The organism is Sphingobium jiangsuense (genome assembly GCF_014196495.1).
Taxonomy (GTDB): domain Bacteria; phylum Pseudomonadota; class Alphaproteobacteria; order Sphingomonadales; family Sphingomonadaceae; genus Sphingobium; species Sphingobium jiangsuense.
The window spans coordinates 1-56,958 of sequence record NZ_JACIDT010000015.1 but is presented as its reverse complement, the minus strand read 5'-3'; the positions used below and the strand labels follow the sequence as shown (position 1 = coordinate 56,958).

The 56,958-nt window shown below is 66.5% G+C and carries 50 protein-coding genes and 1 riboswitch (1 of these 51 only partly in view); of the genes, 18 read left to right on the top strand and 32 right to left on the bottom strand.

The window, feature by feature from the left end; genetic code table 11:
* Positions 1-32: the 3' end of a hypothetical protein gene (locus tag GGR43_RS17520; protein WP_188073263.1), read on the top strand. It extends 274 nt beyond the left edge of the window; 32 of the gene's 306 nt are visible here — the last part of the coding sequence; its start codon lies off the left edge, out of view; its stop codon occupies positions 30-32.
* A gap of 35 nt (positions 33-67) precedes the next feature.
* Here the strand turns inward: GGR43_RS17520 and GGR43_RS17515 are convergent, their stop codons facing one another.
* Complete coding sequence (locus tag GGR43_RS17515) at positions 68-691, bottom strand: TetR/AcrR family transcriptional regulator (RefSeq protein ID WP_188073262.1); 624 nt, start codon at positions 689-691, stop codon at positions 68-70.
* A gap of 32 nt (positions 692-723) precedes the next feature.
* Entirely contained in the window at positions 724-1,101 is a 378-nt protein-coding gene (locus GGR43_RS17510; RefSeq protein WP_188073261.1) for a c-type cytochrome, read from the bottom strand.
* An 89-nt stretch (positions 1,102-1,190) separates the two neighbouring features.
* On the opposite strand from GGR43_RS17510, the gene GGR43_RS17505 reads away from it, so the two are divergent.
* The 6 genes from GGR43_RS17505 (at position 1,191) to GGR43_RS17480 (ending at position 6,380) form a co-directional block, all read left to right on the top strand.
* Positions 1,191-1,775, top strand: a complete 585-nt coding sequence (locus GGR43_RS17505; RefSeq protein ID WP_188073260.1) for a hypothetical protein — start codon at positions 1,191-1,193, stop codon at positions 1,773-1,775.
* Between the two features lie 39 nt (positions 1,776-1,814).
* Positions 1,815-3,437: an FAD-binding oxidoreductase gene (locus GGR43_RS17500; RefSeq protein ID WP_188073259.1), complete on the top strand. Its 1,623-nt coding sequence runs from the start codon at positions 1,815-1,817 to the stop codon at positions 3,435-3,437.
* Complete coding sequence (locus tag GGR43_RS17495) at positions 3,434-3,817, top strand: c-type cytochrome (RefSeq protein ID WP_223177503.1); 384 nt, start codon at positions 3,434-3,436, stop codon at positions 3,815-3,817. Before GGR43_RS17500 ends, GGR43_RS17495 begins: the two co-directional genes overlap by 4 nt.
* A 222-nt stretch (positions 3,818-4,039) precedes the next feature.
* Positions 4,040-5,698 (top strand): cytochrome c oxidase subunit I, encoded by a 1,659-nt coding sequence (ctaD, locus tag GGR43_RS17490; RefSeq protein WP_188073318.1) that lies wholly within the window; start codon positions 4,040-4,042, stop codon positions 5,696-5,698.
* An 11-nt stretch (positions 5,699-5,709) separates the two neighbouring features.
* On the top strand, positions 5,710-6,021 hold the full coding sequence (locus GGR43_RS17485) for a hypothetical protein (RefSeq protein WP_188073258.1): 312 nt from the start codon (positions 5,710-5,712) through the stop codon (positions 6,019-6,021).
* On the top strand, positions 6,018-6,380 hold the full coding sequence (locus GGR43_RS17480) for a DUF488 domain-containing protein (protein ID WP_188073257.1): 363 nt from the start codon (positions 6,018-6,020) through the stop codon (positions 6,378-6,380). Before GGR43_RS17485 ends, GGR43_RS17480 begins: the two co-directional genes overlap by 4 nt.
* A gap of 281 nt (positions 6,381-6,661) precedes the next feature.
* Here the strand turns inward: GGR43_RS17480 and GGR43_RS17475 are convergent, their stop codons facing one another.
* From GGR43_RS17475 to GGR43_RS17465, 3 genes are read right to left on the bottom strand one after another with little or no spacing between them, the layout of a single operon-like run.
* Positions 6,662-7,843, bottom strand: a complete 1,182-nt coding sequence (locus GGR43_RS17475; protein ID WP_188073256.1) for a BaiN/RdsA family NAD(P)/FAD-dependent oxidoreductase — start codon at positions 7,841-7,843, stop codon at positions 6,662-6,664.
* A gap of 19 nt (positions 7,844-7,862) precedes the next feature.
* Entirely contained in the window at positions 7,863-8,333 is a 471-nt protein-coding gene (locus GGR43_RS17470) for a YaiI/YqxD family protein (protein ID WP_188073255.1), read from the bottom strand.
* Positions 8,330-10,105, bottom strand: a complete 1,776-nt coding sequence (locus tag GGR43_RS17465; RefSeq protein ID WP_188073254.1) for a DEAD/DEAH box helicase — start codon at positions 10,103-10,105, stop codon at positions 8,330-8,332. Before GGR43_RS17465 ends, GGR43_RS17470 begins: the two co-directional genes overlap by 4 nt.
* A gap of 418 nt (positions 10,106-10,523) precedes the next feature.
* Between GGR43_RS17465 and GGR43_RS17460 the strand changes: the two genes are divergently transcribed.
* Together GGR43_RS17460 and GGR43_RS17455 are read left to right on the top strand one after the other, a co-directional pair.
* A complete protein-coding gene (locus GGR43_RS17460; protein WP_188073317.1) occupies positions 10,524-12,635 on the top strand; it encodes a catalase in 2,112 nt (703 codons plus the stop codon).
* A 285-nt stretch (positions 12,636-12,920) separates the two neighbouring features.
* Positions 12,921-14,381 (top strand): phospholipase D-like domain-containing protein, encoded by a 1,461-nt coding sequence (locus tag GGR43_RS17455; RefSeq protein ID WP_246343878.1) that lies wholly within the window; start codon positions 12,921-12,923, stop codon positions 14,379-14,381.
* A gap of 11 nt (positions 14,382-14,392) precedes the next feature.
* Here GGR43_RS17455 and GGR43_RS17450 read toward each other — a convergent pair whose 3' ends face one another.
* On the bottom strand, positions 14,393-15,355 hold the full coding sequence (locus GGR43_RS17450) for a LysR family transcriptional regulator (RefSeq protein ID WP_188073253.1): 963 nt from the start codon (positions 15,353-15,355) through the stop codon (positions 14,393-14,395).
* Between the two features lie 104 nt (positions 15,356-15,459).
* Here GGR43_RS17450 and GGR43_RS17445 point away from each other — a divergent pair, with 104 nt between their 5' ends.
* Positions 15,460-16,710, top strand: a complete 1,251-nt coding sequence (locus GGR43_RS17445) for a cytochrome P450 (RefSeq protein WP_188073252.1) — start codon at positions 15,460-15,462, stop codon at positions 16,708-16,710.
* Between the two features lie 13 nt (positions 16,711-16,723).
* Here the strand turns inward: GGR43_RS17445 and GGR43_RS17440 are convergent, their stop codons facing one another.
* The 4 genes from GGR43_RS17440 to GGR43_RS17425 form a co-directional block, all read right to left on the bottom strand.
* Positions 16,724-17,296, bottom strand: coding sequence for an HdeD family acid-resistance protein (locus GGR43_RS17440; RefSeq protein WP_188073251.1), 573 nt, complete (start codon positions 17,294-17,296; stop codon positions 16,724-16,726).
* 38 nt (positions 17,297-17,334) lie between these two features.
* A complete protein-coding gene (locus GGR43_RS17435; RefSeq protein WP_188073250.1) occupies positions 17,335-17,868 on the bottom strand; it encodes a GNAT family N-acetyltransferase in 534 nt (177 codons plus the stop codon).
* A 102-nt stretch (positions 17,869-17,970) separates the two neighbouring features.
* On the bottom strand, positions 17,971-19,500 hold the full coding sequence (locus GGR43_RS17430) for a DHA2 family efflux MFS transporter permease subunit (RefSeq protein ID WP_188073249.1): 1,530 nt from the start codon (positions 19,498-19,500) through the stop codon (positions 17,971-17,973).
* Between the two features lie 12 nt (positions 19,501-19,512).
* Positions 19,513-20,685, bottom strand: coding sequence for an EmrA/EmrK family multidrug efflux transporter periplasmic adaptor subunit (locus tag GGR43_RS17425; RefSeq protein ID WP_188073248.1), 1,173 nt, complete (start codon positions 20,683-20,685; stop codon positions 19,513-19,515).
* A 224-nt stretch (positions 20,686-20,909) separates the two neighbouring features.
* On the opposite strand from GGR43_RS17425, the gene GGR43_RS17420 reads away from it, so the two are divergent.
* Positions 20,910-21,572: a TetR/AcrR family transcriptional regulator gene (locus tag GGR43_RS17420; RefSeq protein ID WP_188073247.1), complete on the top strand. Its 663-nt coding sequence runs from the start codon at positions 20,910-20,912 to the stop codon at positions 21,570-21,572.
* Between the two features lie 12 nt (positions 21,573-21,584).
* On the opposite strand, the gene GGR43_RS17415 is transcribed toward GGR43_RS17420, so the two are convergent.
* From GGR43_RS17415 to GGR43_RS17390, 6 genes are all read right to left on the bottom strand, one after another.
* Positions 21,585-23,612 (bottom strand): TonB-dependent receptor, encoded by a 2,028-nt coding sequence (locus tag GGR43_RS17415; protein ID WP_425502247.1) that lies wholly within the window; start codon positions 23,610-23,612, stop codon positions 21,585-21,587.
* Positions 23,613-23,702: 90 nt separating this feature from the next.
* The gene (locus GGR43_RS17410) at positions 23,703-26,411 is read right to left on the bottom strand and encodes a valine--tRNA ligase (protein WP_188073246.1); all 2,709 of its coding nucleotides are present in this window, start codon (positions 26,409-26,411) and stop codon (positions 23,703-23,705) included.
* A gap of 357 nt (positions 26,412-26,768) precedes the next feature.
* Positions 26,769-27,359, bottom strand: coding sequence for a DUF2497 domain-containing protein (locus GGR43_RS17405; protein WP_188073245.1), 591 nt, complete (start codon positions 27,357-27,359; stop codon positions 26,769-26,771).
* 135 nt (positions 27,360-27,494) lie between these two features.
* Complete coding sequence (locus GGR43_RS17400) at positions 27,495-28,130, bottom strand: protein-L-isoaspartate O-methyltransferase family protein (protein ID WP_188073244.1); 636 nt, start codon at positions 28,128-28,130, stop codon at positions 27,495-27,497.
* A 106-nt stretch (positions 28,131-28,236) separates the two neighbouring features.
* Positions 28,237-29,034 (bottom strand): 3-hydroxybutyrate dehydrogenase, encoded by a 798-nt coding sequence (locus tag GGR43_RS17395; protein ID WP_188073243.1) that lies wholly within the window; start codon positions 29,032-29,034, stop codon positions 28,237-28,239.
* Positions 29,031-30,224 carry a patatin-like phospholipase family protein gene (locus GGR43_RS17390; RefSeq protein WP_188073242.1) on the bottom strand — a complete coding sequence of 398 codons (1,194 nt, stop codon included), beginning with the start codon at positions 30,222-30,224 and terminating at the stop codon, positions 29,031-29,033. Before GGR43_RS17390 ends, GGR43_RS17395 begins: the two co-directional genes overlap by 4 nt.
* Positions 30,225-30,344: 120 nt before the next feature.
* On the opposite strand from GGR43_RS17390, the gene ypfJ reads away from it, so the two are divergent.
* Positions 30,345-31,247, top strand: coding sequence for a KPN_02809 family neutral zinc metallopeptidase (gene ypfJ / locus GGR43_RS17385; RefSeq protein WP_188073241.1), 903 nt, complete (start codon positions 30,345-30,347; stop codon positions 31,245-31,247).
* Positions 31,248-31,382: 135 nt separating this feature from the next.
* Here the strand turns inward: ypfJ and GGR43_RS17380 are convergent, their stop codons facing one another.
* From GGR43_RS17380 to rimP, 11 genes are all read right to left on the bottom strand, one after another.
* Entirely contained in the window at positions 31,383-31,835 is a 453-nt protein-coding gene (locus GGR43_RS17380) for a hypothetical protein (RefSeq protein WP_188073240.1), read from the bottom strand.
* Positions 31,836-32,099: 264 nt separating this feature from the next.
* Positions 32,100-34,400 (bottom strand): polyribonucleotide nucleotidyltransferase, encoded by a 2,301-nt coding sequence (gene pnp, locus GGR43_RS17375; protein WP_188073239.1) that lies wholly within the window; start codon positions 34,398-34,400, stop codon positions 32,100-32,102.
* A 314-nt stretch (positions 34,401-34,714) separates the two neighbouring features.
* Positions 34,715-34,984 (bottom strand): 30S ribosomal protein S15, encoded by a 270-nt coding sequence (gene rpsO / locus GGR43_RS17370; protein ID WP_188073238.1) that lies wholly within the window; start codon positions 34,982-34,984, stop codon positions 34,715-34,717.
* 18 nt (positions 34,985-35,002) lie between these two features.
* Positions 35,003-35,905, bottom strand: a complete 903-nt coding sequence (truB, locus tag GGR43_RS17365; protein ID WP_188073237.1) for a tRNA pseudouridine(55) synthase TruB — start codon at positions 35,903-35,905, stop codon at positions 35,003-35,005.
* Positions 35,902-36,456 (bottom strand): GNAT family N-acetyltransferase, encoded by a 555-nt coding sequence (locus GGR43_RS17360; RefSeq protein WP_188073236.1) that lies wholly within the window; start codon positions 36,454-36,456, stop codon positions 35,902-35,904. Before GGR43_RS17360 ends, truB begins: the two co-directional genes overlap by 4 nt.
* A gap of 5 nt (positions 36,457-36,461) precedes the next feature.
* Positions 36,462-36,848, bottom strand: coding sequence for a 30S ribosome-binding factor RbfA (rbfA, locus tag GGR43_RS17355; protein ID WP_188073235.1), 387 nt, complete (start codon positions 36,846-36,848; stop codon positions 36,462-36,464).
* A 109-nt stretch (positions 36,849-36,957) separates the two neighbouring features.
* A complete protein-coding gene (gene infB, locus GGR43_RS17350) occupies positions 36,958-39,579 on the bottom strand; it encodes a translation initiation factor IF-2 (protein WP_188073234.1) in 2,622 nt (873 codons plus the stop codon).
* 69 nt (positions 39,580-39,648) lie between these two features.
* Positions 39,649-40,314, bottom strand: coding sequence for a DUF448 domain-containing protein (locus tag GGR43_RS17345; RefSeq protein ID WP_188073233.1), 666 nt, complete (start codon positions 40,312-40,314; stop codon positions 39,649-39,651).
* A 45-nt stretch (positions 40,315-40,359) separates the two neighbouring features.
* Positions 40,360-40,596, bottom strand: coding sequence for a tautomerase family protein (locus GGR43_RS17340; protein ID WP_188073232.1), 237 nt, complete (start codon positions 40,594-40,596; stop codon positions 40,360-40,362).
* A gap of 7 nt (positions 40,597-40,603) precedes the next feature.
* Positions 40,604-42,178, bottom strand: a complete 1,575-nt coding sequence (gene nusA, locus GGR43_RS17335) for a transcription termination factor NusA (protein WP_188073231.1) — start codon at positions 42,176-42,178, stop codon at positions 40,604-40,606.
* A gap of 6 nt (positions 42,179-42,184) precedes the next feature.
* Positions 42,185-42,706, bottom strand: coding sequence for a ribosome maturation protein RimP (gene rimP, locus GGR43_RS17330; protein WP_188073230.1), 522 nt, complete (start codon positions 42,704-42,706; stop codon positions 42,185-42,187).
* A 198-nt stretch (positions 42,707-42,904) separates the two neighbouring features.
* Here rimP and GGR43_RS17325 point away from each other — a divergent pair, with 198 nt between their 5' ends.
* A complete protein-coding gene (locus GGR43_RS17325) occupies positions 42,905-44,107 on the top strand; it encodes a PQQ-dependent sugar dehydrogenase (protein ID WP_188073229.1) in 1,203 nt (400 codons plus the stop codon).
* Positions 44,108-44,131: 24 nt separating this feature from the next.
* Here the strand turns inward: GGR43_RS17325 and GGR43_RS17320 are convergent, their stop codons facing one another.
* On the bottom strand, positions 44,132-44,917 hold the full coding sequence (locus GGR43_RS17320; protein ID WP_188073228.1) for an NUDIX hydrolase: 786 nt from the start codon (positions 44,915-44,917) through the stop codon (positions 44,132-44,134).
* A 49-nt stretch (positions 44,918-44,966) separates the two neighbouring features.
* On the bottom strand, positions 44,967-45,131 hold the full coding sequence (locus tag GGR43_RS17315) for a hypothetical protein (RefSeq protein WP_188073227.1): 165 nt from the start codon (positions 45,129-45,131) through the stop codon (positions 44,967-44,969).
* A gap of 262 nt (positions 45,132-45,393) precedes the next feature.
* Positions 45,394-45,499, top strand: a riboswitch (SAM-I-IV-variant riboswitch).
* Positions 45,500-45,543: 44 nt separating this feature from the next.
* On the opposite strand from GGR43_RS17315, the gene GGR43_RS17310 reads away from it, so the two are divergent.
* The gene (locus tag GGR43_RS17310) at positions 45,544-46,461 is read left to right on the top strand and encodes a homoserine O-succinyltransferase (protein WP_188073226.1); all 918 of its coding nucleotides are present in this window, start codon (positions 45,544-45,546) and stop codon (positions 46,459-46,461) included.
* Positions 46,462-46,607: 146 nt separating this feature from the next.
* On the opposite strand, the gene ilvD is transcribed toward GGR43_RS17310, so the two are convergent.
* The gene (gene ilvD / locus GGR43_RS17305) at positions 46,608-48,458 is read right to left on the bottom strand and encodes a dihydroxy-acid dehydratase (RefSeq protein WP_188073225.1); all 1,851 of its coding nucleotides are present in this window, start codon (positions 48,456-48,458) and stop codon (positions 46,608-46,610) included.
* 115 nt (positions 48,459-48,573) lie between these two features.
* On the opposite strand from ilvD, the gene GGR43_RS17300 reads away from it, so the two are divergent.
* Complete coding sequence (locus GGR43_RS17300; protein ID WP_188073224.1) at positions 48,574-49,479, top strand: LysR family transcriptional regulator; 906 nt, start codon at positions 48,574-48,576, stop codon at positions 49,477-49,479.
* On the opposite strand, the gene GGR43_RS17295 is transcribed toward GGR43_RS17300, so the two are convergent.
* On the bottom strand, positions 49,469-50,065 hold the full coding sequence (locus GGR43_RS17295) for a TetR/AcrR family transcriptional regulator (protein ID WP_246343874.1): 597 nt from the start codon (positions 50,063-50,065) through the stop codon (positions 49,469-49,471). The two genes, GGR43_RS17300 and GGR43_RS17295, sit on opposite strands and share 11 nt — an antisense overlap.
* A gap of 116 nt (positions 50,066-50,181) precedes the next feature.
* On the opposite strand from GGR43_RS17295, the gene GGR43_RS17290 reads away from it, so the two are divergent.
* From GGR43_RS17290 to GGR43_RS17280, 3 genes are read left to right on the top strand one after another with little or no spacing between them, the layout of a single operon-like run.
* Positions 50,182-51,339 (top strand): efflux RND transporter periplasmic adaptor subunit, encoded by a 1,158-nt coding sequence (locus GGR43_RS17290; RefSeq protein WP_188073222.1) that lies wholly within the window; start codon positions 50,182-50,184, stop codon positions 51,337-51,339.
* Positions 51,340-51,343: 4 nt separating this feature from the next.
* Positions 51,344-54,505, top strand: a complete 3,162-nt coding sequence (locus GGR43_RS17285) for an efflux RND transporter permease subunit (protein WP_188073221.1) — start codon at positions 51,344-51,346, stop codon at positions 54,503-54,505.
* 4 nt (positions 54,506-54,509) lie between these two features.
* A complete protein-coding gene (locus GGR43_RS17280) occupies positions 54,510-55,937 on the top strand; it encodes an efflux transporter outer membrane subunit (protein WP_188073220.1) in 1,428 nt (475 codons plus the stop codon).
* A 521-nt stretch (positions 55,938-56,458) separates the two neighbouring features.
* On the opposite strand, the gene GGR43_RS17275 is transcribed toward GGR43_RS17280, so the two are convergent.
* Positions 56,459-56,958: electron transfer flavoprotein subunit alpha/FixB family protein (locus tag GGR43_RS17275; RefSeq protein ID WP_223177501.1), on the bottom strand; the 500-nt coding region annotated here is incomplete at its 5' end.

The window sequence follows — 56,958 nt, the reverse complement described above, 5'->3', positions numbered from 1 at the left end:
GCGAAGAGAAGATGGATGACGAGGATGAATAGACCCGCCCCGCCCGCCCGCTGACCCATCGGCCGCGTCAGTCCGCCGCGGCCCGGATGCCCGCCACCTGCATGGTCAGCATCAGCCGCAGCCTGTCCACGAAGCGGGCGGCGTCGATCACCTCGTTCGCCCAGTCGCGCAGGCAGAACCAATAGGCGGCGAAGGCGAGCATCGCGATGTCCCCGGACTCGAAATCGCCGCCAATCTCTCCCCGCGCGCGGGCGCGGTCGACGATCTTGCCAAGGCTCGGCATCATCGGGATCCTGCCGAAGCCATAATCCTGCTGCGGATCGCGGAAAAAGCCGACCTCGCGGAGAAACGCCTTCGCCAGCGCCGGATCCGACAGATGATAGGCCAGCAGCGCCTCGAAGAAGGAGAGCAGCTGGTCGATGAAGCTCGCGCCCGGATCGACGCCCTCGAACGCCGCCATCACCACCTCGGTCATCTCCTCGGCAAAGGTGAGGATCAGCAGATCCTCCTTGCGCGCGACATAGCGGAAGACCGTTCCCTCCGCGATTGCCGCGCGGCGCGCGATCTGCGCGGTGGTGGTGCCTTCGAACCCCTGCGCGTGGAACAGCTCGCGCGCCGCGCGCGTGATCCGCACCAGCTTGTCCCTCTTGTTGCGTTCCCGGCGGCCGGGGCCGGGCGCGGCTGTATCCATGATGAAGGCTCCGTCGATCGGGAAGCCCCTTCCTATTTCTGCCGCGCGAGAAAGTCGATGATCGCCTTGCGCTGGTCGGGCTGGGGCACGCTCGTCACCATGCGGGTGCCGGGCAGCACGCGGGTGGGCGCCTGCAGGAACCTGTCCAGCCCGTCCGGCGTCCAGACGACGCCCGCCTTCCGCAGCGCGGGCGAATAGGCATAAGCCATCGCCGCCGCCTTCCGTCCGACCACCCCGGTCAGGTCCGGCCCGACCTTGCCGCCCTTCCCGCCCACCGCATGGCAGAGCGCACATTTCTGGCGGAAAAGCGCGTCCCCGGCCGGGGGTGCGGCCTCCGCCCGAGATCCGACGGCAAGGGCAAGGAAAACAACGAGCGCAGCCGCCCAAGTGGCGGAAAACCGACATTTCATCAAATCGCTTCTCCCTGCGGATCAGATGGGCCTTGACCCGCGCTGATCTGGATATAAAAATGAGTGTACTCATAAATATGGAGAGGTCAATGATGAGTCGTCGCTCCTTCTGCCGGAACGCCGCAATGACGGCGGTGGCGGCGGACCTGATTTCCGGGGTGGCGCGCGCCTCCGCCCCGGCGGGCGATCCCGCCATCGCCGCCGTCCTGCATGACGAGCGCCTGATGCAGAGCCGGGCCTTTTCCGACCGGCTGGCGGCGCGCGGCATCCCTGCCTTCGGCTTCCGCGGCGATCCGTCGCGATTGTGGCTGGACGGGCTGGCCGCGCTGATGCGCAAGGGCGCCGTGCCCTTTGCGGGGCTGACCGGCCAGGGCGCGCTCTTCTGTCTGGAGCGGTGGAGCTGGGACATGGGCATGCGCGTGGTGGCGCGCATCGATCATGCGAAAGCCAGCGCGACCGGCTGGCGTCATTGCCCCGCGGCGCCGGAGCTGTGCGACGAGCTGGAGGCGCTCGCCACCGCAGGCCCCGCTTTCGGTGCGGCGGCGGCCGATATCCTGCTCTCGCAAGGCATAACCGCCGGGACCGACCTCAGCCATGCCGCGCCGCCGCGCGTGGCGGACCGCACCGGCGAACAGCTGGTCAGCTGGGTGATCGCGCCCGCGCGCCGCGCCTGACCCCATCTTCCCGACAGAACAGAAGAAAGAGGATATCCGATGCCCCTTCCCCCCAATGTTTCCGCCGCGCAATGGCAGGAAGCGCTCGCCGCCTTCCGCGCCGCGATCGGCGAGGCATGGGTCTACACCTCGGACGAGGATGCGGGCCTTTATCGCGACGCCTATTCGCCGGTCTGGGGCGAAGAGGAGGAAAGGCTGGTTTCCGCCGCCCTCGCACCCCGCACGGTCGAGGAGGTGCAGGCCATCGTCAGGACGGCCAGCCGCTTCGGCATTCCGCTCTTCCCGATCTCCACCGGCAAGAATCTGGGCTATGGCGGTTCCGCGCCCAATCTTTCGGGTAGCGTGATCGTCGATCTCAAGCGCATGAACCGGGTGCTGGAGGTCGACGACCGCCGCCATTTCGCGATATGCGAGCCGGGCGTTTCCTATTTCGACCTTTACCGGCACATCAGGGAACGTAACCTCAATGTGTGGATCGACGTGCCCGATCCCGGCTGGGGCAGCGTGATGGGCAATGCGCTGGACCATGGCGTCGGCCACACATGGTACAGCTATCGCGACCATTTCCTTTCCCATTGCGGGCTGGAAGTCGTGCTGCCCAATGGGGAGCTGCTGCGCACCGGCATGGGCGCGCTGCCCGGCGCGGGCACTTTCGGCGATTTCCGCTATGGCTTCGGCCCCTATGTCGACGGGCTGTTCGCGCAGGCCGGGTTCGGCATCGTCACCAAGATGGGCATCCACCTGATGCCGCGGCCCGAAGCGTTCCTGCACCGCCGCGTCCTCGTGCCCCGGCGGCAGGACATCATCCCGCTGGTCGACATCGCCAATGCACTGGAGGATGCCGGGCTGATCGGCATGCCGCTCTATGAATCGCCGATGTTCCACGCCCAGTTCGCGGACCCGGCGCTGCGCGCGATCGCGCACGCGCCCGATGTGTGGAACGGCAATGCGATCGATCGCTATGCGGCGGAAAAGGGCATGGCGCCATGGCAGCTCGGCCTCAGCTTCTACGGCCCGGAACCGGTCATCGAGGCAAGCTGGCAGCATGCGAGGGCGAAGTTCGAAAAAGCCATTCCCGGCGTCCGCTTCGATGATGTGGAGACGCTGCGCTTCCCCCTCGACGAGGCGGGCGAGGAAGCGGTGCAGCACAAGGTGCTGACCGGCATCCCCAACATGAACATCTTCGCGATCGGCGCGCGCAGCCAGACCAACCCGGAACCGGCGGACGGGCATCTGCTCTTTTCCCCGATGATCGCGCGCAGCGGGGAAGAGGTGCTGAAGGCCCAGCGCATCTTCACCGAAGGCATGCAGGACATGGGGGTGGACTATCCCGACGCCTACGGCCCGTTCACCGCGCCCTTCACCTGGATGCCGCGCATCTTCGCGCTGACCACCGGCATGCCGGTGTCGCGCACCGACCCGGCGGTCAACAAGGCGTCGCGCGAAACGATGCGCAAGCTGATCGAGCTGGGAGCGCGGCACGGCTATGGCGAATATCGCACGCCGCCGCTGTTTCAGGATCAGGTGATGGGCACCTACAGCTTCAACGGCAATGCGCTGCGCCGCTTCTGCGAAACGCTGAAGGACGCCGTGGACCCGAAGGGCATCATTGCCCCCGGTCGCGGCGGCTTCTGGCCCCGGTCGATGCGAAAGGAAGGATGATGAGACATGCGCTGTGCGCCGCCGCGCTGGCGGGGTTCATCGCCTGCGCCGCCACGGCGGCCGGGAAGCCGGCCGATCAGGCCGCGCCGCTGGGCAAGCGGTTGTTCGACTATCATTGCGCCTCCTGCCACGGGACCGGCATCGGCAATCCGGGCGCGGCAATGAAGCCGGGCACCGATGCGCTGCGGGTCAAATATGGCGGCGAGCTGCCTGCGCTGCTATCCGAGCGCACCGACCTGACGCCTGAAACGGTTGCCTATTTCGTGCGCAACGGCGTGTCCGTCATGGCCCCCTATCGCAAGACGGAGATAGACGACGCGCAGCTTGCCGCGCTGGGCACCTGGCTCAGCCGCAACAATCCCGATCTCAAGCGCCGCTAGGCAGTGCGGGAGGTTGAAACCATAATTATTGCCGCGATCCAGAGAAAAGATGATCTTTGTTGCTGGATAAGGGGGTGGTAGGTCTTTTCGGGAAGAGACGATCCGCCACCCTTGCGTGACGAAAGGCCGTGCACCCCCGATTGCGCCGCTGCGGATGATATGCGCCCGCGCGGCATGCGATGCAGACCGAATGCCATCGTCTCCACGGAAAGGGAGACGATGATGAGCGATGCCGCCGCCGTAATGGACGAGTTCCGCGCCCCGGCGGGCGAGGCCCATGGGGCCGACGCCCGGCCGGGCTTCTTCCGGCGCTGGTTCATGTCCACCAACCACAAGGATATCGGCACGCTCTATCTGGTCTTTTCGATCGTCGCCGGGATGATCGGCGCAGCGATATCGGGGATGATGCGGCTGGAGCTGGCGCAGCCGGGCATCCAGTATCTGCCGCTGTGGCTGGGCCATGGCGACTTCGCGGCCTCGCTTCACCTGTGGAACGTGCTGGTGACCGCCCATGGCCTCATCATGATCTTCTTCGCGATCATGCCGGCGATGGTCGGCGGGTTCGGCAACTGGCTGGTGCCGATCATGATCGGCGCGCCGGACATGGCGTTCCCGCGCATGAACAATATCAGCTTCTGGCTGCTGGCGGCGGCCTTTCCGCTGTTCATCGCGTCGGCCTTCGTGCCCGGCGGGTCGGGGAACGGGGCGGGCACGGGCTGGACGCTCTATGCGCCGCTTTCCACCAGCGGCTCCCCCGGCCCGGCGGTCGATCTGGTGATCCTGTCGATGCATCTGGCCGGGGCGTCGTCGATACTGGGCGCGATCAACTTCATCACCACCATCCTCAACATGCGCGCGCCGGGCATGACGCTGCACAAGATGCCGCTGTTCGTCTGGTCGATACTGGTGACGGCGTTCATGCTGCTCTTCGCCTTGCCGGTGCTGGCCGCGGCGATCACCATGCTGCTGACCGATCGCAATTTCGGCACCGTCTTCTACGACCCGGCGGGCGGGGGCGACCCGCTGCTCTACCAGCATCTGTTCTGGTTCTTCGGCCACCCGGAGGTCTATATCATGATCCTGCCCGGCTTCGGCATCATCAGCCAGGTGGCCTCCACCTTCAGCCGCAAGCCGATTTTCGGCTATCTCGGCATGGCCTATGCGATGGTCGCGATCGCGCTTATCGGCTTCGTGGTGTGGGCGCACCACATGTTCACGGTCGGGCTGTCGGTCAACCTGAAGATCTATTTCTCCGCCGCCTCGATGGTGATCGCGGTGCCGACCGGCATCAAGATCTTCTCCTGGCTCGCGACGATGTGGGGCGGCACGCTCAGCTTCAGGACGCCGCTGCTCTGGGCGCTGGGGTTCGTCTTCATGTTCACCGTGGGCGGGGTGACCGGCGTGGTGCTCGCCAATGGCGGCATCGACGATGTGTTGCAGGACACCTATTATGTGATCGCCCATTTCCATTATGTGCTGTCGCTGGGCGCGGTCTTTTCGCTGTTCGCGGGCTTTTATTACTGGTTCCCGAAGATCAGCGGCCGCATGTACAGCGAACTGCTGGGGCATATCCATTTCTGGGTGTTCTTCATCGGCGTGAACATCCTGTTCTTCCCGATGCATTTCCTCGGCCTGTCGGGCATGCCGCGCCGCTACCCCGATTATCCCGAAGCCTTCTTCTTCTGGAACCATATGGCGTCGATCGGCTATGCCGTGATGGCCGTGGGGATGCTGTTCTTCTTCGCGAATCTCGTCTGGGCGTTCCTCTGGGGCCGGAAGGCGGAAGGCAATCCCTGGGGCGAAGGGGCGACCACGCTGGAATGGACATTGACCAGCCCGCCGCCCTATCATCAGTTCGAAACGCTGCCCCGCATAAGCTGAGGAGAGGCAGGATGAGCCACGAATATGACGACCCCATTCCGCCGGACCAGATCGACGAGGCCGCGCGCTTCGTCGCCGAACGCCACCGCACGGAGGAACGCGGCCTCGACGGCATCGTACGCGAGGTGGTGCAGCAGCGCTTCTGCGCCTGTATCGCGGCAAGGGACCGCAACGGCAACGCCCCGGTGCTGGAGGGACTGGTCGCCGACATCGCTTCGCGCGCCCGCGCCCTCATCGAACGGGGCCAGCCTTTCGACAGGGTGGACGAGGCCTCGCTCGAATCCTTCCCGGCAAGCGACGCCCCGGCATGGATCGCGCGATGAAAGGCCGCCGCATCGCGATCAAGCGGATCTACGAGCCGCCCGCCCGCGACGACGGGCAGCGCGTGCTGGTCGACCGCCTGTGGCCACGCGGCATCCGCAAGGAGGATGCGGCGCTCGACGCCTGGCTGAAGGACATCGCGCCGACATCCGAACTGCGCAAATGGTTCGGCCACGACCCCACGCGATTCGACACCTTCAGCGAGCGCTACCGGCGGGAATTGGATGAGAACAGCGCGGCGGTCGAGGAATTGCGGGAATTGATCGGCAAGGGCGACGTAACGTTGCTCTATGCCGCCCATGACGAACGCTGCAACCAGGCCCGCGTGCTGGCGGACTATATGGAAAAGCACCGGAGCTGAGGTTGCGCGCGGGTGGCGCGCCTGCCTGCGCGAAAAAATCCGACGAACGGTGAGCGGCCGGAACGGGCCGAAATCCGGCATTGTTTCCCACGGATGCAATTTACGCACTCAAGCACCGATTTTTTGCATTTGCGAAATCATCGCTGCGAAGCGAAGAAGGACCTGCCTTTCAGGCATCCTCTCCTAAAAACTTTCAAGGCCGGTCTTTGGACCGGCCTTTTTTTTACCCCAGCGCAGGCTGGGGTCGCAGGCCGTGTCGCTCGCCGCTTCCGGCAATATCCTCACACCGCCTGCCCGGCGGCGCTGGCGCTCGCCCAGGCCCACTGGAAATTATAGCCGCCCAGCCAGCCGGTCACGTCCACCGCCTCGCCGATCGCGTAGAGGCCCGGCACCGCCTTCGCCTCCATCGTGCGGGAGGAGAGCCCGGCGGTGCTGATGCCGCCCGCCGTCACCTCGGCCTTGGCGAAGCCCTCGCTGCCGCTCGGCACCAGTTGCCAGTCGGCCAGCCGCGCCTGCGCCTGCGCCAGCACCCGGTCGGCGATGGTGCCGAGATCACCCGCAATGCCCAGCCGCTCGCCCAGAGCCACCGCCAGCCGGTGCGGCAGCGCCTCGTCCAGTATCGCGCGCAGGCCCGCCTTCGGCCGCTCCCGCTTGGCGGCGAGCAGCCAGTCGCCCTTGCGGTCCGGCAGGAAATCGATGCCGATCGCCTCGCCATGCCGCCAATAGGAGGAGATTTGCAGGACAGCGGGGCCGGACAGGCCGCGATGGGTGAACAGCGCCGCCTCGCGGAACGCCGCCTTGCCGCAGCGCGCAACGACCGGTGTGGAGACACCGGAAAGGTCGCGGAACAATGCCTCCTCCGCGCTCAGCGTCAGCGGCACCAGCGCCGGGCGCGGCTGCACCACCTTGAGGCCGAAGCGGCGCGCGACCTCATAGGCGAAGCCGGTCGCGCCCATTTTGGGAATGGAAGGGCCGCCGGTCGCGATGACCAGCGCAGGCGCGGCGGCCTCGCCCCGGCTCGTGGCGAGGCGGAACAGCCCGTCGGCATGATCGATCGCGCCGATGGTGACGCCGCAGGCGACCTCCGCCCCGCCGCGCGCGCATTCATCCAGCAGCATGGCGACGATCTGCCGCGCGGAGCCGTCGCAGAACAGCTGGCCCAGCGTCTTTTCATGCCAGGCGATGCCGTGGCGCTCGACCAGTTCGAGAAAATCCTGCGGCGTATAGCGGCTGAGCGCCGAGCGCGCGAAATGGGGGTTTTCCGAAAGATAGCGGTCGGGCGCGCTGTCGATATTGGTGAAGTTGCAGCGTCCGCCGCCGGAAATGAGGATCTTCTTCCCCGGTTCGGGTGCATGGTCGATCACCAGCACGCGCCGTCCGCGCTGCCCGGCGGCCGCCGCGCACATCAGCCCGGCCGCGCCCGCTCCCATGATGATGACGTCATAGCCCTTCCCGCCGCTCATGCCGCCTTCCCCTTCCCGTTCAGCGCGCGGCGCGGGCGAGCCGCACCAGTTGCTCGTCCAGCGCGGAGAGGAAGCGCGAGCGGTCCGTCTTCGAAAAGGGCGGCGGCCCGCCCGCCGTCTCACTGCCCGCCCCGGCGCGAAGATCGGCCATGATCGCGCGCATCGCCACCGCGCCGCCGATCGAATTTTCCGTGAACGGCCTGCCATTGGGCGCCAGCACCGCCGCGCCGCCCTTCAGGCACCGGTCGGCCAGCAAGATGTCGGCGGTGACGACGATGCCGGGAACCGGGCAATGGGCGACGATCCAGTCGTCCGCGGCATCGAAGGCGTCACCCACGACCACCCGCTCGATCAGCGGATGGTCGGGCACGCGCAACGGCCTGTTACTGACGATGACGACGGCGACCTGATGCCGGAACGCGACCTTGTAGATTTCCTCCTTCACCGGGCAGGCGTCCGCATCGACCAGGATACGGATGGGGGAAGTCATCGTCCGCGCGCGGCCTTGTCCTGCCGGGGACGGCCGGGCCGCGCCGTCTCGCGGAAGGGCGCCTTGCCGTTGCGGCGCGGCGGTCCGTCGAAGCCGCGCGGGCCTGCATTGGGGCCGCCCCGCTGCTTGCGCCCATTGGTCCGCGCCGCGTCGCGCGGCGTTTCGGGCGACGGCTCGATCAGGATGCCGCTTTCATCCTCGGCTCCGTCCCGCGCGGTGCGCTTCAATGCGGCGCGGAATTTCGCCTCCACGGCTCTGGGCACCTGGAAGAAGGTTTCGTTCGCCGCGATGCGAATCGCGCCGATCTCGTTGCGGGTGATATGGCCGCGACGGCAGAGCACCGGCAATATCCAGCGCGGGTCGGCATTCTGGCGGCGGCCGATATCCATGCGGTACCAGACGCTGTCCTCGAAACCGTCCCGGTGCGGCGGGCGGGCGCGATCGCCCTCCCCGCCCCGGCCGGAAAGGTCGATCAGTTCCTCCGGCTCCGGCATCGCCTTGCGATGGGCGCGCACCAGCGCCATCGCCACCTCCATCGGATCCTTGCCCGCAAGGATGCGCTCGGCCATCAGCCTTTCTTCCTCGCTGCCTTCGATCGGTTCGAGCAGCGTGGCGAGCAGGCGTTCGCGGTCCCGCTCGCGGATCAGTTCGGCACTCGGCACTTCGGTCCATTCGGCGGCGATGCGCGCGCCGCGCAGCATCGATTCGACCCGCCTGCGTCGCGGATAGGGCACGACCAGCACCGCCGTCCCCTTGCGCCCCGCACGGCCCGTACGGCCGGAGCGATGCTGCAACACCTCGGCATCGCGCGGCACCTCGACATGGATGACGAGGCTGAGCGTCGCCACGTCGATGCCGCGCGCGGCCACGTCGGTCGCGACGCAGACGCGCGCCCGGCCGTCGCGCAGCGCCTGCAATGCGTGGTTGCGCTCATTCTGGCTATGCTCACCCGACAGCGCGACGGCCGCGAAGCCGCGCTCCACCAGCGTTGCGTGCAGATGGCGCACATTGTCGCGCGTCGCGCAGAACAGCATCGCCGTCTCCGCCTCGTGGAAGCGCAGCAGGTTGATCACCGCATGCTCGATATCGGCGGGCGACACGGTGACGATCTGATAGCTGATGTCGCCATGGCCGCGCCGGTCGTCGATGGTCGAGATGCGCAGCGCGTCCCGCTGATAGCGGCGGGCGAGCGCGACGATGGGCTTGGGCATGGTGGCCGAGAACAGCAAGGTGCGCCGCGTGTCGGGCGTCGCGTCCAGAATTTCCTCCAGATCCTCGCGAAAGCCCATGTCCAGCATCTCGTCGGCCTCGTCCAGCACGACGAAGGCGATGGCGGAGAGGTCGAGCTTGCCGCGTTCCAGATGATCGCGCAGCCGTCCCGGCGTGCCGACGACGATATGGGCGCCCTGCTCGAGCGCGCGCCGTTCCTTCACCGGATCCATGCCGCCGACGCAGGTGACGATCCGCGCCCGCGCCTTGCCGTAGAGCCAGATCAGTTCCTGGCTGACCTGAAGCGCCAGTTCGCGCGTCGGCGCGATGATGAGCGCCAGCGGCGCGCCGGGCGGGGCGAAGACGCCCCCTTCGGGCAGCAGATGCCCGGCCATGGTCACGCCGAAAGCGACGGTCTTGCCCGAGCCGGTCTGCGCGGAAACGATGAGGTCGCGGTCACGGGCCTCCGGCTCCAGCACGGCGGCCTGCACGGCGGTCGGCTCGGCATAGCCGCGCTCGCTCAGCGCTTCGGAAATCAGGGAAGGAAGTTGGGAAAAGGGCATCGTGCTCGTTTTTCAGCTATGCTGGCGGACCAGAAGGGTTGTTGGGCGTCTGCCGGCTCGACGGAGAAATGCAGACCCGGCGCGCATGGCATATCGCTTGCGGATATGGCTGCGGATGATGACCGGTTGCGCCGCCCTTAGCGCTTTCCGCGGCTTTGCGCCATCCCAAATACGGGCCGGGCGCGCACTCCACCGAAATCCCCGCGTCTCACCGGCGAACGGAACCCCCTGGGCGCGGAACCTCCCGCCGGTTCGCGAGTAGTTCCCCGCATAAGCGACGGGCGCCATTCGTTACCGGATCGAGGCAGACACTGCACTGACCGATGCCCGGCGTCCCGCGCTTCACCACAGAAAAGAGAGGAGAAGCAGGGTGCCAAAACCGGATTCCAGCCATGATTCGCCGAGCCTCGACAATGCGCTGCGGAGCGTCACGCCCGGACAGGGGCAGCCTCCTTTCGAGGACAATATCGGCAATGCGGGCGAAACCCATCAGGATATCGCCAAGGGCGCCGACCATGGCGACGGCGCTGCCCATCTGACCGACAATTTCGGCCACCGCCTTGCCGACAACCAGAACAGCCTGCGCGCCGGAGAGCGCGGGCCGACGCTGCTGGAGGATTTTTTCCTGCGCGAGAAAATCTTCCACTTCGACCATGAACGCATTCCCGAGCGCATCGTCCATGCGCGCGGATCGGGCGCGCACGGCGTTTTCCAGTGCACCAAGGCGATACCGGAACTGACCAAGGCGTCGATCTTCCGGAAGGAAGGAAACAGCTGCCCCGTCTTCGTGCGCTTTTCCACCGTGGCGGGCGGCGCGGGATCGATCGACACGCCGCGCGACGTGCGCGGCTTCGCGGTGAAGCTCTACACCGACAGCGGCAACTGGGATCTGGTCGGCAACAACATCCCGGTCTTCTTCATTCAGGACGCGATCAAATTCCCCGATCTGGTCCATGCGGTGAAGATGGAGGCCGATCGCGGCTATCCGCAGGCGGCGACCGCCCATACCACCTTCTGGGACTTCATCGGCCTGATGCCCGAATCGATGCACATGATCATGTGGGCGATGTCGGATCGGACGATCCCCCGCTCCTTCCGGATGATGGAGGGGTTCGGCGTCCACAGCTTCCGCTTCGTCAACGCGAAGGGCGAAGGCCGGTTCGTCAAGTTCCACTGGAAACCCGTGCTCGGCCTCGAATCGACCAGTTGGGACGAGGCGGTGAAGATCGCCGGGGCCGACCCCGACTTCCTCCGCCGCGACCTGTTCGAGGCGATCGCGGCGGGCAATTACCCGCAATGGGATCTGGGCGTGCAGATATTCGACGAGCAATGGGCGGCGCAACAGCCCTATGACGTGCTCGACGCGACCAAGATAGTGCCGGAGGACGACATACCGGTGCAGATCATCGGCCGCATGACGCTCAACCGCAATGTCGACAATTTCTTCGCGGAAACGGAGCAGGTGGCCTTCCTGCCCAGCAACGTCATTCCCGGCATCGACTTCACCAACGATCCGCTGCTGCAGGGGCGGCTCTTCTCCTATCTCGACACGCAAAAATCGCGGCTGGGAACGACCAATTTCCACCAGATCCCGATCAACGCGCCCAAATGCCCGTTCCACAATTTCCAGCGCGACGGGATGATGCAGACGCTGGTGCCCACCGGCCGCGCCAATTACGAGCCGAACAGCCTTGCCGAGGCGGGCGAGGAGGCCGGGCCACGCGCCTGCCCGGAAACCGGCTTCACCTCGTTCACCGCCAATGACGAGCGCAACGACCCCTCGCAAAAGCTGCGCGTCCGGGCCGAGCTGTTCGCCGATCATTACAGCCAGGCCCGGCTCTTCTATCGATCCCAGACCGAAAGCGAGCAGGCGCATATCGCCTCCGCCCTCGTCTTCGAACTGTCCAAGGTCGAGCTGGAGCATGTCCGCGCGCGCGTCGTTTCCCGCCTGCGCAATATCGACGAGGATCTGGCGACGCGCGTGGCCGATGGCCTCGCCCTCGACCTGCCGGAAAAGGCCCCGGCGGCGAAGGAACCGATCGACATGAAGCCCTCCGACGCGCTGTCGATCCAGAAGAACGTCAAGCCGATCATGACCGGCCGCAAGGTCGGCATATTGTTCGCCGAAGGATCGGACAAGGCGGCGATCGACCGGCTGAAGGGCGAGATAGAGAAAGCGGGCGGCACCCCGTTCCTCGTCGCGCCCAAGGTCGGTGGCATCAAGGTGAAGGGCGGCACGCTGAAGGCCGACGGGCAGCTCGCCGGGTCGCCATCGGTGCTGTTCGATGCCGTCGCCTCCATATTGATGCCCGATCAGGCCGAAAAGCTGGCGAAGGACGGCGCGGCGGTGCAATGGTTCATGGACGCCTATGCCCATTGCAAGACCATCGCCCATTGCGAGGGGACGAAGATCCTGCTCGACAAGGCGCATGTCGAACCGGACGAAGGCGTGGTCCCGATAGAGGAATTCGCCAGCGTGGGAACGCGACGGCACTGGGCGCGCGAGCCTAAGGTGCGCGATCTCGCCTGAAGGGTGGGGGTGGAGGGGCAGACCTCCGCCCTTCGTCCCCTGCCCGTTTTCGATGGCCGGGGACGACTGCTTTCGGCCAATCCCTGCCCTTCCCGACGCGTCATGCCAGCGCAGGCTGGCATCTCCGGAGGTGGCGCGCGACGTGGCTTACGACCCCAGCCTGCGCTGGGGTGACGGTAAGGGCAGAGAGGCAGCTAACCACACCATCCCTCCATTTAGCCCATGGGCTTTCGCATCGTCCCGCATTAGGCTCTGCCCGTGGCAGGCTTCAGCAGCGGGGTTCTCATGCGCAAGACCGGGCAGGCGGACATGGTGAGGCCGGGCGACAATTGCTGGCGGATCGAGCAGGCGGACCGCTTCGCCTTCATCGTCGATGCGGCGGATTATTTCGTCGCCGCGCGCAAGGCGATGCTGGGCGCGCGCAAGAGCATCTTCCTCGTCGGCTGGGATTTCGACGCCGGCATCCGCCTCGGTGAGCCGGACGACGAGGGGCCGGAGAAGCTGGGCGATTTCATCCTCTGGCTGGCCCGCCGCTCGCCGGAGCTGGAGATCCGGCTGCTGCGCTGGGATACCGGCGCGCTCAAGGCGCTGTTCAGCGCGCGGACGCTGGCGACGATCATCCGCTGGAAGCTGCATCCGCGCATCACGCTGAAGCTCGACGGCGCCCATCCGCTTGCCGGGTCGCATCACCAGAAAATCGTCGTCATCGACGATTGCCTCGCCTTTTGCGGCGGCATCGACATGACGGCGAGCCGCTGGGACCGGCGGGCGCATGAGGATGGCGACCCGGATCGCGTCAACCCGGACGGCAAGAACTACGACCCATGGCATGACGCGACCAGCGCGCTGGACGGCCCGGCCGCCCATGCGCTCGGCGACCTGTGCCGCGACCGCTGGCTCGCCGCCACCGGGGAGAAGCTGGAGCCGGTGAAGGACGGGCGCGACTGCTGGCCCGCGGGGCTGGAGCCGGATTTCAAGGGCGCGACGCTGGCCATCGCCCGCACCCGGCCCGAAATCGGCGTCGCCCTGCCGGTCCACGAGATAGAGCAGATGTACCTCGACCTGATCGGCGGAGCGAAACGGCTGATCTATGCCGAGAGCCAATATTTCGCCTCCCGCAAGATCGCGCGGGCGATCGCACAGCGGCTGGATGAAGAGGACGGCCCGGAAATCGTCATCATCAACCCGCAGGGCGCCGAGGGCTGGCTGGAGCCGGTCGCGATGGATACGGCGCGGGCGCGGCTGGTCGAGGCGCTGCGGCGGATCGACCGGCACGGGCGGCTGCGCCTCTATCATCCCGTGACGGCGCAGGGCACGCCGATCTATGTGCACGCGAAGATCATGATCGTGGACGATGCATATCTGCGCGTCGGCTCCTCCAACTTCAACAACCGTTCGATGCGGCTCGACACCGAATGCGACATCCTCCTCGCCGCCGGAGACGACGCGACGGCGGCCGACCGCATCGCCGCGATCCGCGACGGCCTCGTCGCCGAGCATCTGGGGGTCGAGTCGGAGGAGGTCGCGCGCCGCCTCGCGCGCACCGGCTCCCTCATCCGCACGATAGAGGAACTGCGCGGCCGGAGGCGCACGCTCATCCCCTATGAACTGCCCGAACTGAACGCCGCCGAGGAATGGCTTGCCGACAATGAAATTCTCGATCCCGAGGGCCCGGACGTCATCTTCGAGCCGCTCGGCAGGCGCGGCCTGTTCAAGGGCTGGCGCACGCGCTGGCGCAAGGGCTGAACCCTTTCCCGCTATCGTTCCAGCCCCAGATGGTCGAACACCCCGGACGGCGTCACGAAGGTCGGGTCGCGGTTCAGGAACAGCCGCGCGGTCATCTGGCGCAGCCAGACCACGCCCGCATCGCCATGCACCCGGCGATGCCACAGCTGCTTGAGGCGGATCGACGGAATGACGATCGGCGGGGGCAGCAGGCGCAGCCGGGCCAATCCGGCATAGATGCGGCCGACCGCATAGGGCACGGTGGTCAATATGTCGCTGTTCGCCACCAGCAGCGGCACGCTCATGAAATGGGGCGAACGCAGCACGACATGGCGGCGCAGGCCCAGCTCCTCCATGCGGCGCTCGAATATCTCCTGGCTGCGTCCCTCCTGCTCCACCACCAGATGATCGGCGGCGAGGAACTGGTCGAGCGAGAGGGTGTCGCCGATCAGCGGATGATCGGCGCGCACCAGACAGGTGAACGGATGCTCGAACAGGCGTTGCTCGTAAAAGCCGCCGCCGGTCAGGTCGGGGAAATAGCCCAGCGCCAGATCGACCGTCCCCGTCGCCATCGCCGCCTGCAACTCCGCCGGGCGCATCGACAGGCACTGGAAGGTGACGCCGGGCGCCTCCGCCTTCACCGCCTCCAGCAGCGCGGGCAGGAAGACCAGCTCGCCGATGTCGGAGGTGCTGAAGGTGAAGCAGCGCTCCGACGTCGCCGGATCGAACGCGCCTTCGCGAAACAGCTCGGTCCGCACCGTGTCGACGATCCGCCGGATCGGCCCCTGCACGCTCTGCGCGAAGGCGGTCGGCTGCATCCCGCCCGGCCCGCGCACGAACAGCTCGTCGCGGAAGAAGTCCCGCAATTTGGCGAGGGAGACGCTGACCGTAGGCTGGCTGATGCGCAGCCGCCGCGCCACCGCCACCGTGCTGCGCTCCTCGATCATCGCGTCGAAGATCAGCAGCAGGTTGAGATCGAGCCGACGAAAATCCATTTTTCCAATAAACACTATCAAGACTATTATGTCGATGGATTGTGGGCCGCGCCCTAAAACCGCTCCGAAGGTTCCACCGAAGAACCGGCAGGAGAGGACGGCACATGGCGACAGCAGATTTATCGACGGCGCAGGCAAGCGGACCGGTCGACGGCGTTCCGACGCTCGACATCGATCCTTTCGACGAGGCGTTCCTGAGCGATCCCTATGGCTGGCACGACCAACTGCGCGACGCGGGGCCGGTGGTGTGGCTGAACCGCTACGGCATCTACGCCGCCGCCCGCTATGCCGAGGTTTCGGCCGCACTCAACGACTGGCAGAATTTCGTATCCGGGCGCGGCGTGGGGCTGAGCGACTTCGCCCGCGAAACGCCGTGGCGCCCGCCCTCGCTGCTGCTGGAGGCGGACCCGCCGCTGCACAGCCGCACGCGCAGGATCATGGCCGGCATCGTCTCGCTGCCCCGGCTGAAGGCGCTGGCGCCGCTGTGGCGGGAAAAGGCGGTGGAACTGGTCGAAGAACTGCTGCCCCGCGGCCGCTTCGATGCGATCACGGATCTGGCGGAAATCTTCCCGCTGCGCATCTTTCCCGACGCGGTGGGCCTCGGCCCCGATGCAGGCGAGCATCTGCTCGCCTATGCGGCGGCGACCTTCAATGCCTTCGGCCCGCGCAATGCGATATTCGAGGACAGCAACGCCCGCGCGCAGGAGGCGATCGCCTGGGTCAACGAAGCCTGCCGCCGCGAAAATCTGCGCGAGGAGGGCTGGGGCATGGATGTCTATCGCGCCGCCGACGCCGGGCAGTGCACGGCGGACGAGGCGCATCGGCTGGTCCGCTCGCTGCTGTCGGCGGGCGTGGACACGACCGTCAATGGCATCGGCAACATGATCCACGCCTTCGCCCTTCACCCCGATCAATGGACGCTGCTGCGCGAGGCGCCCGCTCTGCACCGCAAGGCGTTCGAGGAGGCGCTGCGCTGGGATTCGACGGTGCAGACCTTCTTCCGCACCACCGGCGCGCCGGTCGAGCTGGGCGGCACGGTCCTGCCGGAAGGGGTCAAGATCCTGCTGTTCCTCGCGGCCGCCAACCGCGATCCGCGCCGCTGGGAGGAGCCGGAGCGCTTCGACATCAATCGCCAGACCAGCGGCCATGTCGGCTTCGGCTTCGGCATCCATCAATGTCTGGGCCAGATGGTCGCCCGGCTGGAGGCGGAGGTGATGCTGGAGGCGCTGATGCCCCGTATCGCCCGCTTCCGCCTTGCGGGCGCGCCGGTGCGCAGGCTCAACAACACGCTGCATGCGCTCGGCTCGCTGCCGGTGGAAATAGAAGCGGTGGAGATAGAAACGGCGGAGGGCTGAATCGCCCTCCCCGTCAATCGGCGGCGGAAGGAGCCGAAAGCCGCTTGAGGCCGAGCGCCAGCATCAGCAGGAACAGCCCCTTGAACAGGAAGCTGATGCCGACGATCAGCGCCAGAAAAGCAAGGCTGGGCACCGGCCCGGCGAACAGCAGCACGCCGCCCAGCACCACGTCCACAATGCCGAGGAACAGCCGCCACCAGCGATCGAATGCGACGCGGATCGCGCCGACGATCTGGAAGATGCCCGACAGCAGCAGCCAGAAGCCCATCGCCCACACCAGCGACAGCGCGCCGGTCAGCGGCGAGAAGAACAATAATATGCCGACGAGCAGCGCCAGCCCGCCCAGCGCGATCTCCACCCAGCGCCCGCGCGAGGAAAAGGCGGACAGGCCGGAAAGGATCGCCAGCACCCCGTAGAAGAGCAGCACGAAGGACAACAGCAGCCCGGTGGCGATGCCGGTGGCGAGCGGATTGACGAGCGCGACGAAGCCGACGATCATCACGAGGACGCCATAAGCGAAAATCCAGCCCCACCCCGTCCTTTCCGGGGCCTGCGGCGTCTGGGGAAACGGTTCTGCCGATGCCATTGTGCTACTCCTTTCCCTGCTGATGGGAGATGAACGGATCAGGCCCGCTCTTGCTCCCGATCTTTTCCCGCCGCGCCCGCCCCTGCGTCCAGCAGGCGCGTCATATAGACCGTGCCGGGGCCATAGCTGGCCAGTTTCCGCGCTATGTCCGCATCGCCGGCCGGATGAAAGCCGCAGCGCCGCCAGAAAGCATCGGCGCCGTTGACCGCCACCAGGGACACTTCCCCCAGGCCGGCCGAGGCCGCCTCCGCCAGCACGAGGTCGAGCGCCTGCGCGCTGGCGCCCGTTCCTCTCGCCGCGGGCAGCAACGCAAGATCGTGCAGATAATAGCTGTCCGGCCGGTCGGGCAGCGCCCCTATCGGCCGATCAAGCGGAACCGGGCTGAAACGGCGCCACGGATGGCCGATGCAATAGCCCGCGAGCGCGCCGTCCCGTTCCAGCACAAAGCATCCGGCGGGATAAAGGGCGAAGCGCTCGGCATAGATATCGGCCCGTTCGGAAAAACGGCCATGGACCGCATCGGAAACCGATGTGACGGCGGGAATGTCCGTCCGCTCCATTGTCCGCCACATAGGGCCAGCCTCCCTTTCCGCGCGCGCCATCATCGCCGGGAACGGGCGGCCGGGTCAAGGCCGGTTGCGATGGAAGGAAGAGGAAGGAAGGAAGGCGGCCGGTCAATGGGCGGCGGACGCATCCACTCTGCCCTTCGGGCGCGGCGAAATCCACACGACGACCGCGGAAAGGAAAAGCGCCAGCGCCGACAGCAGGAAGAGATGATTGATGGCCAGCGCCATGCTTTCCTTGTCGACCAGATTGGCGATCATCTGCCGCGCCTGCTCCGGCGAGAAGCCCGCGCCCGCGAAGCTGGCCTGCGCGTCGCCGGGGTTCAGCTTCGACACGATCTCGCTGCGCGCGACCCGCTGCGAATTTTCCCACAGCGTCAGCATCACCGAAGCCCCGACCGCGCTCGCCATGGTGCGCAGAAAGTTCTGGAGGCCCGCCGCCGAGGCGGTATCGGCGGGCGCCACCGCGCCCAGCGTGATCGTCGTCAGCGGCACCATGAAGAACGGCATCGCAAATCCCTGCACCAGCTGCGGCAGGGCCAGCGTCCAGAAATCGGCGGAACTGGTCCAGTGCGTGCGCCACAGCGCCATGATGCCCAGCCACGTCACCGCCGCCGACACCATGATCCGCGCATCGATCTTGCCCAGCGCCCGCGCCGCGAACGAGGCCATCGCCCAGGCGCTCATCGCCGTGAAGGCGGTGACGATGCCCGCCTGCGTCGCGGTATAGCCCAGCGATATCTGCAACCATTGGGGAATGACGACGATGCTGGCGAAATAGGCCCCGTAGCACAGGGCCAGCGCGATGACACCGGAGGAGAAACCCCGGTTGCGGAAGATGCGCAGGTTGACCACCGGATGCTCCTCGGTCAGCTCCCATATCAGGAAGGCGGCGAACCCCACCGCCGAGCATAGCACCAGCATCACGATCATCGGATCGCCGAACCAGTCATGCTCGCGCCCGATGTCGAGCATGATCTGGAGGCAGCCGACCCAGAATATCAGCAGTGCAAGGCCGATCCCGTCGATGGGCAGCTTGCGCTTGCCGGTTTCGAGCGGGCTCACCAGCGCCAGCGCCGCCATCGTCACCATCACCGCGATCGGCACGTTGATGAAGAAGATCCAGTGCCAGCTCCAGTTGTCGCTGATGAAGCCGCCCAAAATCGGCCCCAGCGCGGGGCCGAGCAGAGTCGTCATCGCCCATGTGCCCATCGCCCGCCCGCGCATTTCCGGCGGGAACAGGCGCAGCAGCAGCGTCTGCGACATAGGCATGATCGGCCCGCCGCACATGCCCTGCCCGATGCGGCAGAGCACCAGCATATCGAGCGTCGGCGACAGGCCGCAGAGCAGCGAGAAGAGGCCGAAGCCCGAAATGCTGGTGACGAACACCCGCACCGTGCCGAACCGTTGCGCCAGCCAGCCGGTCAGCGGCACGCAGATCGCCTCGGCCACCGCGTAGGAGGTGATGACCCAGGTGCCCTGCGCCGCCGAAATGCCGAGGTCGCCCGCTATGTGCGGTACCGAGACATTGGCGATGGTCATGTCCAGCACGACCATGAAATTGGCCAGCGCCAGCACCATGCCGGCGATGATCCGCCGGGATGCCGGGATCAGCATGTAGCTGGGCTGCTGGTCGCTCATGCGGCTCGCACCTCAGCCGCCGGAAAGGTCGATCTCGACCTCGGTGGAAAGCCCCACGCGCAGCGGATGGGCGGCCAGATCCTTAGGGTCCAGCTCGATCCGCACCGGCAGGCGCTGCACCACCTTGATCCAGTTGCCGGTCGCGTTCTGCGCTGGGATCAGCGCCATCGACGCGCCGGTGCCGCCCGAAAAGCCCGCGACGCGGCCATGATAGACGACATTGCCGCCATAAAGATCGGTCACCACCTTCGCGGGCATGCCGATACGCACGCGGCGCAGCTGCTGTTCCTTGAAATTGGCGTCGACATAGACCTTCGCCACCGGCACGATCGTCATGATCGCCGCGCCCTGCGCGACGCGCTGGCCGACCTGCACCTGACGCCGGGTCACCACGCCGTCGATCGGCGCGCGGATGACGGTGCGGGAAAGATCGAGCCGGGCCGCATCGAGCCGCGCCCTGGCGGCCAGCACGGCGGGGTCGCTGTCCTCGCTCGATCCGCGCACCAGCGCCTCGTTGGCGGCATATTGCCCTTCGGCGGCGGCGCGGGTGGAGCGGGCCTGAGCGATCGCCGCCTCCGCCTCCTTCAGCGCGGCCTGCGCGGTGGCGAAGGCGTTGCGGGCCTGCGTCAGTTCCTCGCCCGAAATCGCGCCGCTGCCTTCGAGGCGCTCGCGCCGCTGCAAATCCACGCGTGCCTTGTCGAAATCGGCCCGCGCCGTCGCCAGCCGGGCCTGCGCCTGCTCGATATCGGCTGCGCGCGCCTGCACCTGGGAAGAGAGCGCGGTGCTCGTGGCCGAGGTCTGGCGGAACTTGCGCCGCGCCTCGGCCAGATCGGCCTCCGCCTGCGCCACCGCGATCCGCGCGTCGGACGGGTCGAGCCGCACCAATATGTCGCCGCGCTTCACCGCCTGCGTGTCGCGGACGTTGACCGCGATCACCTGCGCGGAAACGAGCGGGGTTATCTGCGCCATCTCCGCGTTCACATAGGCATTGTCGGTGCTGACATGATTGCGGCCGATCAGCAGATACCACAGGAGCCAGCAGGCCAGAACGACCGTTACGCCCAGCCCCAACCGCAACAGCCATTTGCGCCGCAGCGCCTTGCGTCGCTCCCGCGCTTCGCCGTCCGCCGTCGCGTCGGGCGCGGGGACAGCCTCTTTCTGTCGCGGCGAGTCGGCCTCAGCCATCGGATTGCTCCCTGCAATGTCCCGTGCCAGACGAGCGGGGAAGAAGGGCGCCGGGGAAGGAAGCGCGCGGCCGCGATGCAAGGCGGCCCGTCAGCGCCGAACGAGGAAAATGGGAAGTGCGATCTGCCGACATGGAAAAGCCGTACCACTTAGTATCAAGCGTGCCATTGCGCCCGGACGCATGTCTTGTCAACAGGAAAATCGTACTCTATGGTACGGTAATTATGAACGGAGAGAAATGCACCGCAACGGGCCGGCGGGAAAGCCGCCGCCAGGATCGGCGCGAGACGATCGTTATCGCCGCGTCCCGCCATTTTCTGGATCATGGCTATTCGGGCACGACCATGTCCGCCATCGCCGCGACGCTGGGTGGGTCGAAGGGAACCTTGTGGAGCTATTTCCCGTCGAAGGAGGAATTGTTCACCGCCGTCATCGACCATGCCTCCACCGCCTTTCGCGCCCAGCTTTCGGAGATTCTCGACCTGAGCGGCGATCTGCCCACGGCGCTGCGGTGCTTCAGCCTCAAATTGCTGGAGAAGGTCACCTCGCCCGACGCCATCGCCCTAAACCGGCTGGTGACGGCGGAGGCGGGCCGCTTTCCTGAGGCCGGGCGCATCTTCTTCGACCGGGCGCCGTGGCAGACGGTCGTCCTGCTCGCGGAGTTCCTCTCCGGCGTGATGGAGCGGGGCCAGCTGCGGCGCGACAATCCTGTCGAGGCGGCGCAGACCTTCATGCATCTGTGCGTTTCCCGCCTGCAACAGCAATGCCTGCTGGGGTTGATCCCCGAAGTCACGGCCGGGCAGCGGGAAAGGGAGGTAGAGCGGGCGGTGCCGCTGTTCCTGCGCGCCTATGCGCCCGACGGTGCAGGCGGCCGTCTTTCCGGATGATCAATCAATATCTTATCCGGTTATCCTTATACCCAGCCACAAGGTGCGCGGCAGGCCAAGGTCGATATCTGCGCCCACCTGCCGGGTGACGACGCGCGCATCGAACAGATTCTCGACCCGCCCGACAAGGCTGACCCCGCGCGCCAGCGGCCATTGGGCATGGCCATCGACGGTGAAGGCGTCGGACATGCGGTTCTCGCCCAGATCGTCCTCATATTGCGGACCGACATAGCGCAGCCTCAACCCCAGATCGCTTCCCTCGACCGGGGCCCAACCCATGGCGCCGCTCGCCATATGGCGCGGGCTTTGCGCGGGCGCCTGCCCGTCGAGGCCGCCTGCGGCCCGCACTTTCCCATGGGCATAGGCATAGGAGGCCGCCAGATGCACCCGCCCCAGATCCCCCTCGGCGGAAAGCTCCACCCCCTTGGCGACGATCGCGTCCACATTCCGGCGCTGGCGCACATTGGTGGCGGGGGGTGGGAGGGTGACATTGGCGATGGCGTCGTCCAGCCGGTTGTAGAAGGCGGTCGCGGCCAGGCGCAGGCCCGGCGCGGGCGTCAGGTCGACGCCCGCCTCGACGCCCTTCAGCTTTTCCGGCTTCAATGCCGGATTGGCATCGGTGCGGACCGGGAACACGGTGAAGCCGCGATAGAGCTCGTTGAGCGTCGGCAGGCGGAAGCCGGTATAGCCCGCCGCGCGCAGGGCGATGGCGGGGCTCGCCTGCCACAGCGCCCCGGCGCGGAAACTGCTCTCCCACCCGCGCCGGTCAGGGAAATGGTCGTCGATGGTGGTGACGCCCGCCCCGCTCTGCTCGAAGAAGGACGCGCGGCGGATCGTCCAGCGATCCACCCGCGCCCCGCCGGTCAGGGTGAGGCGGCCCAGCGTCCAGTCGTCCTCCACGAACAGCCCCGCCATCAGTTGCCGCCCGAAGGCACGGCGGCGCGCCGTCACCCTCCCCGTGGCGTCGAGCGCATCTTCCAGCATCGTGCCCGAAACGATCCGCGTGTCCGCACCGATGCGCAGCACATGGCCGCCACCGACCGGCGGACGCAGTTCCAGCTTGCCGCCAAGGCCCGTTGCGGGGGTATCACGTTGATTGAGGACAGGCCGGTAACTGGTTGAACTTACCGTGATATTGGTGAAGTTGCGCGCCTGCACATAGGCCAGCGCATCGACCTGCCAGCGCCCGCGCCCGACATAGCGGATGCTGGCGTCCTCGCCCTCGCTGCTGCTGTCCGCCCCGGCAAAGCGCAAGGTGCGATTGTCGCGGAACAGCGCGAGGCGCGCCTGTATCTCGCCATGGCGGCCCACCGGCGCGACGGCGCGCAGGCTGGTCGACCAGTCGCGGTAGCGCGCCGGAACGCTGGCGGCGACGCGCAGAGTGTGGGGCGTCGTCCAGAAGCCGTCCCCCCGCTCCCACCGGCCCGACAGCGAGAGGAACCCCGCGCCGATATCGGGGGAGAGGGTCGCGCTCGCCTCCTGCGCGTCGCGGCTGCCGAGGAAGGCCGAAGCCTCATAGGGCGGCAATTGCGCGCGGTCGGCGCTCATCATCTCGACCGTACCCGCGACGGCTCCGGCGCCGAAGGCCCCGACACCTCCGCCGCGCGTCACGCGGATCGCGCCCAGCCGCTCCGGCACCAGCGCGGTGAACGGGATGTAGCCGAAAAACGGATCGGCCTGCGGCACGCCGTCGAGCAGCAGCAGCGCCCGGCTCGACGCATTGCCGCCCAGCGCGCGCAGCGTCATGCCCTGGGCGGAGGGATTGGCGGAGCGGCTGTCGGAGCGACGGAATTGCTGGAAACCGGCAATGGTGGCGAGCGCATTTTCGACCCGGCCCGAAGGCTCGGTAACGAGGCTCCGCCGATCGAGCACCTCCGTGCCATAGGCGGGCGTCGCGGGAGGAGGCGGCAGGCCCTGCCCCAATACGACGATCGCGCCTTGAGCGGCGCCCTCCGCTGGCGCCTCGCCGTCCGCCGCATGGGCCTGAGCACAGGTCATGAGGAGGGCGATGCCGAGCGCGCCCTTCACGTCATTACCCATCGACATCGTATATCAATGCTTTGCGGCATAGTATTTCCATGATGCCTCAATATCGGCAGACGGCACGGACACAGGCCCGCGTCCGCCTTTTCACGCCAGCCGCGCCAGCGCCGCCTGGAGCCGCTCCGCCTCCGCCGATTTCTCGGCATGGTCGGCACGGGCCTTTTCCACCGCCTCCGGCTTCGCCTTTTCGACGAAGGCCGGATTGCCGAGACGCCCTTCAAGCGACTTCACTTCCTTCGAAACGGCCTCCAGAGCTTTGGAAAGACGCGCCTTTTCAGCCGCGATATCGATCACGCCCTCCAGCGGCAGGATGAACGTGGCCTCATCCACCACCACCTGCGCCGATCCCCCGGCGGGCGGCGCGTCGGCCGAGCAGCTATTGACCCGCGCGAGGCGCGACAGGGCGGCAAACTGCGTGCTCAGGCGATGGCCGGTGGCAGGCCCGGCGTCGCGCACGAACATCTCCAGCCGCGCGCCCGGTGCAATGTTGAGTTCGGCCCGTGCGGCGCGCACGCCGTTCACCAGCCGGATCAGCCATTCGATCTCGGCCTTGGCTTCGGCATCGACCGCAGCGGCGGGTGCGGGCCAGCGGGCGACGATCAGGTCATGGTCCCGCTCTCCAAGCGCATGCCACAATTCCTCGGTGATGAACGGCATGAACGGATGCAGCATCACGAGGATCTGGTCGAGCACCCAGCCCGCGACGGCTTTCGTCTCCTCGTCGATCTGGCCCTTGATAAGCTCCAGATACCAGTCGCAGAACTGATCCCACACGAAATGATAGATCGCATTGGCCGCCGCATCGAAGCGCAGTTCGGCCAGCGCCTTGTCGAGCGCGGCAACGGTTTCGACCACTTCGCCGATGATCCAGCGGTTCACCGCCTGCGCGGTGGCGGGCGCCCCGACCGAGGTGGAAGCGCCGATGCCGTTCGCCATGGCGAAGCGGGTGGCGTTCCACAGCTTGGTCGCGAAATTGCGATAGCCCTCCACGCGCTTCTCATCCATCTTCACGTCGCGGCCCTGGCTCTCCATCGCCGCCATGAAAAAGCGCAGTGCATCCGCGCCATAGCTGTCGATGAGGCCGAGCGGATCGACCACATTGCCTTTGGACTTCGACATCTTCTGCCCGTCGGCAGCACGGACAAGACCATGGAGGTAGAGCCGCTTCCACGGCACTTCCTTCATGAATTCAATGCCCTGCATCAGCATCCTTGCATCCCAGAAGAACAGGATGTCGAAGCCGGAGATGAGCAGGTCGTTAGGATAATGCCGCCGCACCAGCGCATCGTCCTCCGGCCAGCCGAGCGTCGCGAACGGCCACAGCGCGGAGGAAAACCAGGTATCGAGCACGTCATTGTCGCGGGTCAGCGGCTTGTTGCCGGCAAGCGCCCGCGCCGCATCCTCATCCTCGGCGACATAGACCGCGCCGTCCTCGTCATACCATGCCGGGATGCGGTGCCCCCACCAGAGCTGGCGGGAGACGCACCAGGGCTGGATATTCTCCATCCAGTTGAAATAGGTCTTTTCCCAGGCCTTCGGCACGATCTCCACCGCGCCGGATTTCACCGCCTTGATCGCCGGTTTCGCCAGCGTCGCCGCATCCACATACCATTGGTCGGTCAGCCACGGCTCGATCACCACGCCGGACCGGTCGCCATAGGGCGTCTGGATCACCCGGTCCTCGATCTTCTCGACCTTGCGCGTTGCCTTCGTGCCGTTCTCGCCCTCGCCCTCGCCCTCGACCTCGACCATCGCGAAATCGAGCAGGTCGAGCGCGCGCAGCGCCTCGACCACCTTCGTCCGCGCGTCGAAGCGGTCGAGGCCGATATAGTCGGCGGGGATCAGGCCATCGGCGGTCTGCACCACCTTCGCATCGGCATCCAGCATGTTGAGCATGTCGGCGGCCTTGATGCCCGCGCGCCTGCCCACCTCGAAGTCGTTGAAATCATGCCCCGGCGTGATCTTGACCGCGCCCGACCCCAGTTCCGGGTCGGCATGCTCGTCGGCGACGATCGGAATGCGGCGGCCGGTGATCGGCAGTTCGACATATTTGCCGATCACGCTCCTGTAGCGTTCATCCCCGCCGTTCACCGCAACGGCCATGTCCGCCAGCATGGTTTCCGGGCGCGTGGTGGCGACGACGATATAATCGCGGCCGTCGTCTAGCGTCACGCCGTCGGCCAGCGGATAGCGGAAGTGCCAGAATTTGCCCTGCACTTCCTTCGTCTCGACCTCCAGGTCGGAAATGGCGGTCTTGAGGCCGGGGTCCCAGTTCACCAGCCGCTTGTCGCGATAGAGCAGGCCGCGATTATAGAGATCGACGAACACCTTCACCACCGCGCGGGTGAAATGCGGGTCCATGGTGAACTGCTCGCGGCTCCAGTCCATCGAGCAACCGAGGCGGCGAAGCTGGCCGGTGATCGTCCCGCCGCTCTCCGCCTTCCATTCCCACACCTTGTCGATGAACTGCTCGCGGGTGTAGTCGGTGCGCTTCTCGCCGCGCGCATTCATCTGGCGCTCGACCACCATCTGCGTGGCGATGCCCGCATGGTCGGTGCCGACCACCCACAGCGCATCCTTGCCGCGCAGCCGCTCGTACCGGATCACGATATCCTGCAGCGTATTGTCGAGCGCATGGCCGATATGCAGGCTGCCGGTGACGTTGGGCGGCGGATTGACGATGGTGAAGGGTTGCGCATCCGGGCGGTCCGGGCGAAACAGCCCCCGCCCTTCCCAATGGGCATACCAGCGCGCCTCGATGGAGGACGGATCGAATGTCTTGGCGAGTTCAGTCATAGGCGCGAGGCTTTAACGGGATTTGCCGGAAAAGGGAACAGCGGGCGGCGGTCTTTGCGGCTGGGGGCTGTGGCCGGAGTGCGGGAACGCAACCGATGCGCGAGGATGGCCGCTTTCAGCTGATTGCGGACAAAAGAATTGCGGATAAAAGAACCGTTCGCCCTGAGGTTGTCGAAGCCCTGTCTTTATTCTGGCTGGGAAAAAAGATCAGCTAGCCATCCCGGCCCATCATGCCAGCGCAGGCTGGTATCTCAGGAGACGATGCGCAACATCGCTTACGACCCCAGCCTGCGCGGGGGTGACGGTAAAAAGGCAGCGGTCAGCCAATTTCGCCGGCAGGCAACGGTGGAAACCGCCTTAAAGAGGCCGCCCCGTAATCCGCGCGATTTCGCGTGCCACCATGCCTTCGACCATAGTCGGCAGGTTGCTGTCGAGCCAGTCCTTCAGCATCGGGCGCAGCATGTCGCGGACCAGCCCCTCCAGCGTATTGCTCTCGCCCGGCTCGGCGGATTTGACCACCAGCGAGGAGAGCGCCGCCAGAGAGGTGCGTGCCGCGACCTCGCTTTCCACCGATACGATGGTTTCCGGCGTTGCGGGCGTTTCCGGCGCCGCGGCGGAAGCAGGGGAAGGCGCAGCCGTGGCGCTTTCGGCGCGGGCGGGGGAAGGCGTCACGTCATGGTCCATTTCCGCTCCCTTGCCGACACGCGGCATTTCGTCGGTCAGTTCCAGAACCTCATCGACATAGGACAAGGGCTCATCCCCGCCGTCCGCCACCATATTGGCGATCACGTTCTTGCGATGGGCCTCGCGGTCGCTTTCCCTGCGCGGACGCGCCTTCTGATCGGAACGCGCGCGCCCGGACACCGCATTTTCCGCATCTTCGGCAATGATACGTTTGATGGAGGACAAGATTTCCTCCATGGACGGTTCCTTGCTCATATCGCCCATCCCAAGCCCACCTGCAACCACACTACCCCTCTTTGCCGGATCGCACAATGACAGCTTCTCTTATTGTGTCAAGCTGGCACAATTCAACCGGTTATAGGGCAGGATGAGCGCTCTTTCCGACGAAAAAAGGTTCGATCAGAAGGTAAATTCGCGCGGGCGCACGCGGAAGCCCGCCGCCCGCACCATCTCCAGATCGGCGAGATTGACGAACCCGACCGCGTCCCCGATCTTGCGCCCGGCGACGAGGCGGGTCACGCCGCGCTCGTCCAGCCCCGCGACGATCCGGCCGCCATCGACCAGCTGGGCCTTGAGCGCATCGGGAATTTCCTCCACCGCGCCGTCGATCAGCACCACGTCATAGGGCGCGCCCTCGGCATGGCCCTGCTCCGCCCGCCCCTGCACCCAGGTCACGGCGGCGGGCAGAGTGGCGGGGCGGTCCGCCTCGTCCACGGCGGTCACGACCGCGCCCATCGCATCGAGCAGCGCGGAGGAATAGCCGGTCGCGTCATTGAGCAGCAGCACCTTGTCGCCCGGCGCGATCTCCGCGACCGTCAGCAGCCGCCCGGTGGCGAGCGGCGGATTGATCGCGCGGCCGTTGCCCAGCGGGATCGGGCGATCGACATAGGCGGTTTCGCGGCGCTCGGCGGGCACATAATCCTCGCGCGGGATGCGCAGCATGGCCGCGATCACCGCACTGTCATTGACGTCGCTGGTGCGAAGCTGGCTCGCCACCATGGCCGCACGCATCGCCGCAAAATCAACCTCGCTCAAAACCGCCTCCCGAATCATTGCGCGACACCGCGCATCAAGACCAAATCGGTCGCCCTTTAGAGCGATTTCGAGCCAAGTGAAACAGCTGTTGGCCCGGAAACGCCGTTCATTGCGCCGTCCAGCCGCCATCGACCGACAGATTGGCGCCGGTGACGTTCGCCGCCGCGTCGGAACAGAGGAACAGCGCCATCGCCGCCACCTGCTCGGCGGTGACGAACTGCTTGGTCGGCTGCCCGGCGAGCAACACGTCGTTCATCACCTGCTCGCGCGTCAGCCCCCGCGCCTTCATCGTGTCGGGAATCTGGTTCTCGACCAGCGGCGTCCACACATAGCCGGGCGAGATGCAGTTGGCGGTGACGCCGGAGGTCGCCAGTTCCAGCGCGATCGTCTTGGTGAAGCCGGCAAGGCCGTGCTTGGCCGTCACATAGGCGCTCTTGAACGGCGAGGCGACCAGCGAATGGGCCGAGGCGGTCTGGATGATCCGCCCCCATTTCCGCTCCTTCATATAAGGCACGGCGAGCCGCGTCGTGTGGAAGGCCGAGGAAAGGTTGAGCGCGATGATGAGGTCCCACTTCTCCACCGGGAATTCCTCGACCGGCGCGACATGCTGGGTGCCGGCATTGTTGATGAGGATATCGACGCCGCCGAAAGCCTGCGCGGCATCCCGCATCATCGCCTCGATTTCTTCCGTTTTCGTAAGGTCATGGCCGGAATAGAGCGCCCGCGCGCCGCTCAGCGCCTCCAGTTCCCGGCGCTCCTTCTCGATCGCATCGGCATCGCCGAAGCCGTTGATGACGACATTCGCCCCCTCGCCCGCCAGCGCCCTGGCATAGGCCAGCCCGATGCCGGAGGTGGACCCGGTGACCAGCGCCGTCTTGCCTGTAAGGGACTTGCCCTGCGTCATGCTTTCTTCTCCTTCAGATGATCCGGCCGGTCGAGATCGAAGGCGGCGGTGGACCCGTCGACGATGTTGCGGGCGATAAGGTCGCCCTTGTGCATCACGTCCTGCACCGCCTCCATGCCCTGCGTCCAGTGGTCGAGCATGGTGGACCGGGAAAATTCGAAATCGCGCGCGCCGCTTTCCCATTCGCGGCTGCGATAGATGAGGTGGACGATGTTGAGCGCGCCCTCGTTGATCATCCCGCGCAGGCGCGCCACGTCCGGGTCGTCGGCCATGGCGGCGGGCAGCTTGTCCAGTACCGCGCGGATCGCGCCATGCTCCTTGCGGAAGCGCAGATAGAGGTCCGTTACCTGCCGGGTGCGGCTGGAATATTGGATGTCCTTCTGCCGCGACCAGACGTCGGTCAGTTCCCTCGGCATCGGTCCTTCGGCGGGGAAGAGATCGACCTGAAAGGCCAGCATGTCGGTGTCGCACTGATTGTCGAGCACATAGGCGAGCGGCGTGTTGGAAACGAGGCCGCCGTCCCAATAATGGCGGCCGTCTATCTCGATCGGCGGCAGGCCGGGCGGCAGCGCGCCCGACGCCATGATGTGCCGCGCGTCGATCCGCCCGTTGGGGCGCGGGCCGCCCTGGGGCGAGCGGGTATCGAAATAGACGAAGTTGCCGGTTTCCACATCGACCGCGCCGACCGACAGCCGCACCGGCCCGTCGTTCAGCAGGTCCCAATCGACCAGCTCGTCGAGCGTCTCGATGAGCGGAGAGCTGTCGTAGAGGCTGATCGCCCCGCGCGATCCGGGCGGCATCAGCGGCGCGGGCAGGCCGTGGGGGCGGAAAAAGCCCGGCACGCCCTGCATCGCCACCACGGTCGCCGCCGCCAGATGCGCGGCCTCGCGGACATGGTTGCTTTCGGGCAGCCAGAAATTGGGCATGCCGCCGCTCACCTTGTTCCAGAAGGCGCGCAGCCTTTCCAGCCTGCGTTCGGGCGGGTTGCCGGCGATGATCGCGGCGTTGATCGCGCCGATGGAGATGCCCGCGACCCAGTCCACCTCTATGTCCAGCGCGGAAAGCTGTTCATAGACGCCCGCCTGAAACGATCCGAGCGCGCCGCCGCCTTGCAGGACCAGCACCACATGATCGGGCAGCGGCATGGGCGCCCCGGTATGGCGCAAGGAACGGTGCCGATGTGCGTCCATGATGCATGCGCTTATAGGATGCCGCAGCGCAGCATGCCAATAGCCAAATGGGGGCGGCTTCGCTTTTTGTGGCAATCCCCGCGCGGGTCGCTTAATCAGGCGGGAGGAAAGGATCGACCCATGCGCCTCGACGACGAACAGGAAAGCAGCAATTTCGAAATCCAGAGCGGGCGGTCCGGCGGATTTGGGGGAGGTCTGGGCGGCGGGGGCAATCTGCTCGGCATGCTGCTGCCGATGATCGGCTCCCGCTTCGGCTGCGCGGGGATCGCCGTGGTGCTGATCGTGATGGCGGTGATGGGCGGCGGGCTCGACCTGGGGTCGATGTTCGGCACGCAGGGCGGCGGCGGGCCGCAGCAACAGGCGGAAGGCCCGAAAAACACCGGCGAGTTGACGGACATCCAGCGCATCTCGCTGAAGGTGCTGGGCTCGACCGAGCGTCGCTGGCAGGAAATCTTCTCCGCCGAAGGGCAGCAATATCCCGCGCCGACGCTGGTTTTCTACAGCCAGAACGGCATGTCGGGCTGCGGCGCGGCGCAATCGGCGATGGGGCCGTTCTACTGCCCCGCCGACCGGAAAATCTATCTCGACACCGATTTCTTCGAGGAGATGAAAACCCGCTTCAACGCGCCGGGCGATTTCCCGATCGGCTATATCATCGCGCATGAGGTCGGCCATCATATCCAGACCGTCACCGGCCTTTCGGACAAGGTCCGCTCCGCCCAGCAACGGGCGAGCGAGGCGGAAGGCAATGCCTTGCAGGTGCGGATGGAGTTGCAGGCGGATTGCTATGCGGGCGTGTGGGCCGCGCGCGACCAGAATCTGATGGAACCGGGCGATCTGGAGGAAGGCATGCAGGCCGCCCATGCGATCGGCGACGACACGCTGATGCGCGGAGCGGGCCGCGCGCCGGTGGAAAGCATGTTCACCCACGGCTCGTCCGAACAGCGCATGCGCTGGCTGCGGCGCGGGCTGGAAAGCGGCAATCCGGCCGATTGCGATACCTTCTCGGCGACGGCTATCTGAGCGGCGGCTTCAATTTCTCACGTCATGCCAGCGCAGGCTGGCATCTGTGGAGACGGCGCGCACCATGGCCTGCGATCCCAGCCTTCGCTGGGGTGACGGTAAAGGCGAACGCCGCTCTTCACCCCAATCCGTCCCCTATTTCGCCGGGCCGCGCCGTCCCCGGACATGACGGATATAATCCCGCATCCGGTCCACGCCCGTCGCGGTCAGCCTGATCCGGCCGGGTGCGGGGCCGTCCTCCAGCAGGCGGGCGTCGGTCAGGCCGGCGATAAGGGCTTCGGCATCCTCCGCCGTCAGGCGATTGGCCATGGCCGCCGCCTTGCGGGTCAGCACCGTGCCTTGCTCGTGCGCGATCAGCGCGGTCAGCATGATGTCCATCACCTTGTCCGCCATCACCGCATGGCGGAACAGGTCCGCCCGCCGCCGGTTGGCCGCGTGCAGGTCCGCCGCGAGATATTCATAATCGACAGGCGACGTTCCCGCGTCGTCCTGCCCGCCCTTCAGGCGGAATATTCCGGTTTCGCCCTCCTCCGGCGAGGAACCGCCCCCCTCCGTGCGACCGCGCCGGTCGCCGGACGCCATGATCATAGCAACTCCATTTTTATGGTGTCATTGGCTGGCGACCCGAAAGTGACGCAGCGACCACCAATGACCCTTGCCGCGCCACCTTGACTTGTGGGGAAGACATTCGGGATGGGCGGCAAATAGGGGGAGCATCCGCTCGCCGCATGTCCCGCAGTTACGGGACAATTATGGCACGAGCGCGAAAAGGAAAGGAAAAGGGGCCGCCCGACGATGCCGGACGGCCCCTCTTTACCGTTGTTTACAGATCGCGCCCGACCAGTCCTGCGCTCAGTCCTGCGTCAGGAAATCCGGCAGGCCGCCCGGTGCGTCGTCATCCTTTTCCGCGCGCTCGGGGCGCGGGCCACGGTTGCGGCGACGGTCGCCGCCGCGATCCCCGCCACGGTCGCCCCCCCGGTCGCCGCGCCCACCGCGATCGCTCCGCTCGCCGCGATCCCGCTTCTCGCGCGGTTCACGCGCGGGACGGGTGTCCTCCAGCTCTTCGCCGGTTTCCTGATCGACGACGCGCATCGACAGGCGGACCTTGCCGCGATTGTCGATTTCGAGCACCTTGACCTTCACTTCCTGCCCTTCGGACACGACGTCGGTCGGCTTCTCGACACGCTCGTTCTTCATCTCGGACACATGGACGAGACCGTCGCGGCCGCCCATGAAGTTCACGAACGCGCCGAAATCGACGATGTTCACGACCTTGCCGGTGTAGACCTTGCCGACTTCCGGTTCCTCGACGATACCGAGAATCCATGCCCGCGCCGCTTCGATCTGGTTAACGTCGGACGAGCTGATCTTGATCACGCCGTCGTCGTCGATATCGACCTTCGCGCCGGTTTCCGCGACGATCTCGCGGATGACCTTGCCGCCGGTGCCGATGACGTCGCGGATCTTCGACTTGTCGATCTGCATCGTCTCGATGCGCGGGGCGTGGGCGGAAAGCTCGGAGCGGACCTCGCCCAGCGCCTTCTTCATCTCGCCGAGAATGTGCGCGCGCCCTTCCTTCGCCTGCGCGAGGGCCTGGCGCATGATTTCTTCGGTGATGCCCGCGACCTTGATGTCCATCTGAAGGCTGGTGATGCCCTCTTCGGTGCCCGCGACCTTGAAGTCCATGTCGCCCAGATGATCCTCGTCACCGAGAATATCCGAGAGAACCGTGAACTCCTTGCCTTCGAGGATGAGGCCCATGGCGATGCCCGACACCGGACGCTTCAGCGGAACGCCCGCGTCCATCATCGCAAGGCAGCCGCCGCACACCGTCGCCATCGACGACGAGCCGTTCGACTCGGTGATGTCGGAGAGGACGCGGATGGTGTAGGGGAATTCTTCCTTGGTCGGCAGCACCGGATGCAGCGCGCGCCATGCCAGCTTGCCATGGCCGACTTCACGACGGCCCGGCGCGCCGAAGCGGCCGACTTCACCGACCGAATAGGGCGGGAAGTTATAGTGGAGCATGAAGCTTTCATAGCGCAGGCCGTCGAGGCCGTCGATCATCTGCTCGGCGTCCTTGGTGCCCAGCGTGGTGGTGCAGATCGCCTGCGTTTCGCCACGGGTGAACAGCGCCGAACCATGGGTGCGCGGCAGGAAGCCGACCATCGATTCGATCGGGCGGACCTGCGTGGTGGTGCGACCGTCGATGCGCTGGCCGTCCTTCAGGATCGCCGTGCGGACGATTTCCGATTCCAGCTTCTTGGTGACCTTGATCGCGGTCATCAGCGTCTGGCCGTCGGCCTCGGCGAACTTCGCCTTCACCTTGTCGCGCGCGGCATTGAGCGCGTTCGAACGGGCGGACTTGTCGGTCAGCTTGTAGGCCGCCGCGATATCCGCGCCGATCAGCGCCTTGATCTCCGCCTTGAGGTCGGCGGTGTTGTCGCCGAGGTCGATTTCCCACGGCTCCTTCGCCGCCTTTTCGGCAAGCTTGATGATCGCGTCGATCACCTTGCGGGATTCGGCATGGGCGAACATGACGGCGCCCAGCATCTCGTCCTCGGTCAGTTCCTTGGCTTCGGACTCGACCATCATCACCGCGTCCTGCGTGCCGGCGACGACGAGGTCGAGGCGGCCTTCGGCCGCTTCGCTAAGCGACGGGTTCAGCTGATATTCGCCATCCTTGAAACCGACGCGCGCCGCGCCGATCGGCCCCATGAAGGGCACGCCGGAGATGGTGAGCGCGGCCGACGCCGCGACCATCGCGACGATATCCGGCTCGGTCTCGCCGTCATAGCTCATCACCTGGGCGATGACGTTGATTTCGTTGTAGAAGCCTTCCGGGAACAGCGGACGGACCGGACGGTCGATCAGGCGGGAAACCAGCGTTTCCTTTTCCGTCGCGCCGCGTTCACGCTTGAAGAAGCCGCCGGGGATGCGCCCCGCGGCCGAATATTTTTCCTGATAGTGAACGGTCAGGGGGAAGAAATCCTGCCCTTCCTTCACCGACTTGGCCGCCGTGACAGCGCACAGCACCACCGTTTCGCCATAGGTCGCGAGCACCGCGCCGTCGGCCTGACGGGCGATACGGCCCGTTTCGAGCGTCAGGGTCTTTCCGCCCCACTCGATTTCCACTTTCTTCACATCAAACATCGATTTTCCTTCCACCCACTGCGCCCTATTGCACGGCGGGGCTTACGGTGCGGGCTGTCCGGCCCGCGGCGGTGCGGAGGCATTCTTCTCGCCCCCTTATGGGAAAAGGCCGCCGAATTGCGACCTTTCCTGATTGAGTGCGGGGCTTATAGCACCAAAGTCCCGGAATCGAAACGGCCGGAAACAAGATCGGCTTGGCAAATCTGCTTTGCCAAGCCGATCTTGTTTCAGCCTTGTATATGCATGACCGGGCGCAAAACCGGTTCCCACTTTTGCTGGTCATGCTTCACGCGGGGCCGTCCCTTTTGCCGGACTTACTTGCGAAGACCCAGCCTTGCGATCAGCGCCTCATAGCGGCCCTGATCCTTCTTCTTCAGATAATCGAGCAGGCTGCGGCGCTTGTTGACCAGCATCAGCAGGCCGCGACGGCTGTGATTATCCTTGTGGTGATCCTTGAAATGCTCGGTCAGGTTGGAGATGCGCTCGGAGAGGATCGCAACCTGCACTTCCGGCGAACCGGTATCGCCCTCGGCGCGGGCATATTCCTTGACCAGCGCTTCCTTGCGCTCAGCAGTAATCGACATCGGGCTTCCTTTCTACAGCTAGAGATTAAAGCCCCGCACGACCCTGATTTCAGGGCCGAAAGCCTCCACCAGCGCGACGGGAACCGCCCCCTCCATCGCCAGCATCAGCCCCTGCTCACGGGGGTTCCCGGCGAGCACGCGCCCCTGGCGGAGCATCAATGCCTCATCGCGGGAGACGGCAAGAGCCGGGATGTCGTCCAGCCCTGTCGCCAAAGGCAGCACAAGCCGCCTAATATCGCGCGCCTTAGCAGCTTCGTTCAATTTGTCCAGCACAATCGCCTGTTCGAGCGTGAACGGCCCCGCCTTCGTACGCCGCAGCATCGTCACATGCCCGACGCTGCCGAGCGCCAGCGCGATGTCGCGGGCGAGGCTGCGGATATAGGTTCCCTTCGACACGCTGGCCGAGAAGGTCGCGCTTTCCCCGTCATGGTCCAGCAGCGCCAGCGCATGGATCGTCACCGGGCGGGCCTTGAGCACCACCTGCTCCCCCGCCCGCGCGAGGTCATAGGCGCGCCGGCCGTCGATCTTCAGCGCCGAATAGGCGGGCGGCATCTGCTCGATCGGGCCGGTGAAGCGCGGCAGCGCCGCCTCCACCTCCGCCCGCGACGGGCGATGGCCGCTGGTCGCGATCACCTCGCCCTCGGCATCGAGCGTGTCGGTCTGCGTGCCGAAGCGGATCGTGAAATCATAGGCCTTGTCGCTGTCGAGCATCCGCCCGGCAAGCTTCGTCGCCTCGCCCAGCGCGATCGGCAGCACGCCGGTCGCCAGCGGGTCGAGCGTGCCGCCATGGCCGATCTTGGTCTTGGCCTCGCCCGCCTCGCGCAGGCAGCGCTTCATCGCCGCCACCGCCTGGGTGGAGCCCAGCCCATGGGGCTTGTCGAGGATCAGCCAGCCATGGAGCGGTGCCTTCGCTTCGTTCATCCGTTCCACTCGTCCGCCAATATCGAAAACAGCGCGGTGTCGCGGACATGGCCGGTCCATGTCACGCGGTTCCGGCGCAATATCCCTTCGTGCACCGCGCCCAGCCTGCGCATCGCCTCCATCGAGCGCGTGTTGCGCGTGTCGACGGTGAATTCGATCCGCCAGAAGCCGCAGGCGAACGCATGGCCGATCATAAGATGCTTCATGCGCCGGTTGAACCCGGTGCCGCGCGCCGACGGCTCTATATAGGTGCCGCCGATCATCACCGTGCCATTGGCGGGATCGGGATGGATATAGCTGGTGGTGCCGACCAGATGATCGCCCCGGAACGCGGCGAAGCGGACCCAGCCCTGCTCGCCGTGAAAGGCGCGCAGGCGCTCGTCGGCATCCTCGGCCAGCATGTTGACGGGGTAGATCTGCCAGATGTCGCGATCCTGCTCGCAGGCGGCGCGCAAGGGCGCGGCATGGGCCGGCTCGAACGGGAGGATCCGCACCTCGCCGTCGATCAGCGGAGCGGACAGCGCGCCGGCATCGGCGGCCTTGGGAGCCATCGCCATCAATCCTCGCGGTCGAGATCCCGCGCCACCCTGGGATCGCGCAGCAGCGCGTCGATATGGCTGCCCTCGTCGAAGCTCTCATCGGCGATGAACTTCAGCTTCGCCGCATATTTGAGCTTCACCCGATGGGCGACCTCGCGCTGGAGAAAGGCGGTGTTGGTGCGCAGGGCCTTCAGCACCTCCTCCTCGTCCTGCCCCAGCAGGGATTTGACGAACACCGTCGCATGGCGCAGGTCGGGCGTCATGCGCACCTCGGTCACGCTCACCACATGGCGGGCGAGCACATCGTCGTGCACGTCGCCGCGCTGGAGGATATCGGCCAGCACATGGCGAACCTGCTCGCCGACGCGCAGCACGCGGACGGAGGGGCCTTCATTGCCGCTCATCGCACATCACCTTCCCAAAACAGGCCGAAACAACGCAGCGCGCGACCCTTGCTCAAGCCGCGCGCCGCTTGTCCATCGGACCCACTTGCCTATCCGACAGCGCCGGACGTCAGAGCGTCCGCGCCCGCTCCTCGACCTCGAACAGTTCGAGCATGTCGCCCGGCTTGATGTCGTTGGTGTCCTGAAGCACCGCGCCGCATTCCAGGCCCGCGCGGATTTCGGCGACATCGTCCTTGAACCGGCGCAGCGAGGCGATGACGGTCTTCGACACGATGACATCGTCGCGCGTAAGACGCGCGTTGATGCCCTTGCGGATGAAGCCCTCGACCACGAGCAGACCCGCGGCCTTGTCCTTCTTGCCCGCCGGGAACACTTCCTTGACCTCGGCCCGGCCGACGACCGTTTCGATGCGTTCGGGCGCAAGCTGGCCCGCCATCTCGCCCTTCACCTCTTCGAGCAGGTCGTAGATCACGTCATAATAGCGCAGCGATATCTTGTCGCGCTCGGCCAGCACCCGCGCCTTGGCATTGGGGCGGACATTGAAGCCGATCAGCGGCGCGCGGCTGGCGGCGGCCAGCGTGACGTCGCTTTCGGTGATCGCGCCGACGCCCGAATGGAGCACGCGCACCTTGATCTCGTCCGTCGACGCCTTGTTCAGCGCGCTGATGATCGCCTCGACCGACCCCTGCACGTCCGCCTTCACGACGACCGGATATTCGATGGTCGTGGTGTTGAGCGCCGAGAACATGTTCTCGAAGCTGGTCGGCGCGGCAGTGGTGCGCTTCTTGGTCGCCTGTTCCTGACGATAGGTGGCGACCTCGCGGGCACGGGCCTCGTTCTCCACCACGGAAAGCAGGTCGCCCGCCAGCGGCACGCCGCCAAGGCCGAGCACCTCGACCGGCATGGACGGCCCGGCTTCCTTGACGTTCTGGCCCTTGTCGTTGACCATCGCGCGGACCTTGCCCGAATGCTCGCCGACGACGAACACGTCCCCGACCTTGAGCGTGCCGCGCTTGACGAGGATGGTCGCGACCGGGCCGCGGCCCTTGTCCAGCTTCGCCTCGATCACCGTGCCTTCGGCGGCGCGATCGGGGTTGGCCTTCAGTTCCATCAGCTCGGCCTGGAGCATGATCTTCTCGATGAGGTCGTCAAGGCCGGTGCGCTTGAGCGCGGAGACTTCAACGTCCTGCGTCTCGCCGCCCATATCCTCGACGATCACTTCATGTTCGAGCAGGCGCTCGCGGACCTTCTGCGGGTTGGCTTCCGGCTTGTCGCACTTGTTGATCGCGACGATCATCGGCACGCCGGCCGCCTTGGTGTGGTTGATCGCCTCGATCGTCTGCGGCATCAAGCCGTCGTCGGCGGCGACGACCAGTACGACGATATCCGTCACATTGGCGCCGCGAGCGCGCATTTCGCTGAACGCCTCATGGCCCGGCGTATCGAGGAAGGTCAGCAGATCGCCGCCCTTGGTCTTCACCTGATAGGCGCCGATATGCTGGGTGATGCCGCCCGCTTCGCCGGTGGCGACATCGGTGCCGCGCAGCGCGTCGAGCAGCGAGGTCTTGCCATGGTCGACATGGCCCATGATGGTGACGACCGGCGGACGCGCCTTGAGCGTTTCGGGCGCATCGACATCCGCTTCGGTGTCGATTTCCACGTCGGCGTCGGACACGCGCTGGATGTTGTGGCCGAATTCGGTGACGAGCAGTTCGGCGGTATCCTGGTCGATGGTCTGGTTGACCGTGACCATCATGCCCATCTTGAACAGCGCCTTCACCAGATCCGCGCCCTTTTCGGCCATGCGGTTGGCGAGTTCCTGCACGGTGATGCCTTCGGGCACCACCACGTCGCGGACCTGCTTTTCACGCGGCTGCTGATAGCCGCCCATGGTATGACGGCGCTCCTTCTCGCGGGCGCGCTTCAGCGCGGCGAGGCTGCGGGCGCGGGCGCTGTCGTCGTCGGACAACGCGCGATTGACGGTCAGCTTGCCCGACTGGCGCCGGTCGGCCTCGCCGCCGCGCTTGGTGCGTTCCGGCTTGGTCGGCTCCGGCCGCTTGGCCGGGGTGACGGGGGTGAAGCGACGCGGCGGCGGCGCGGCGGCCTCGCGCGGCTTTTCCTCGGTCGAAGCGCCCGCGGCAGGCGCGGCGGCTTCGGACGGAGCGGCCTCTTCCTTCGCCGGAGTCGCGGCGGGGGCCTGCGCCTCGGCGGCGGCTTCCGGCGCGGCGGACGCTTCCTGCGGGGCGCCGGTTTCGGCTTCGGCGGCGCGGCGGTTTTCCTCCGCGCGGCGCTTTTCCTCCTCGCTCGCGGCGAGACGCTGGGCCTCCTCGCGGCGGCGCGCTTCCTCCAGCGCGGCCATGCGCGCTTCCTCCGCCTCGCGCAGCAGCTTCGCCTGAAGCTCCTGACGGGACATCAGGTCGTTGCGCGGCGCGGGCGTCGGTGAAGGCGCGGGGCGCCGGGCTTCCGCCGGAGCGGCGGGGCGCGCGGGCGCGGCGGGCTGGGCCGCTTCGGGCGAAGGCGCGGGCGCCGCGCCGGATGAAGGGGCCGGCGGCGGAGTCGCGGCGCCGCCCTCACCGGGCTTGCCGATGACGCGACGGCGCTTCACCTCCACCACGACGGTGTTCTTCCGTCCGTGGCTGAAGCTCTGCTGAACCTGACCGGACTCGACCGTCCGCTTGATCCCCAGCGGTTTGCGGCCCAGTACCGGCTTGTCTTCCTTGCTGTCACTCATCGACTGAATTCAACCTTCTCAACTGCAACGCCAAATGCGGCCCGGCCCATCGCAGGCCAGCCGCTCATCCTATATGTCCGGCGGACATTCCACAGGTCGCGCCTCCGGCAGAGGCTTTGGCTGCCCCCCGTTAGCGCATCCGACATAGCTTTGCCAGCGACTTAACAACGCCGTCAGCCGACCGGCCGCTTTGCCATCCGTAATCGCGATGTGCACGACATTCTCGCGCCCCATCGCCCTAGATAGGGCGTCGCGGCCGACAGGCAAGACCTGCCCTGCACGATCGCTGCCCTCTGCCTCCTCGCCCACGCGCCATGCCTGATCGAGCTTGCGGCGGCCGTCGGCGGCGGCATCGGCGGCATGAAGCAACATATGCACCTGTCCGCGCCGCGCCGCCACCTCTATCTTCTCCGATCCGGTGACGAGGTTGGACGCCCGCGCCTCCAGCCCCAGCCGGTCCATCGCCTGCTGCTCCAGCGCGGCGGCGATCCTCTCCGGCAGGTCGGCGGGGATGGCAATGGTTCCGTCCTTGAAGGCGCGGGCGAGCGCGCCCTTCAACTTGCCGCCCGCCATCGCCTTTTCGAGTTCGTCGCGGGACACGCCGAGCCACGCCCCGCGCCCCGGCGCCTTGCCGCGCACGTCGGGCATCACGGTGCCATCGGGCGCGATCGCCAGGCGCACCAGATGATCCGGCGCGGCGCGGTCGCCCGTCAGGATGCAGCGGCGCTCGCTCATGCCAGCGCCTCCCTGCTCTTTATGCTTATGCCGGTCGCGGGCCGATCATCGGGAAGTGTCCGCGGCATTGGCGTCCTCCCCGATAGCGGCGGCGGACAGGCGATCCACAAGAAGCTCGCCCCCCGCGCCGTAGTTTTCCAGCGCATATTCGGTGATCGTCACCTGCACGGCAGCCGCCGGCTTGCCCAGCCGCTCCGCGAGCGACCGGGTGATATCGGCCACGAGCGCGCTTTTCTGATCGCGCGTTACCGGGCCTGCCAGGCGGATGTCGACGAACGGCATGGACGAATCAGCCCTCCTCGCCTTCGAACCAGTGGGCGCGGGCGGCCATGATGATCTCATTGCCCTGCTCTTCGCTGAGGCCATATTCGGCAAGGATGCCGCCCTTGTCCTCGGCATTCTCGCCCCGGCCGCGACGGCGGTCGGACTGGCGCTTCTTCGCGATCAGTTCGTCGGTCGCAAGGTCGGCGAGATCGTCGAGCGTCTTGATGCCCGCCTTGCCCAGCGTGACCAGCATCGCTTCGTTGAGGTGCGGCATGTCGGCCAGCGCATCCTCGACGCCGAGCGCGCGGCGTTCCTCGCGCGCGGCGGCCTCGCGGCGGTCGAGCGCCTCAAGCGCGCGGTTCTGGAGCTCCTGCGCCAGTTCGTCGTCGAAGCCTTCGATGCTCGCCAACTCGTCGATGCCGACATAGGCGACCTCTTCCAGCTCGCCGAAGCCCTCGGCGACCAGCAGCTGCGACAGCGTCTCGTCCACGTCCAGCTCGTTCTGGAACATTTCGGAGCGTTCGAGGAATTCCTTCTGCCGCTTCTCGCTGGCGTCGGCCTCGGTCATGATGTCGATCGCCTTGCCGGTCAGCTGGCTGGCGAGGCGGACATTCTGGCCGCGGCGGCCGATGGCGAGGCTGAGCTGGTCGTCGGGCACCACCACCTCGATGCGGCCTTCGTCCTCGTCGATGACGACGCGGGAAACGGTCGCGGGCTGGAGCGCGTTGACGACGAAGGTCGCGGTGTCCTCGCTCCACGGGATGATGTCGATCTTCTCGCCCTGCATCTCCTGCACGACGGCCTGCACGCGGCTGCCCTTCATGCCGACGCAGGCGCCGACCGGATCGATGCTGCCGTCATGGCTGATGACGCCGATCTTCGCGCGGCTGCCCGGATCGCGGGCGGCGGCCTTGATCTCGATGATGCCGTCGTAGATTTCCGGCACTTCCTGCGTGAAGAGCTTCTTCATGAACTCGGGATGCGCGCGGGAGAGGAAAATCTGCGGCCCGCGATTTTCGCGGCGGACGTTGAGCACGACCGAACGCACGCGGTCGCCGACGCGGACGACTTCGCGCGGGATCTGCTGATCGCGGCGGATCACGCCCTCGGCGCGGCCGAGATTGACGACGACATGGCCGAATTCCACCGACTTGACGACGCCGGTGATGATTTCGCCGACGCGGTCCTTGAATTCCTCATATTGCCGCTCGCGCTCGGCGTCGCGGACCTTCTGGAAGATCACCTGCTTGGCCGACTGCGCGTCGATGCGGCCGAGGTCGATCGGCGGCAGCGGATCGACGATGAAGTCGCCGATGGCCGCGCCCGGCTGCAATTTCTGCGCCTGCTTCAGGTCCACCTGACGGAAATAATCGTCCACCTGCTCGACCACTTCCACCACGCGCCACAGCCGCAGGTCGCCGGTATCCGGGTCCAGCTTCGCGCGGATGTCGTTCTCCGCGCCGTAGCGGGCGCGGGCCGCGCGCTGGATCGCGTCCTCCATCGCCTCGATGACGATGGCGCGGTCGATCATCTTTTCCGAGGCGACCGAGTTGGCGATCGCGATCAGTTCGGCCTTGTTGGCGGAAATGGCGGTGGCCATCGTTCCTTATCCTTCCGTCTCAATCTCGTCCGCCCCCTCGGAGGAAAGCGGCATGGTAGCAGAAATCAGCGCATCCGTCAGCACCAGCTTGGCGCTGAACAGATTGTCGAAGCCTATCTCGACACGGCCCAGCTTCGGATCGTCGAGCAGGATGGTGTCGCCGTCCGTCCCGGCGAGGATGGACTTGAACTGCTTGCGCCCATTGACGCCCTCGACCACGTTGACGCGCGCCTCATGCCCGGCCCAGTCGGCGAAATCCCGAAGGCGGGTCAGCGGCCGGTCGATGCCGGGGGAGGAAACCTCCAGCCGGTAGGCTCCCTCGATCGGGTCCTTCTCGTCCAGCATGTCCGACAGGCGGCGTGAAATCTTCGCGCAATCGTCGATGGTGAGCTGGCGCGTATCCGCGCGCTCCGCCATCACCTGAAGGGTCGGGTCGTCGCCGCCGAACATCTTCACGCGCACCAGTTCGAAACCGAGGGCACGCACCTCCGGCTCAATCAACTGGGTCAAGGCGGCCAGATCGACCAAATAAGCATCCTTTCCTGTAGACATGCGGCCCGTTGAAGCAGGCATGGACCTTTGCCGCCGGACCCTTGCGGTTCCGACCCTGCCATGGTGCCGATGTCAGGAGAACGTGGCGGATATAGTGCAAGGCGAGTTTTTTCACAACCTTTATTCGCGCCGCCCGTTACTACTGGCATACCCTGATGGCGAAGGAGGATTTTCATGCGCAAAAGCCTGTATTTGCTGGGCCTGTCCCTGATGGCCTCGACCGCCTGTCACGCAGGGCCCGCGCCCGACAACCGGCAGGCCCGCACGGACGAAGCGCCGGCGGGCGGCGACGGCGGTTTCAGAGAATCGGCGGACCGCCCCTTCACCGCCACCCCGGTCGCGACCTTCGACGAGCCCTGGGCGATGACCTTCATCGCGGGCGGCCCCTGGGCGCTGGTGACGCAGCGCAAGGGCAAGCTGATGCTGGTCGATACAAGCTCCGGCGCGACGCATGAGGTCGGCGGCGACGTGCCGAAGGTCGCCTATGGCGGCCAGGGTGGGCTCGGCGACGTGGTCGAGGCGCCCGACCCCGACCCCACCGACAAGATCCACCCCGTCTATCTGAGCTGGGCCGAGGCCGGGCCCGGCGGCACACGCGGCGCAGTGGTGGCGCTGGCCGACGTCACCATCAACAGCATGGCCGAGCAGATCGGCTCGCTCAACAACCTGCGCATCATCTGGCGGCAGGAACCCAAGGTGACCGGCGGCGGCCATTATTCCCACCGCATCGTCGTCGCGCCGGACGGCAAGCATATCTTCCTCTCTTCGGGCGAGCGGCAGAAGTTCGACCCGGCACAGGACATGGCCGCCAATCTCGGCAAGATCATCCGCCTCGCCCCGGACGGCAGCGTTCCCGCCGACAATCCCTTTGCCGGAAAGGGCGGCGTGACCGCGCAGATCTGGTCGCTGGGCCAACGCAACGCGCTCGGCCTCGCCTTCGACCGGCAGGGACGGCTATGGGAGAATGAGATGGGCCCGCAGGGCGGCGACGAGGTGAACCTGATCGAGCGCGGCGGCAATTATGGCTGGCCGAAGGTGTCCAACGGCTCCCATTATGACGGGCGCGCCATTCCCGACCATGCGCCGGGCGACGGCTTCATCGCGCCCAAGGCATGGTGGAACCCGTCCATCTCGCCCGCAGGCATGGCCTATTATAATGGCGACCTGTTCCCGCAATGGAAGGACAGCCTGCTGATCGCCGCGCTGTCGGGGCAGGCGCTGATCCGGGTGAAGATCGACGGCGACACGGCGGCCAAGGCCGATCACTGGGCGATGAACGCCCGCATCCGCGAGGTGGAAACCGGGCCGGACGGCGCGGTCTGGCTGCTGGAGGACGGTGCGAACGGGCGGCTGCTGCGGCTGACGCCGAAGCGCTGAGCGGGAAACTGAGCGGATCGGGGCTCAGCCCCGAAGGGCGTCCGCCGCCGGACGGGCGGTGACGGGATAGCCCAGCCCTTCGGGAATGCAGATATGGTCCAGCCCGTCACGGCTTTCTATCCATGGGGAGACGAGGTCGGCCGGATGCGTTCGAGCATGGTCGATCAGCCCGTCTATCGTGTCGAATTGCGCCAGCCGTTCAAGGTTGCAGCGGGTCGGAAAGATGACCCGCGCCCGGCCCGCCTCGACACGGGCCAGCATGTCCCGCGCGCTCGACCAGATCAGCCCCGCCGTTTCCGCGCCATCGGGGACGAGATCGTCATGCCCGCCCTCGATCGCCGCCAGATAGAAGCGGGTGTCGTAGCGTATGCGCATCTCCTCCGGACGCGGGCACCAGCGGGAGAAGGGCACCAGCCCTTCGAAATCGAAGCGCAGCCCCCGGTCGCGGATCAGCGCGTCCAGCCCCTCTCCCCGGTGCAGCGCCTGCCGCAGCGCGTCGGACTGGCTGCGGGGCAGCGCCTGCCCCATGGCGGTGAGCGCCAGCCCGCATTCCTCGATGGTTTCGCGGACTGCCGCGATGCGCGCGGCCAGATCCGACGGCGCCAGCCCCGCGTTCAGCCCGCCGGCCAGCGCCCGGTCCCCCGCCTCGACGCCGCCGCCGGGAAACACCATCGCCCCGCCCGCGAAGCGGAGGGTGGCGGCGCGCTGCGTCATCAGCAGTTCGGGCAGGCCGTCTCCGTCGCGGGGACGAACGATGATGAGCGTCCCCGCCTCGCGCGGGGGAAGAATGGGCAAATCCTGTCCGGTCATGCGCCCCCTATGTGGGCGATGCACGGTGCCGGTCAAGCTCGCCCTCCCCCTAGCAGACATCGATGCGCAGATAATCGTCGGAACGCTCCTCCCGCGCGGGCCGCGCCGTGGCCTCGTTTCCGGCGGGCAGGGCCGTCCGCACAGCGGCGGCGTCGCGGTTTTCGCGCGCCGCATCGGTCCGGGTTCGGGTTTCATTTCCAGCAATAACGGTCATGGTCGGCCTTTCCTTGTTCAGGGCCGCCGCGTCGGTGGAAATTTTGGAGAGAAGATCGCCCATTGCCTGCCGAACACGGCGGCAATGTCACACGCGATGACTATGCCGCTCCCTGAAGGGAACGCCAATAAAATGCGCAGATCGGGCAAGCGGTTTTCGTCATCGCCGCCTTCATGCCACCGCGCGCGCGGCAAGGCAAGCCGATTTGCCCGCGCCCCTGCCCCACCCTCTTGCCAAAGCGCGCGCGAAAGCCTATCTGCCGGGCATACATCAAGAGTCGGGCAATGCCTGACGCCAACCTGCTTCCCGAGCAAGGTGGCGCCCTCTGGCGAGGGGATGTGGTCGAACCGACAACCAAACGGGTCCCGCCACTTTTCAGATATTGTCCGGCCATCTGGAGAATCATTCTTCAATGCCGATCAAGATTCCCGATAGCCTGCCCGCCCGCGCGATACTCGATGCAGAGGGCGTGGCCGTGATGGGCGAGACGGATGCCGTTCGTCAGGATATCCGGCCGCTGCGCATCGGCCTGCTCAACCTGATGCCCAACAAGGTAAAGACCGAGACCCAGTTCGCCCGCCTGCTCGGCGCGACGCCGATCCAGGTCGAGCTGACGCTGGTGAAGATGACCGACCATGTGCCCCGCAACACGCCGGCCGATCATATGGCGTCCTTCTATCGCGACTGGGAAGACGTGCGGGAGGAACGGTTCGACGGCTTCATCATCACCGGCGCGCCGGTCGAGACGCTGCCGTTCGAGAAGGTGCGCTATTGGGAAGAACTGTGCCGCATCTTCGACTGGACGCAGACCCATGTGCACAGCAGCTACACCATCTGCTGGGCCGCGCAAGCCGCCGTCTGGCATTTCCACGGCATGCCCAAATATCAGATGGCGGAAAAGCTGTCGGGCATCTACCCGCACAAGGTGCTGAGTCCCTGCTCACCCTATCTGCGCGGCCTGCCCGACCGGGTGGACATTCCCGTTTCCCGCTGGACGGAGGTGCACGCCACCGACATTCCGGCAGGCAGCGGCATGGACATATTGCTGGAGTCCGAGGAGGCGGGCCTGTGCCTGCTCCACGACCCCCGGCACCGCATGCTGCACATGTTCAACCATAGCGAGTATGACACCGACACGCTGGCGGAGGAATATCGGCGCGATCTGGTGGCGGGCAAGGACCCGGCGCTGCCCCGCCATTATTTCCCCGGCGACGACCCGACCCGCCAGCCGGTCAACCGCTGGCGCGGCCATGCCCATCTGCTGTTCGGCGACTGGATCAACCAAGTCTACCAGACGACGCCGTTCGATGTGGAGGATATCGGGGGATAAGGAAAAGGCCCCGGTTCCACGGAGGAAACGGGGCCTTTTTTCAACTATCCTGATCCGTCACCCCAGCGCAGGCCGGGGTCGCGAGCCATGTTGCGCTCCACCTCCCGAGATGCCAGCCTGCGCTGGCATGACGGAGAGAGACGCATTCACTCCTCGATCTGCGACACGTCGCGCACCGCGCCACGCGCCGCGTTGGTGGTGAGCGCGGCATAGGCCCGCAGTGCCGCCGACACCTCGCGCTTGCGGCCCAGCGGCTTCCACGCCTTGCCGCCCCGCGCCTCCATCGCCGCGCGGCGCTCTGCGATCACGGCATCGTCAATGGCGAGGCTGATGACGCGGTTCGGGATGTCGATCAGGATCGGGTCGCCCGTCTCCACCAGCGCGATCAGCCCGCCTTCGGCCGCTTCGGGCGAAACATGGCCGATCGACAGCCCCGACGTGCCGCCCGAAAAACGCCCGTCGGTGATGAGCGCACAGGCCGCGCCCAGCCCCTTCGACTTGAGGTAGCTGGTCGGGTAGAGCATTTCCTGCATGCCGGGGCCTCCCTTCGGCCCTTCATAGCGGATCACCACCACATCGCCCGCCTTCACCTCATTGCCGAGGATGCCCGCGACCGCCGCGTCCTGGCTTTCATAGACGCGCGCGGTGCCGTTGAAGACGAGGATCGAATCATCGACGCCCGCCGTCTTGACGATGCACCCTTCGGGCGCGAGGTTGCCGAACAGCACCGCAAGGCCGCCATCCTTCGAGAATGCATGCTCGACCGAGCGGATCACGCCCGCCTCGCGGTCGGTATCCAGATCCTCCCAGCGGGCGGACTGGCTGAACGCCGTCTGCGTCGGCACCCCGCCCGGCGCGGCGCGATAGAAATTGCGCACCTCCTCGCTGTTGGTGCGGCCGATATCCCAGCGGTCCAGCGCCTGACCCAGCGTCGGCGAATGAACGGTCGGCAGCGAGCCGTCGACCAGCCCCGCCCGCTCCAGCTCGCCGAGGATCGCCATGATGCCGCCCGCGCGGTGCACATCTTCCATATGCACGTCGTTCTTCGCCGGGGCGACCTTGCAGACGCAGGGCACGCGGCGCGACAGCCGGTCGATGTCGGCCATGGTGAAATCGACCCCGCCCTCCTGCGCGGCGGCGAGCAGATGCAGCACCGTGTTGGTGGAGCCGCCCATCGCGATATCGAGGCTCATCGCATTTTCGAACGCGGCGCGGGTGGCGATGCCGCGCGGGGTGGCGGTCGCGTCGTCCTGCTCATACCAGCGCTTGGCCAGATCGACGATCAGGTGCCCCGCCTCGCGGAACAGCCGCTCGCGGTCGGCATGGGTCGCCAGCGTCGAGCCGTTGCCCGGCAACGACAGGCCCAGCGCCTCGGTCAGGCAGTTCATGCTGTTCGCGGTGAACATGCCGGAGCAGGAGCCGCAGGTCGGGCAGGCCGAGCGCTCGATCGCCTGCACTTCCTCGTCGCTATAGCTGTCGTCGGCGGCGACGACCATCGCATCGACCAGATCGAGCGCCTGCGTCTTGCCCTTGAGCACGACCTTGCCCGCCTCCATCGGCCCGCCGGAAACGAACACCGCCGGGATGTTGAGCCGCATCGCCGCCATCAGCATGCCGGGCGTGATCTTGTCGCAGTTGGAGATGCAGACGATCGCGTCGGCGCAATGGGCGTTGACCATATATTCGACGCTGTCGGCGATCAGCTCGCGGCTGGGCAGCGAATAGAGCATGCCGCCATGGCCCATGGCGATGCCGTCATCGACCGCAATAGTGTTGAATTCCTTGGCGACGCCGCCCGCCGCCTCGATCTCCCGTGCGACCAGCTGGCCGAGGTCCTTGAGGTGCACATGGCCCGGCACGAACTGGGTGAAGCTGTTGGCGACGGCGATGATCGGCTTGCCGAAATCGCTGTCCTTCATGCCGGTCGCGCGCCACAGGCCGCGCGCGCCGGCCATGTTGCGCCCATGGGTCGTGGTTCTTGAGCGATAGGCGGGCATGGGTGTTCTCCGTTCTCTGTCCGTTTTCTCTTGTTTCAACGCATGCCGATAAGAAACTTCCGATGCGAAGTAAAATATATTATTTATGGCCCATTAAGTCGCAGGACATATCAATATGGACGTTCGCCAGCTTCGGCATTTTACCATGGTCGCGGAGACCTTGCACTTCGGAAAGGCGGCCGCGCGGCTCGGCATGACCCAGCCGCCGCTCAGCCAATCGATCATGGCGCTGGAGCAGGAAATCGGCGCGCCGCTGTTCGCCCGCACCCGGCGCAGCGTCGCGCTGACCCCGCTGGGCGAGCAATGGCTGCCGCAGGTGCGGGCCGCGCTCCATGCGGTGGAGGGGCTGCCCGAAGCCGCCCGCCGCCTGCGCGACGGGGAAGCCGGGCGGCTCGACCTCAGCTTCGTCAGCACCGCCGATTACAGCATCCTGCCGCAACTGGTGCAGCGTTATGCGGCGCGCTTTCCCGATGTCGGCATCGTCCTGACCGAGGCGACCAGCGACGTGCAGATCGCGCGGCTGGCGGGCGGCGAGGGACGGGCCGGCCTCGTCATCCCGCCGCCGGGCACCGCCCTGCCCGCTGCGCTCGCCTATCGGCCGCTGGTGTCCGAGCCGCTGGTCGCGGCGGTGCCGGAAAGCTGGATCGCGGACGGGCGGATCGCGGCGCCCCGCAACCGCCTGTCCGCCGCGGCGATCACCGACGCGCCGCTGCTGCTGTTCCCCCGGCAGGCGGCGCCCGCCTTTCACGATCTCGTCACCGGCTATTACGCCGCCCATGGCAAGACCGCCCGCATCGCGCAGGAGGCGATCCAGATGCAGACAATCATCAGCCTGGTGTCGGCGGGCATGGGGCTGGCGCTGGTTCCGGCCTCGCTGCGCCATCTCGCCCGCAGCGGCGTGCGCTATGTCGAGCTGGACGGCAAGGCGCCGGTGCTGGAAACCGGCCTCGTCTGGCGGCGCGACGACGCCAGCCCGACACTGCGCCAGTTTCTGGAAATCGCCGGGACGATCACGGCGTGACGCGCAGCGCCTGAAGGATCAGCTTCGTGGCGACGCGAGCGGTCGTCGCGGCGTCCAGCTGCGGGCGCGCAAGGTTGCGGTGGGCGAAGCCGAACATGCAGGCGAGCAGCAATTCCTCCGCGCCCTCTCTATCCTCGGCCGAAAGGTCCGGGTTGACGACCTCCACCATCCGGCCAATGGTCCGGCGATAGGCGCAGCAGAAATCGCCTATCGTCCCGGCCACCTCCGCATTGCGATGGGCCTCGGCCAGTATTTCGTGCGACAGCGCCTCCTCCTTGTGCGCGAACTGCGCCAGGATGAACTGCTCCGGCACCGGCTCGATCGCCTGCCGCCCTTCGGACAGGCCGTCGCACAGGCCGTCCAGTTGCTCCAGCGTCTGCTGCGTGTCGGCGACGATGATCGCGCGGACGATATCCGCCTTGCTTTCGAAGGAGCGGTAGATCGCCCCGACGCTGACCTTCGCCTCCTTCGCCAGATCGGCCATCGCGGTCTGGTGGAAGCCGCGCGACGAGAACAGGCATCGGGCGGCGGCGACGATACGCTCCCGCGCGCCGATATCTCGCTGCACTGCAATATTTTCAACCAAGGACCCCTCCTTATCACTTGACCCGACCATGCCACATCGCATAAGGCGGCGCAAGTGGAATGAACGTTCATTCCGGCTATCTACGCTTCACCCACCACTGCACAGGTGCTTGAAAAATGACTGTTCGCCCCCGCTTCCTGACGCTGGGAACCCTCATCCTCCTCACCGCCTGCGGCAGCGGGGAAGCCCCGCAGGCCCAGCCGCCGGAGATAGGCGTCCTCACGCTGAAGGCCGAGTCGGCCACGCTCACGACCGAGCTGCCCGGCCGTATCACCGCCGTGGAAACCTCGGAAGTGCGGCCGCAGATCAGCGGCGTCATCCGCAAGCGGCTGTTCACCGAGGGCAGCATGGTGCAGGCCGGACAGGTGCTGTACGAGATCGAGGATGCGCCCTACCGCGCCGCGCTCGGCACCGCACAGGGCAATCTCGCCCAGGCGCAGGCGACGATCGCCTCCACCCGCGCGCAGGCGGAGCGCTATCGCAGCCTCGTCGGCATCAACGCCGTCAGCCGGCAGGAGCTGGACAATGCAGAAGCCGCCGCGAAGCAGGCGGCCGCTTCTGTTGCAGCGCAAAAGGCATCGGTGCAGGCGGCGCAGGTCAACCTTGGTTTCACCCGCATCCGCGCGCCCATTTCCGGCCAGATCGGCCGCTCGCTCTACACCGTCGGCGCGCTGGTCCAGGCGGGTCAGGCCGATGCGCTCGCCACCATCCAGCGCACCGACCGCGTCTATGTCGACGTCACCCAGTCCGCCGCCCAGCTTCTCGACCTCAAGGAAGCGCTGCGCAGCGGCAGCATCAGCCGCGAAGGGGCGGAGGGCGCCGACGTCCAGCTCATCCTGCCCAACGGCAAGACCTATCCCATCACCGGCAGGCTGCAATTTTCCGAGGTGACGGTGGATCCGCAATCGGGCGGCGTCACCCTGCGCGCCAGCTTCCCCAACCCCGACGGCATGCTGCTGCCGGGCATGTACGTCCGCGCCCGTCTCGTCGAGGGCGTGAAGCGGCAGGCGATCCTCGCGCCGCAGCAGGGGATCAGCCGCGACCCGCGCGGCCGCGCCACCGCGCTCGTCGTCAACGCGCAGAACAAGGTCGAGCAGCGGCAGGTGACCGCCGAGCGCGCCATCGGCGACAAATGGGTCGTCAGCGACGGCCTGAAGGCCGGCGACCGGCTGGTCGTCGAGGGACCGATCGGCCTGCAGCCCGGCACGCAGGTAAAGCCCCGCGCGCCGCGCCAGATCACGGCGGCCGCGACCGCCGGGAAGAGCGGGAACTGACGCCATGTCCCGTTATTTCATCGATCGCCCCATTTTCGCCTGGGTCATCGCCATCTTGATGATGATGGCGGGCCTGCTCGCGCTGCGCGCGCTGCCGGTCGCCCAGTTCCCGGAAATCGCCGCGCCCGCCGTCACCATCTCCACCAACTATCCCGGCGCGGATGCCCAGACGCTCGAAAACACGACCACGCAGGTCATCGAGCAGCAGATGAAGGGCATCGACAATCTGCGCTATTTCTCCTCCAGCAGCGATTCCGCCGGCAACCTGACCGTCACCCTGACCTTCGAGCAGGGCACGGACGCCGACATCGCGCAGGTGCAGGTGCAGAACAAGCTGTCGCAGGCCACGCCGCTGCTGCCGCAGGAGGTCCAGAAATCCGGCCTGCGCGTCAACAAGTCGACGGCGAGCTTCCTCCTCATCGTCTCGCTCTATTCCGAAAACGGCGCGCATGATCAGGTCGATCTGGGCGATTTCGTCGCGTCGCGCCTGCAGGATCCGATCAGCCGCATCGAGGGCGTGGGCGACACGCAGGTGCTGGGCGCGCAATATGCAATGCGCATCTGGCTCAACCCCTATGCGATGGCCAGCCTGGGCGTGACGGTCGGCGACGTGCAATCCGCCATCCAGGCCCAGAACGCGCAGGTTTCCGCAGGGCAGGTCGGCGGCACGCCCAGCGTGGAGGGACAGGCGCTCAACGCCATCGTCACCGCCCAGTCGCGCCTGAAGACGCCGGAGGAATTCCGCGACATATTGGTCCGCTCCAACAGCGACGGCTCCACCATCCGCCTTTCCGATGTCGCCCGCGTCGAAATCGGCTCGGAAAACTACAGCTTCCTCGCGCGCTTCAACGGCAAGGAGGCGTCGGGCATCGGCATCAAGCTGGCGCCGGGCGCCAACGCGCTCGACACGGTGGAGGCGGTGAAGGCGAAGGTCGCGGAGCTGTCACGGGACTTCCCGGCCGACATCAAGGTCGATTACCCGCTCGACAATTCCACCTTCATCCAATTGTCGGTGGAGCAGGTCATCCACACCCTGTTCGAGGCGATCATCCTCGTCTTCGTGGTGATGTTCGTCTTCCTGCAAAACTGGCGGGCGACGCTGATCCCCACCATCGCGGTGCCGGTGGTGCTGCTCGGCTCCTTCGCGATCCTGCACGCGGCGGGCTTCACCATCAACACGCTGACGCTGTTCGGCATGGTGCTGGCGATCGGCCTGCTGGTCGACGACGCCATCGTCGTGGTCGAGAATGTCGAGCGCCTTATCCAGACCGAGGGGCTGAGCCCGAAGGAAGCCGCGAAGAAATCCATGGACGAGATCAGCGGTGCGCTGATCGGCATCGGCCTCGTGCTGTCCGCCGTGTTCCTGCCCATGGCCTTTTTCGGCGGATCGACCGGCGTGATCTTTCGCCAGTTCTCGATCACCATCGTTTCCTCAATGGTGCTGTCGGTGCTGGTCGCGCTGATCCTGACCCCGGCGCTGTGCGCGACCATCCTGCCGCCCCGGCGCGACGGGTCGGAGCATCAGCGCGACTTCTTCGGCTTCTTCGCCTGGTTCAACCGGACCTTCGACCGCAGCGTGGTGCGCTATGATCGCGGCCTGAGGAAGATCGAGCGGAACTGGAAGCGCTCGCTGCTGGCCTATGCGCTGATCCTGGGCGGCATGGCGCTGCTGTTCGCGCGCCTGCCCGGCGGCTTCCTGCCCGAAGAGGATCAGGGCATGCTGTTCGCGCAGATTTCCATGCCGTCCGGCACCACGATGGAGGAAACCCAGCGCACCGTCGAAGCCGTGCGGGCGCATCTCGTCACGGCGGAAAAGGACAATATCGCCTCCACCTTCACCATCAGCGGCTTCAGCTTCGTCGGCCAGGGCCAGAATGTCGGCATCGCCTTCATCCGCCTGCGCCCGTGGGAGGAACGCAAGGGCAGCGAAAACGGCGCCGCGGCCATCGCCATGCGCGCGAACATGGCCTTCGCCAAGCTGCCCGCCGGGCAGGCGATCGCCTTCGCTCCGCCCGCGGTGATGGAACTGGGCAACGCCACCGGCTTCGACTTCCAGCTGAAGGACGAAGGCGGCCTCGGCCATGAAAAGCTGCTGGAGGCGCGCAACCAGCTGCTTGGCATGGCGGCGCAGGACAAGCGCCTCACCCAGGTCCGCCCGCAAGGCATAGAGGACAGCGCGCAACTGAAGCTGAAGGTCGATCAAGCGGCGGCGGGCGCGTTCGGCCTGTCGCAGGCGGACATCAACTCCACCCTCAGCACCGCGTTCGGCGGCAGCTACATCAACGATTTCATCGATCGCGGGCGGGTGAAGAAAGTCTATGTGCAGGCCGACGCCCCCTATCGCGCCTCGCCGGAATCGCTGGGCCAGCTTCATGTGCGCGGGTCGGGCGGGACGATGGCGCCGCTGTCCTCCTTCGCCTCGACCGAATGGACCTACGGCCCGGCGAAGCTGGAACGCTATAACGGCGTCTCCTCGGTGCAGATCATGGGCGCCCCCGCGCCGGGCCGCAGCAGCGGCGAGGCGATGCGGGTGATGGAGGAGCATGCAGCCAAGCTGCCGCAGGGCATCGGCTATGAATGGACCGGCATTTCCTATGAGGAACAGGTGTCCGGCAGCCAGGCGCCCGCGCTCTACGCGCTGTCGATGCTGATCGTGTTCCTGTGCCTCGCCGCGCTCTACGAAAGCTGGTCCGTGCCGCTCTCGGTGATGCTGGTCGTGCCGCTGGGGGTGATTGGCGCGGTTGCCGCGGCGACGCTGGCGGGTCTCAACAACGACATCTACCTGCAGGTCGGCCTCATCACCACCATCGGCGTTTCGGCCAAGAACGCGATCCTGATCGTCGAATTCGCCGAGGAAAAAATGCGCGAGGGGCTGAGCGCCGCGCAGGCCGCGCTGGAGGCGGCCAAGCTGCGCCTGCGGCCGATCCTGATGACGTCCTTCGCCTTCATCTTCGGCGTGCTGCCGCTCGCCATATCGAAGGGCGCGGGCGCGGGCGGGCAGAATGCGATCGGCTGGTCGGTCGTCGGCGGCATGCTGTCGGCCACGGTGCTGGCGATCTTCTTTGTGCCGCTCTTCTTCTTCGTCGTCAAACGGCTGTTCCGGCAGGACCGCCCCGTCCCGGCGGACAAGCCGCTGCCGGAAAACCCGATCGCTCAGGAGGCCTGATCCCATGAACCCCGCACGCAACTGGACCCTCAGCGTTCTCGCCCTTTCACTGGCGGGCTGCAACATGGCGCCGCGCTATGAACGCCCCGCCCTGCCCGTTCCCGCCGCCCTGCCCGGCGACGGCGCGCAGACAGGCGCGCAGGCGCAGGAAGCGGCGCTGGCCGATACCGCCTGGGCGGATTTCTTCACCGACGACCGGCTGCGCGGGGTCATTCGCCTCGCGCTCGCCAACAATCGCGACCTGCGCATCGCGCTCGCCAATGTGGAGCAGGCGCGGGCGCAATATCGCGTGCGACGCGCCGATATCCTGCCCTCGCTCTCCGCCAGCGGCAGCGCGACCTATCAGAAGTCGCCCTTCGCGACGATGGGGGCTGGCGGCGGCGCGGCGGGCGGGGCGTCCGGGCGGACGGACATCTACTCCGCGTCGCTGGGCGTTTCCGCATGGGAAATCGACCTGTTCGGCCGGGTCCGCAACCTGACCAGAGCCGCGCAGGAGCAATTCTTCGCCGCGCAGGAAAACCGCAATGCGGCGCAGGTCGCGCTGGTCGCCGAAATCGCGGGCGCCTGGGCGACGCTGGCCGCCGACCGGGAGCAGCTCGCCCTCGCCCACAAGACCGAGGCGACCTTCCGCCAGACGCTGGACCTGACCGAGGCGCGCTTCCGCTCCGGCATCGCCTCCGAACTGGAGGTGCGGCAGGCCCGGACCAGCCACGATCAGGCGCGCGCCGACATTGCCCAGCTGACGACGCAGGTCGCGCAGGATCGCAACGCGCTCAACCTGCTGGCGGGCGCGACGGTGGAGGAGGCGCTGCTGCCCGACGGCATGCCCGCCCAGGGCATCACTCTCGACCGCCTGCCCGCCGATCTGCCGTCGCACGTGCTGCTGCGGCGGCCCGACATCGCGGCGGCGGAACATCAGCTGATCGGCGCCAACGCCAATATCGGCGCGGCGCGCGCGGCCTTCTTCCCCACCATTTCGCTGACGGCAGCGCTGGGCACGATGAGCCTCGGCCTGTCCAACCTGTTCGCGGGCGGCAGCGAAACATGGTCGGTCGCCCCTTCGGCGAGCCTGCCGATCTTCGACGCCGGGCGCAATGCGGGCAATCTGCGCTATGCCGAGGCGACGCGCGACGCGATGGTCGCAACCTATGAGAAAACCGTGCAGACCGCCTTTCGCGAGGTCGCCGACGCACTCGCCCGGCGCGGGACCATCGACGATCAGATGGCGGCGCAAACCTCTTTGCGGGACAATGCGGAGGGCGCCTACCGGCTGGCCGAGGCGCGGTTCAGGGCGGGGATCGACCCGTTCCTCACCACGCTGGATTCGCAGCGCAGCTATTATGCGGCCCAACAGGGCCTGCTCGCCACGCGGCTGGTGCGGGAAACCAATGCGGTGGAACTGTACCGCGCGCTGGGCGGCGGGTTGAAATGACGGCGGTAACAGGAACAGCACCGAAAGCGACAGGCCCGCTTCCGGCGGGTGTCGCGAGGCAGTCCGTCTTCGTCTGAGCCTCTCGTCCGGGCAGGCCGGACCTTCGTCACGACGCGGGGAACAAATCCCCTGCGGTCACATCAAATGCCAATACAGGATATAGGCAACGCCAAGCAGGGACAATGCCATGCAGCAACGATCGCCGACCCAATCCAGTCTGGTCATATCCGCCTCTCCATTCCTGTCACGGTCTATCGCCGTTAAGGAGATGCTAACATAGGACAGCACGTCGCGCCATATCCAAAGAGAAAGCCCGCCTTCGCTTGGGAAAAGCACGAAACCGATTGAAAAAGCACGGTTTTCGGTGCGATCGCACTTAATTCATCGTAAAGGGGCGTCCGGCCCGCCGCGCCGTTGCGCCTGCCTTCCGAATCGGTTTTCTTCCGGCAGATCCCGCATGCAAAAGGCCCCGGCGCACATGCTGCGCACCGGGGCCTTCTTCTATGAGATGCCGCCTTGCCTCAAAGCTTGTCGGTCAGTTCGGGCACGGCCTTGTAGAGGTCTGCGACGAGGCCGATGTCTGCGACCTGGAAGATGGGGGCGTCCTCGTCCTTGTTGATGGCGATGATGGTCTTGCTGTCCTTCATGCCGGCAAGATGCTGGATCGCGCCGGAGATGCCGACCGCGACATAGACCTCAGGCGCGACGATCTTGCCCGTCTGCCCCACCTGATAGTCGTTGGGCACATAGCCCGCATCGACCGCCGCACGGCTGGCGCCCACCGCCGCGCCGAGCTTGTCGGCCAAGGGGAAGATCAGCTGCTCGAACGTCTCGCTGTCCTTGAGCGCCCGGCCGCCAGAGACGATGATCTTCGCAGAGGTCAGCTCGGGACGCTCGGACGCGGCGATCTCCGCGCCGACGAAGCTGGAAAGGCCCCGATCCGCAGCAGCGCCGCCCGTTGCGGAGACGGCTTCGATCGCCGCGCTGCCGCCCGTCCGCTCGGCCTTGGCGAAGGCGGTGC

Excerpts from the sequence above, each read along its gene's own strand:
- GGR43_RS17415 (WP_425502247.1), bottom strand. The coding sequence starts at position 23,612 with ATGGGTAATGACGTGAAGGGCGCGCTCGGCATCGCCCTCCTCATGACC.
- ypfJ (WP_188073241.1), top strand. The coding sequence starts at position 30,345 with ATGCGCCTCGACGACGAACAGGAAAGCAGCAATTTCGAAATCCAGAGC.
- ilvD (WP_188073225.1), bottom strand. The coding sequence starts at position 48,458 with ATGCCCGCCTATCGCTCAAGAACCACGACCCATGGGCGCAACATGGCC.
- truB (WP_188073237.1), bottom strand. The coding sequence starts at position 35,905 with ATGAACGAAGCGAAGGCACCGCTCCATGGCTGGCTGATCCTCGACAAG.
- GGR43_RS17320 (WP_188073228.1), bottom strand. The coding sequence starts at position 44,917 with ATGACCGGACAGGATTTGCCCATTCTTCCCCCGCGCGAGGCGGGGACG.
- ctaD (WP_188073318.1), top strand. The coding sequence starts at position 4,040 with ATGAGCGATGCCGCCGCCGTAATGGACGAGTTCCGCGCCCCGGCGGGC.
- GGR43_RS17410 (WP_188073246.1), bottom strand. The coding sequence starts at position 26,411 with ATGACTGAACTCGCCAAGACATTCGATCCGTCCTCCATCGAGGCGCGC.
- GGR43_RS17485 (WP_188073258.1), top strand. The coding sequence starts at position 5,710 with ATGAGCCACGAATATGACGACCCCATTCCGCCGGACCAGATCGACGAG.
- infB (WP_188073234.1), bottom strand. The coding sequence starts at position 39,579 with ATGAGTGACAGCAAGGAAGACAAGCCGGTACTGGGCCGCAAACCGCTG.
- GGR43_RS17340 (WP_188073232.1), bottom strand. The coding sequence starts at position 40,596 with ATGCCGTTCGTCGACATCCGCCTGGCAGGCCCGGTAACGCGCGATCAG.
- GGR43_RS17380 (WP_188073240.1), bottom strand. The coding sequence starts at position 31,835 with ATGATCATGGCGTCCGGCGACCGGCGCGGTCGCACGGAGGGGGGCGGT.
- GGR43_RS17360 (WP_188073236.1), bottom strand. The coding sequence starts at position 36,456 with ATGGCTCCCAAGGCCGCCGATGCCGGCGCGCTGTCCGCTCCGCTGATC.
- GGR43_RS17450 (WP_188073253.1), bottom strand. The coding sequence starts at position 15,355 with ATGGATTTTCGTCGGCTCGATCTCAACCTGCTGCTGATCTTCGACGCG.
- GGR43_RS17420 (WP_188073247.1), top strand. The coding sequence starts at position 20,910 with ATGAACGGAGAGAAATGCACCGCAACGGGCCGGCGGGAAAGCCGCCGC.
- GGR43_RS17310 (WP_188073226.1), top strand. The coding sequence starts at position 45,544 with ATGCCGATCAAGATTCCCGATAGCCTGCCCGCCCGCGCGATACTCGAT.
- GGR43_RS17430 (WP_188073249.1), bottom strand. The coding sequence starts at position 19,500 with ATGAGCGACCAGCAGCCCAGCTACATGCTGATCCCGGCATCCCGGCGG.
- GGR43_RS17510 (WP_188073261.1), bottom strand. The coding sequence starts at position 1,101 with ATGAAATGTCGGTTTTCCGCCACTTGGGCGGCTGCGCTCGTTGTTTTC.
- GGR43_RS17475 (WP_188073256.1), bottom strand. The coding sequence starts at position 7,843 with ATGAGCGGCGGGAAGGGCTATGACGTCATCATCATGGGAGCGGGCGCG.
- GGR43_RS17280 (WP_188073220.1), top strand. The coding sequence starts at position 54,510 with ATGAACCCCGCACGCAACTGGACCCTCAGCGTTCTCGCCCTTTCACTG.
- rbfA (WP_188073235.1), bottom strand. The coding sequence starts at position 36,848 with ATGAGCGGCAATGAAGGCCCCTCCGTCCGCGTGCTGCGCGTCGGCGAG.
- GGR43_RS17480 (WP_188073257.1), top strand. The coding sequence starts at position 6,018 with ATGAAAGGCCGCCGCATCGCGATCAAGCGGATCTACGAGCCGCCCGCC.
- GGR43_RS17390 (WP_188073242.1), bottom strand. The coding sequence starts at position 30,224 with ATGGACGCACATCGGCACCGTTCCTTGCGCCATACCGGGGCGCCCATG.
- GGR43_RS17465 (WP_188073254.1), bottom strand. The coding sequence starts at position 10,105 with ATGCCCTTTTCCCAACTTCCTTCCCTGATTTCCGAAGCGCTGAGCGAG.
- GGR43_RS17455 (WP_246343878.1), top strand. The coding sequence starts at position 12,921 with ATGCGCAAGACCGGGCAGGCGGACATGGTGAGGCCGGGCGACAATTGC.
- GGR43_RS17515 (WP_188073262.1), bottom strand. The coding sequence starts at position 691 with ATGGATACAGCCGCGCCCGGCCCCGGCCGCCGGGAACGCAACAAGAGG.
- GGR43_RS17290 (WP_188073222.1), top strand. The coding sequence starts at position 50,182 with ATGACTGTTCGCCCCCGCTTCCTGACGCTGGGAACCCTCATCCTCCTC.
- GGR43_RS17435 (WP_188073250.1), bottom strand. The coding sequence starts at position 17,868 with ATGTGGCGGACAATGGAGCGGACGGACATTCCCGCCGTCACATCGGTT.
- GGR43_RS17395 (WP_188073243.1), bottom strand. The coding sequence starts at position 29,034 with ATGACGCAGGGCAAGTCCCTTACAGGCAAGACGGCGCTGGTCACCGGG.
- GGR43_RS17315 (WP_188073227.1), bottom strand. The coding sequence starts at position 45,131 with ATGACCGTTATTGCTGGAAATGAAACCCGAACCCGGACCGATGCGGCG.
- GGR43_RS17325 (WP_188073229.1), top strand. The coding sequence starts at position 42,905 with ATGCGCAAAAGCCTGTATTTGCTGGGCCTGTCCCTGATGGCCTCGACC.
- GGR43_RS17345 (WP_188073233.1), bottom strand. The coding sequence starts at position 40,314 with ATGAGCGAGCGCCGCTGCATCCTGACGGGCGACCGCGCCGCGCCGGAT.
- GGR43_RS17470 (WP_188073255.1), bottom strand. The coding sequence starts at position 8,333 with ATGACTTCCCCCATCCGTATCCTGGTCGATGCGGACGCCTGCCCGGTG.
- GGR43_RS17405 (WP_188073245.1), bottom strand. The coding sequence starts at position 27,359 with ATGGGCGATATGAGCAAGGAACCGTCCATGGAGGAAATCTTGTCCTCC.
- GGR43_RS17505 (WP_188073260.1), top strand. The coding sequence starts at position 1,191 with ATGATGAGTCGTCGCTCCTTCTGCCGGAACGCCGCAATGACGGCGGTG.
- GGR43_RS17285 (WP_188073221.1), top strand. The coding sequence starts at position 51,344 with ATGTCCCGTTATTTCATCGATCGCCCCATTTTCGCCTGGGTCATCGCC.
- pnp (WP_188073239.1), bottom strand. The coding sequence starts at position 34,400 with ATGTTTGATGTGAAGAAAGTGGAAATCGAGTGGGGCGGAAAGACCCTG.
- GGR43_RS17300 (WP_188073224.1), top strand. The coding sequence starts at position 48,574 with ATGGACGTTCGCCAGCTTCGGCATTTTACCATGGTCGCGGAGACCTTG.
- GGR43_RS17495 (WP_223177503.1), top strand. The coding sequence starts at position 3,434 with ATGATGAGACATGCGCTGTGCGCCGCCGCGCTGGCGGGGTTCATCGCC.
- GGR43_RS17440 (WP_188073251.1), bottom strand. The coding sequence starts at position 17,296 with ATGGCATCGGCAGAACCGTTTCCCCAGACGCCGCAGGCCCCGGAAAGG.
- nusA (WP_188073231.1), bottom strand. The coding sequence starts at position 42,178 with ATGGCCACCGCCATTTCCGCCAACAAGGCCGAACTGATCGCGATCGCC.
- GGR43_RS17500 (WP_188073259.1), top strand. The coding sequence starts at position 1,815 with ATGCCCCTTCCCCCCAATGTTTCCGCCGCGCAATGGCAGGAAGCGCTC.
- rpsO (WP_188073238.1), bottom strand. The coding sequence starts at position 34,984 with ATGTCGATTACTGCTGAGCGCAAGGAAGCGCTGGTCAAGGAATATGCC.
- GGR43_RS17445 (WP_188073252.1), top strand. The coding sequence starts at position 15,460 with ATGGCGACAGCAGATTTATCGACGGCGCAGGCAAGCGGACCGGTCGAC.
- GGR43_RS17425 (WP_188073248.1), bottom strand. The coding sequence starts at position 20,685 with ATGGCTGAGGCCGACTCGCCGCGACAGAAAGAGGCTGTCCCCGCGCCC.